The sequence below is a fragment of the Cupriavidus sp. 05L411 genome (assembly GCF_056398045.1).
This window is the reverse complement of sequence record NZ_JBFTOQ010000009.1, coordinates 224,816-281,190: the sequence shown is the minus strand read 5'-3', so window position 1 is coordinate 281,190 and position 56,375 is coordinate 224,816. Positions and strand designations below refer to the sequence as shown.

At 66.8% G+C, this 56,375-nt stretch carries 48 protein-coding genes and 1 pseudogene (2 of these 49 running past the window's edge); 21 read left to right on the top strand and 28 right to left on the bottom strand.

The window, feature by feature from the left end; genetic code table 11:
• From AC1DQR_RS14075 to AC1DQR_RS14035, 9 genes are all read right to left on the bottom strand, one after another.
• Nucleotides 1–714, bottom strand: the 5' portion of a protein-coding gene (locus tag AC1DQR_RS14075) for a histone deacetylase family protein (protein ID WP_416051231.1). The gene continues 360 nt to the left of window position 1, outside the view; the window shows 714 of its 1,074 coding nt (coding positions 1–714); the start codon lies at nt 712–714; its stop codon lies beyond the left edge, outside the window.
• Between the two features lie 18 nt (nt 715–732).
• Nucleotides 733–1,050: a cupin domain-containing protein gene (locus AC1DQR_RS14070; protein WP_253928501.1), complete on the bottom strand. Its 318-nt coding sequence runs from the start codon at nt 1,048–1,050 to the stop codon at nt 733–735.
• Nucleotides 1,051–1,089: 39 nt separating this feature from the next.
• Nucleotides 1,090–2,556 (bottom strand): NAD-dependent succinate-semialdehyde dehydrogenase, encoded by a 1,467-nt coding sequence (locus AC1DQR_RS14065; protein WP_477133167.1) that lies wholly within the window; start codon nt 2,554–2,556, stop codon nt 1,090–1,092.
• Nucleotides 2,557–2,612: 56 nt separating this feature from the next.
• Nucleotides 2,613–3,875: a 4-aminobutyrate--2-oxoglutarate transaminase gene (locus AC1DQR_RS14060; RefSeq protein ID WP_416051233.1), complete on the bottom strand. Its 1,263-nt coding sequence runs from the start codon at nt 3,873–3,875 to the stop codon at nt 2,613–2,615.
• Nucleotides 3,876–3,941: 66 nt separating this feature from the next.
• Complete coding sequence (locus AC1DQR_RS14055; RefSeq protein WP_416051234.1) at nt 3,942–5,579, bottom strand: ABC transporter ATP-binding protein; 1,638 nt, start codon at nt 5,577–5,579, stop codon at nt 3,942–3,944.
• 19 nt (nt 5,580–5,598) lie between these two features.
• Nucleotides 5,599–6,438 (bottom strand): ABC transporter permease, encoded by an 840-nt coding sequence (locus tag AC1DQR_RS14050; RefSeq protein ID WP_150986491.1) that lies wholly within the window; start codon nt 6,436–6,438, stop codon nt 5,599–5,601.
• Nucleotides 6,435–7,439, bottom strand: a complete 1,005-nt coding sequence (locus tag AC1DQR_RS14045) for an ABC transporter permease (RefSeq protein WP_150986490.1) — start codon at nt 7,437–7,439, stop codon at nt 6,435–6,437. The genes AC1DQR_RS14050 and AC1DQR_RS14045 overlap by 4 nt, the downstream gene beginning before the upstream one ends.
• Nucleotides 7,440–7,538: 99 nt before the next feature.
• Nucleotides 7,539–9,155: an ABC transporter substrate-binding protein gene (locus tag AC1DQR_RS14040; RefSeq protein WP_416051235.1), complete on the bottom strand. Its 1,617-nt coding sequence runs from the start codon at nt 9,153–9,155 to the stop codon at nt 7,539–7,541.
• A 65-nt stretch (nt 9,156–9,220) separates the two neighbouring features.
• On the bottom strand, nt 9,221–10,570 hold the full coding sequence (locus AC1DQR_RS14035; protein ID WP_477133166.1) for an ArgE/DapE family deacylase: 1,350 nt from the start codon (nt 10,568–10,570) through the stop codon (nt 9,221–9,223).
• 177 nt (nt 10,571–10,747) lie between these two features.
• Here AC1DQR_RS14035 and pdxR point away from each other — a divergent pair, with 177 nt between their 5' ends.
• From pdxR to AC1DQR_RS14020, 3 genes are all read left to right on the top strand, one after another.
• A complete protein-coding gene (gene pdxR, locus AC1DQR_RS14030) occupies nt 10,748–12,346 on the top strand; it encodes a MocR-like pyridoxine biosynthesis transcription factor PdxR (protein ID WP_183034791.1) in 1,599 nt (532 codons plus the stop codon).
• Nucleotides 12,347–12,402: 56 nt separating this feature from the next.
• On the top strand, nt 12,403–13,434 hold the full coding sequence (locus tag AC1DQR_RS14025; protein ID WP_416051236.1) for an alpha/beta fold hydrolase: 1,032 nt from the start codon (nt 12,403–12,405) through the stop codon (nt 13,432–13,434).
• A 104-nt stretch (nt 13,435–13,538) separates the two neighbouring features.
• Nucleotides 13,539–14,969: an FAD-binding oxidoreductase gene (locus AC1DQR_RS14020; RefSeq protein ID WP_477133165.1), complete on the top strand. Its 1,431-nt coding sequence runs from the start codon at nt 13,539–13,541 to the stop codon at nt 14,967–14,969.
• 39 nt (nt 14,970–15,008) lie between these two features.
• On the opposite strand, the gene AC1DQR_RS14015 is transcribed toward AC1DQR_RS14020, so the two are convergent.
• From AC1DQR_RS14015 to AC1DQR_RS14000, 4 genes and pseudogenes are all read right to left on the bottom strand, one after another.
• Nucleotides 15,009–15,323, bottom strand: a complete 315-nt coding sequence (locus AC1DQR_RS14015) for a HigA family addiction module antitoxin (protein WP_150986486.1) — start codon at nt 15,321–15,323, stop codon at nt 15,009–15,011.
• Between the two features lie 12 nt (nt 15,324–15,335).
• A pseudogene (locus AC1DQR_RS14010) lies at nt 15,336–15,621 on the bottom strand (type II toxin-antitoxin system RelE/ParE family toxin).
• A 54-nt stretch (nt 15,622–15,675) separates the two neighbouring features.
• Nucleotides 15,676–16,464 (bottom strand): ethanolamine ammonia-lyase subunit EutC, encoded by a 789-nt coding sequence (gene eutC, locus AC1DQR_RS14005; protein ID WP_416051238.1) that lies wholly within the window; start codon nt 16,462–16,464, stop codon nt 15,676–15,678.
• Nucleotides 16,465–16,511: 47 nt separating this feature from the next.
• Complete coding sequence (locus AC1DQR_RS14000; RefSeq protein WP_416051239.1) at nt 16,512–17,894, bottom strand: ethanolamine ammonia-lyase subunit EutB; 1,383 nt, start codon at nt 17,892–17,894, stop codon at nt 16,512–16,514.
• A 181-nt stretch (nt 17,895–18,075) separates the two neighbouring features.
• On the opposite strand from AC1DQR_RS14000, the gene AC1DQR_RS13995 reads away from it, so the two are divergent.
• A complete protein-coding gene (locus AC1DQR_RS13995) occupies nt 18,076–19,113 on the top strand; it encodes an AI-2E family transporter (protein WP_416051240.1) in 1,038 nt (345 codons plus the stop codon).
• Between the two features lie 64 nt (nt 19,114–19,177).
• Here AC1DQR_RS13995 and AC1DQR_RS13990 read toward each other — a convergent pair whose 3' ends face one another.
• The gene (locus AC1DQR_RS13990) at nt 19,178–19,903 is read right to left on the bottom strand and encodes a FadR/GntR family transcriptional regulator (RefSeq protein ID WP_416051241.1); all 726 of its coding nucleotides are present in this window, start codon (nt 19,901–19,903) and stop codon (nt 19,178–19,180) included.
• Nucleotides 19,904–20,040: 137 nt separating this feature from the next.
• Between AC1DQR_RS13990 and AC1DQR_RS13985 the strand changes: the two genes are divergently transcribed.
• The 4 genes from AC1DQR_RS13985 (at nt 20,041) to AC1DQR_RS13970 (ending at nt 25,050) form a co-directional block, all read left to right on the top strand.
• Nucleotides 20,041–20,829, top strand: coding sequence for a (Fe-S)-binding protein (locus tag AC1DQR_RS13985; protein WP_477133164.1), 789 nt, complete (start codon nt 20,041–20,043; stop codon nt 20,827–20,829).
• Entirely contained in the window at nt 20,826–21,530 is a 705-nt protein-coding gene (locus tag AC1DQR_RS13980) for a LutC/YkgG family protein (RefSeq protein ID WP_416051243.1), read from the top strand. Before AC1DQR_RS13985 ends, AC1DQR_RS13980 begins: the two co-directional genes overlap by 4 nt.
• The gene (locus AC1DQR_RS13975; protein WP_477133163.1) at nt 21,527–22,996 is read left to right on the top strand and encodes a LutB/LldF family L-lactate oxidation iron-sulfur protein; all 1,470 of its coding nucleotides are present in this window, start codon (nt 21,527–21,529) and stop codon (nt 22,994–22,996) included. The genes AC1DQR_RS13980 and AC1DQR_RS13975 overlap by 4 nt, the downstream gene beginning before the upstream one ends.
• A gap of 311 nt (nt 22,997–23,307) precedes the next feature.
• Complete coding sequence (locus tag AC1DQR_RS13970; RefSeq protein WP_416051245.1) at nt 23,308–25,050, top strand: lactate permease LctP family transporter; 1,743 nt, start codon at nt 23,308–23,310, stop codon at nt 25,048–25,050.
• Between the two features lie 59 nt (nt 25,051–25,109).
• Here the strand turns inward: AC1DQR_RS13970 and AC1DQR_RS13965 are convergent, their stop codons facing one another.
• The 4 genes from AC1DQR_RS13965 to AC1DQR_RS13950 form a co-directional block, all read right to left on the bottom strand.
• The gene (locus tag AC1DQR_RS13965) at nt 25,110–26,261 is read right to left on the bottom strand and encodes a CaiB/BaiF CoA transferase family protein (RefSeq protein WP_416051246.1); all 1,152 of its coding nucleotides are present in this window, start codon (nt 26,259–26,261) and stop codon (nt 25,110–25,112) included.
• A 54-nt stretch (nt 26,262–26,315) separates the two neighbouring features.
• Nucleotides 26,316–26,771 (bottom strand): PaaI family thioesterase, encoded by a 456-nt coding sequence (locus AC1DQR_RS13960; protein WP_150986475.1) that lies wholly within the window; start codon nt 26,769–26,771, stop codon nt 26,316–26,318.
• Between the two features lie 180 nt (nt 26,772–26,951).
• Complete coding sequence (locus AC1DQR_RS13955) at nt 26,952–27,932, bottom strand: Bug family tripartite tricarboxylate transporter substrate binding protein (protein WP_416051247.1); 981 nt, start codon at nt 27,930–27,932, stop codon at nt 26,952–26,954.
• Between the two features lie 80 nt (nt 27,933–28,012).
• Complete coding sequence (locus tag AC1DQR_RS13950; RefSeq protein WP_477133162.1) at nt 28,013–29,842, bottom strand: acyl-CoA dehydrogenase family protein; 1,830 nt, start codon at nt 29,840–29,842, stop codon at nt 28,013–28,015.
• 118 nt (nt 29,843–29,960) lie between these two features.
• Here AC1DQR_RS13950 and AC1DQR_RS13945 point away from each other — a divergent pair, with 118 nt between their 5' ends.
• Entirely contained in the window at nt 29,961–30,839 is an 879-nt protein-coding gene (locus AC1DQR_RS13945) for a LysR family transcriptional regulator (RefSeq protein ID WP_416051249.1), read from the top strand.
• Nucleotides 30,840–31,104: 265 nt separating this feature from the next.
• Here AC1DQR_RS13945 and AC1DQR_RS13940 read toward each other — a convergent pair whose 3' ends face one another.
• Nucleotides 31,105–31,404, bottom strand: a complete 300-nt coding sequence (locus AC1DQR_RS13940) for an antibiotic biosynthesis monooxygenase family protein (RefSeq protein WP_416051250.1) — start codon at nt 31,402–31,404, stop codon at nt 31,105–31,107.
• A gap of 248 nt (nt 31,405–31,652) precedes the next feature.
• Here AC1DQR_RS13940 and nadC point away from each other — a divergent pair, with 248 nt between their 5' ends.
• Nucleotides 31,653–32,489: a carboxylating nicotinate-nucleotide diphosphorylase gene (gene nadC / locus AC1DQR_RS13935; protein ID WP_416051251.1), complete on the top strand. Its 837-nt coding sequence runs from the start codon at nt 31,653–31,655 to the stop codon at nt 32,487–32,489.
• Between the two features lie 148 nt (nt 32,490–32,637).
• On the opposite strand, the gene AC1DQR_RS13930 is transcribed toward nadC, so the two are convergent.
• Nucleotides 32,638–33,183: a MarR family winged helix-turn-helix transcriptional regulator gene (locus AC1DQR_RS13930; RefSeq protein WP_174426145.1), complete on the bottom strand. Its 546-nt coding sequence runs from the start codon at nt 33,181–33,183 to the stop codon at nt 32,638–32,640.
• 553 nt (nt 33,184–33,736) lie between these two features.
• Here AC1DQR_RS13930 and phnN point away from each other — a divergent pair.
• From phnN to AC1DQR_RS13900, 6 genes are all read left to right on the top strand, one after another.
• On the top strand, nt 33,737–35,776 hold the full coding sequence (gene phnN / locus AC1DQR_RS13925) for a phosphonate metabolism protein/1,5-bisphosphokinase (PRPP-forming) PhnN (protein WP_416053333.1): 2,040 nt from the start codon (nt 33,737–33,739) through the stop codon (nt 35,774–35,776).
• A 70-nt stretch (nt 35,777–35,846) separates the two neighbouring features.
• The gene (locus AC1DQR_RS13920) at nt 35,847–36,839 is read left to right on the top strand and encodes a tripartite tricarboxylate transporter substrate binding protein (RefSeq protein ID WP_477133161.1); all 993 of its coding nucleotides are present in this window, start codon (nt 35,847–35,849) and stop codon (nt 36,837–36,839) included.
• Nucleotides 36,840–37,024: 185 nt separating this feature from the next.
• Nucleotides 37,025–38,149, top strand: a complete 1,125-nt coding sequence (locus AC1DQR_RS13915; RefSeq protein ID WP_416053334.1) for a porin — start codon at nt 37,025–37,027, stop codon at nt 38,147–38,149.
• A 286-nt stretch (nt 38,150–38,435) separates the two neighbouring features.
• Nucleotides 38,436–38,741: a FeoA family protein gene (locus AC1DQR_RS13910; protein WP_174426149.1), complete on the top strand. Its 306-nt coding sequence runs from the start codon at nt 38,436–38,438 to the stop codon at nt 38,739–38,741.
• 19 nt (nt 38,742–38,760) lie between these two features.
• Nucleotides 38,761–40,632: a ferrous iron transport protein B gene (gene feoB, locus AC1DQR_RS13905; protein ID WP_416051252.1), complete on the top strand. Its 1,872-nt coding sequence runs from the start codon at nt 38,761–38,763 to the stop codon at nt 40,630–40,632.
• An 18-nt stretch (nt 40,633–40,650) separates the two neighbouring features.
• On the top strand, nt 40,651–40,971 hold the full coding sequence (locus tag AC1DQR_RS13900) for a DUF6587 family protein (protein ID WP_416051253.1): 321 nt from the start codon (nt 40,651–40,653) through the stop codon (nt 40,969–40,971).
• Nucleotides 40,972–41,171: 200 nt separating this feature from the next.
• Here the strand turns inward: AC1DQR_RS13900 and AC1DQR_RS13895 are convergent, their stop codons facing one another.
• The gene (locus AC1DQR_RS13895; protein ID WP_477133160.1) at nt 41,172–42,527 is read right to left on the bottom strand and encodes a hypothetical protein; all 1,356 of its coding nucleotides are present in this window, start codon (nt 42,525–42,527) and stop codon (nt 41,172–41,174) included.
• A gap of 817 nt (nt 42,528–43,344) precedes the next feature.
• On the opposite strand from AC1DQR_RS13895, the gene leuA reads away from it, so the two are divergent.
• Nucleotides 43,345–45,042 (top strand): 2-isopropylmalate synthase, encoded by a 1,698-nt coding sequence (gene leuA, locus AC1DQR_RS13890; protein WP_416053335.1) that lies wholly within the window; start codon nt 43,345–43,347, stop codon nt 45,040–45,042.
• 357 nt (nt 45,043–45,399) lie between these two features.
• Entirely contained in the window at nt 45,400–46,044 is a 645-nt protein-coding gene (locus tag AC1DQR_RS13885; RefSeq protein ID WP_150986460.1) for an OmpW/AlkL family protein, read from the top strand.
• A gap of 52 nt (nt 46,045–46,096) precedes the next feature.
• Here AC1DQR_RS13885 and AC1DQR_RS13880 read toward each other — a convergent pair whose 3' ends face one another.
• Nucleotides 46,097–46,792, bottom strand: a complete 696-nt coding sequence (locus tag AC1DQR_RS13880; RefSeq protein ID WP_416051256.1) for an HD-GYP domain-containing protein — start codon at nt 46,790–46,792, stop codon at nt 46,097–46,099.
• A 364-nt stretch (nt 46,793–47,156) separates the two neighbouring features.
• Entirely contained in the window at nt 47,157–48,653 is a 1,497-nt protein-coding gene (locus tag AC1DQR_RS13875; RefSeq protein WP_416051257.1) for an AMP nucleosidase, read from the bottom strand.
• A 172-nt stretch (nt 48,654–48,825) separates the two neighbouring features.
• Between AC1DQR_RS13875 and AC1DQR_RS13870 the strand changes: the two genes are divergently transcribed.
• Nucleotides 48,826–49,215, top strand: a complete 390-nt coding sequence (locus AC1DQR_RS13870; protein WP_174426156.1) for a GNAT family N-acetyltransferase — start codon at nt 48,826–48,828, stop codon at nt 49,213–49,215.
• A gap of 54 nt (nt 49,216–49,269) precedes the next feature.
• Nucleotides 49,270–49,704, top strand: coding sequence for an EamA family transporter (locus AC1DQR_RS13865; protein WP_150986453.1), 435 nt, complete (start codon nt 49,270–49,272; stop codon nt 49,702–49,704).
• Nucleotides 49,705–49,737: 33 nt separating this feature from the next.
• On the opposite strand, the gene AC1DQR_RS13860 is transcribed toward AC1DQR_RS13865, so the two are convergent.
• Together AC1DQR_RS13860 and AC1DQR_RS13855 are read right to left on the bottom strand one after the other, a co-directional pair.
• On the bottom strand, nt 49,738–50,739 hold the full coding sequence (locus AC1DQR_RS13860; protein ID WP_416051258.1) for an MBL fold metallo-hydrolase: 1,002 nt from the start codon (nt 50,737–50,739) through the stop codon (nt 49,738–49,740).
• Between the two features lie 52 nt (nt 50,740–50,791).
• Nucleotides 50,792–51,385: a hypothetical protein gene (locus tag AC1DQR_RS13855; RefSeq protein WP_416051259.1), complete on the bottom strand. Its 594-nt coding sequence runs from the start codon at nt 51,383–51,385 to the stop codon at nt 50,792–50,794.
• 261 nt (nt 51,386–51,646) lie between these two features.
• Between AC1DQR_RS13855 and AC1DQR_RS13850 the strand changes: the two genes are divergently transcribed.
• Nucleotides 51,647–53,752, top strand: coding sequence for a ParB/Srx family N-terminal domain-containing protein (locus AC1DQR_RS13850; protein WP_416051260.1), 2,106 nt, complete (start codon nt 51,647–51,649; stop codon nt 53,750–53,752).
• A gap of 81 nt (nt 53,753–53,833) precedes the next feature.
• Here the strand turns inward: AC1DQR_RS13850 and AC1DQR_RS13845 are convergent, their stop codons facing one another.
• The 3 genes from AC1DQR_RS13845 to AC1DQR_RS13835 form a co-directional block, all read right to left on the bottom strand.
• Nucleotides 53,834–54,823 (bottom strand): Bug family tripartite tricarboxylate transporter substrate binding protein, encoded by a 990-nt coding sequence (locus AC1DQR_RS13845; RefSeq protein WP_416051261.1) that lies wholly within the window; start codon nt 54,821–54,823, stop codon nt 53,834–53,836.
• A gap of 88 nt (nt 54,824–54,911) precedes the next feature.
• Complete coding sequence (locus tag AC1DQR_RS13840) at nt 54,912–55,277, bottom strand: AtuA-related protein (RefSeq protein ID WP_416051262.1); 366 nt, start codon at nt 55,275–55,277, stop codon at nt 54,912–54,914.
• Nucleotides 55,274–56,375, bottom strand: the 3' portion of a protein-coding gene (locus tag AC1DQR_RS13835; RefSeq protein ID WP_477133159.1) for an acyclic terpene utilization AtuA family protein. 260 nt of this gene lie beyond the right edge of the window; 1,102 of the gene's 1,362 nt are visible here — the last part of the coding sequence; the start codon falls outside the window, past its right edge — the gene reads right to left on this strand; the stop codon is at nt 55,274–55,276. Before AC1DQR_RS13835 ends, AC1DQR_RS13840 begins: the two co-directional genes overlap by 4 nt.

The following is a 56,375-nucleotide window of genomic DNA, read 5'->3' as shown; positions in this document are numbered from 1 at the left end:
GTAGTACGCGCTCGGATCGGCGTGCAGGGAGATCGTCATCACGTCGGAGCGCTGGTAGAAGATCTGCTGCGTGCCATCGCCGTGGTGCGCGTCCACGTCGAGCACCGCCACCTTGTTGAAGCGCTTGAGCAAGGTCTCGGCGGCGATGGCTGAGTTGTTGACGTAGCAAAAGCCCACCGCGCGGTCGCTGTGCGCATGGTGGCCGGACGGGCGCGACAGCGAGTAGGCGATGCCTTGCCGGTCCTGCTGCTCGCACACGTACTCGGCGGCAGCCACGGCGCTGTGCGCGGAGCGCAGGATGGAGCGCCAGCTCTGCGGCCCGAGCGGCGCGCTCAGGTCGCCGAGGTAATAGCCGGCCTGGGCAATGATGGAATCCGTCGGGCACGGCACGCGGCGCGGCTGGTCCACACGGCCGTTGTAGTAGGGCGAAAGATTGGGCAGCACTTCGATGCCCGGCTCGAACCCGGGCCGCGCCAGCGCCATCCAGCGCTCGTACGCATAACCTAGAAAATCCAGATACGCCGGACTGTGCACGGCCTCCAGCGGCGCGCGGCCAAAGTCGGCTGGCTCAGCCAGCGTGATGCCGCGCCCGGCCAGCGCGCGTTGCAGCGCGTGGGCCCGGGCGGGCACGTCGGTGGGTTCGCACAGGCGGCCCGCACGCATGAACTGGCGGGGCTGGTGCAGCAGTTGGTCATCCGAGAAGAAGGCGCGCATGATTTTTTTAGGTGAGACTCACGGTTTCCCGGCTGCGGGAGGCGGCGCAACTGGCTTGATCTCGATTTCCACGAACACGCATTCGCCTTCGTGCGCGTTGATCACGTTGTGCTCGACGCCCGCGCCACGGTAGTAGGCGTGGCCCGCCACGAGCTGGCTGACGACTTCGCCGGCCGGCGTCTCCAGCCGCAGCGCGCCGGTGGTCATCGGCACCACCACGTAGTCGTAGCCGTGGCGGTGATGCCCGGTCTGCGCGCCCGGCGCAAAGCGCCACTCGGTAACGACCACGCGATCATTGTCCACCTGCACGGTGGGTACGGCCTGGGGTCTGCTCATGGTGGTTTCTCCTGAAAACGCGTTGCGTTGTGCCGGGGCTTAGCGGTCCACGCCGCCCATGCAGAGGTACTTGACCTCCAGGTATTCCTCGATGCCGTACGAGGAGCCTTCGCGGCCCAGGCCGGATTGCTTGACGCCACCGAAAGGCGCCACCTCGTTGGAAATCAGGCCGGTGTTGATGCCCACCATGCCGTACTCCAGCGCCTCGGCCACGCGCCAGATGCGCCCGATGTCCCGGCTGAAGAAGTAGGAGGCCAGGCCGAACTCGGTATCGTTAGCCATATTGACCACTTCCTCGTCGCTGGTGAAGCGGAACAGCGGCGCGAGCGGGCCGAAGGTTTCCTGCTTCGCCACCACCATGTCCGGCGTGACGCCGGCCAGCACGGTGGGCTCGAAGAAGGTGCCGCCCAGGCTGTGGCGCTTGCCGCCCGTGAGCACGCGCGCGCCTTTGCCCAGGGCATCGGCAATGTGCTGCTCCACCTTGGCGACCGCGTCTTCATTGATCAGCGGGCCTTGCTGCACGCCGGGCTCCAGGCCGTGGCCAACCTTGAGCTTGTTCACCGCAGCGACCAGCTTCTCGGCGAAGGCGTCGTACACCTTGTCATGCACGTAGAGGCGGTTGGCGCAGACGCAGGTCTGGCCGGCGTTGCGGTACTTGGACGCCATGGCGCCTTCCACGGCGGCGTCCAGGTCCGCGTCGTCGAACACGATGAAGGGCGCGTTGCCGCCGAGTTCCAGCGACAGCTTCTTGATGGTGGGCGCCGACTGGCGCATCAGGATGCGGCCAACTTCCGTGGAGCCGGTAAAGCTGAGCTTGCGCACCACCGGGCTGCCGGTCAGCTCGCCACCGATCTCGATCGAGCTGGCGGCGTCGCCCGTCACCACGCTCAGCAGGCCGGCGGGCAGGCCAGCGCGTTCTGCCAGCAGCGCCAGCGCGAGCGCCGACAGCGGTGTGTCTTCCGCCGGCTTGAGCACCATGGCGCAACCCGCCGCCAGCGCCGGGCCGGCCTTGCGGGTGATCATGGCCAACGGGAAATTCCACGGCGTGATGGCCGCGCACACGCCAACCGGTTCCTTGACCACCAGCAGGCGCTTGTCGGACGCGGGCGTGGCCAGCACGTCGCCGTGGACGCGCTTGGCTTGCTCGGCGAACCATTCCAGGAAAGAGGCGGCGTAGACGGCTTCCCCGCGCGCCTCGGCCAGCGGCTTGCCTTGCTCAGTGGTCATCAGCACGGCCAGGTCGTCGGCATTGGCCAGCATCAGGTCGTACCAGGCACGCAGCACCTGGGCACGCTCGCGGGCCGTCTTGCGGCGCCATGCGGCCTGCGCCACGCGGGCCGCCTCGATGGCGCGGGTGGTTTCCGCCGCGCCCATCAGCGGGACGGTGCCGATCAGCGAACCGTCGGCGGGGTTGGTCACGGGGAAGGTGGCGCCGCTGTCGGCGTTCTGCCATTGGCCGCCGATAAAGGCTTGCGAGCGCAGCAGGGTGGGGTCTTTGAGTTGCATGATCGTTCTGACTCTCTTTGTCTGTTCGTGGATGGCTTCGTGGATGGCTTCGTGGCTCAGCGCGTCAGCACATCGGCCAGGATATCCAGCCCTTCGTTCATCACCGCGTCGGAAATCGTCAGCGGAAACAGGAAGCGGATCACATTGCCGTACACGCCGCAGGACAGCAGCAGCAAGCCTTGCTCCAGCGCGCGGTTCTGCACCTCGCGCGTGAACTCCGCATCCGGCGCGCCATCGGCGCGGCGGAATTCCACCGCCACCATCGCGCCCAGGCCACGGATCTCGGCGATCTGCGGCACGCGCGCCTTCAGGGCTTCCAGCCGCGCTACCAGGCGCTGGCCGAGTGCCGCGCCACGCGGGATCAACTGCTCGCCTTCCAGCACGTCCAGCACGGCCAGGGCGGAAGCCACGGCCAGCGGGTTGCCAGCGTAGGTGCCGCCCAGGCCGCCGGGCGCGGGGGCGTCCATCACCTCCGCGCGGCCACACACCGCCGACAGCGGCATGCCGCCGGCCAGGCTCTTGGCCATGGTGGTGAGGTCGGGCGCCACGTCGTAGTGCTCCATGGCAAAGAGCTTGCCGGTACGGCCGAAGCCGGTCTGCACTTCATCGGCCACCAGCAGGATGCCGTGCTCGTCGCAGATCGCGCGCAGCGCCTTGACGAAGGCCGGCGGCGCCACGTTGAAGCCACCCTCGCCCTGCACCGGCTCGAAGATGATGGCGGCCACGCGCTTGGGATCCACGTCGGCCTTGAACAGGTGCTCCATCGCCTTGAGCGCGTCCTCCACCGACACGCCATGCAGCGCGCACGGGTACGGCGCGTGGAAGACCTCGCCGGGGAACGGGCCAAAGCCCACCTTGTACGGCACCACCTTGCCGGTCAGCGCCATGCCCATCATGGTGCGGCCGTGGAAGCCGCCGGAGAAGGCGATCACGCCCGGGCGGCCGGTCGCGGCGCGCGCGATCTTGATGGCGTTCTCCACAGCCTCCGCGCCGGTGGTGAAGAACGCCGTCTTCTTGGCGCTGCGGCCGGGCGCGCGCTGGTTGATCCGCTCGGCCAGTTCGATATAGCTGGCGTACGGCACGATCTGGTAGGCGGTGTGCGTGAAGCGCTCAAGCTGGCGTTGTATGGCTTCGACCAGGCGCGGGTGGCGGTGGCCCGTGTTGAGCACGGCGATGCCGGCGGCGAAGTCGATATAGCGCTTGCCTTCCACATCCCAGATCTCCGAATTCTCGGCACGCTCGGCGTAGAAGTTGCACATCACGCCAACGCCACGGGGCGTAGCGGCATCCTTGCGGCGAACCAGTTCGGCATTCTTCATCTGTTGCTCCATCTTTGATATCGGTTGTGCTGTCGGGGTTGTGCTGTCGGGGTTGTGCGGTTGAGTTCAGGCCGCGGCGCGGATCAGGGCCGGGTCCCACTCCTTGCCGGGAATCGCTGCAATCAGCCGCTGCGTGTAGGCATGCTGCGGCGCGTCGAAGATCTGGTCTGGCGGGCCGGACTCCACCACGCGGCCTTTATGCATCACGATCACGTGGTGGCAGATCTGAGCGGCCACGCGCAGGTCGTGGGTGATAAAGATCAGGCCGATGTTCAGCCGCTTCTGCAGGTCGGCCAGCAGTTGCAATACCTGCGCCTGCACCGAGACATCCAGCGCGGAGACGGACTCGTCCGCCACCAGCAACTTGGGATCCAGCGCCAGCGCGCGCGCAATGCCGATGCGCTGGCGCTGCCCCCCGGAGAACTGGTTGGGATAGCGGTCGAACGCGGAAGGCTCCAGGCCCACCAGCTGCAGCAGCTCGCGAGCGCGCGCCTGCGCCTGCGCCAGCGGCACGCCATTGGCGACAGGCCCATCGGTGATGATGCGGCCCACCGTATGGCGCGGATTCAGCGAGGCGAACGGATCCTGGAAGATCATCTGCACATCGCTGCGCAGCGGGCGGAACTGGCGCTCCGTCAGCCGGGCGATGTCCTGGCCGTCGAACAGCAGCTCGCCGCCGTCGATGTCGGTCAGCTTCAGCAGGCATTTGCCGATGGTGGACTTGCCCGAGCCGGATTCGCCGACGATGCCGAGCGTCTGCCCGCGCCGCACGCTGAAGCTCACGCCGTCCACGGCGTTGACCACGCGCTTCTTGCTGAACAGGCCGCCGCCGGAGGAATACGTCTTGCGCAGGTCGCGCACTTCCAGCACCGTCTCGGCCGCCTGCTGGTCGCGCGCCTTGGCGCGGCCATGCGGCACGGCGCTGATCAGCCGCCGCGTATAGGGATGCTGCGGATGGTTGAGCACCTGCTGCACCGGGCCTACCTCCACCAGCACGCCCCGCTCCATCACCGCCACGCGGTCGGCGATTTCCGCCACCACGCCAAAATCGTGCGTGACGAACATCACGCCCATGCCCTTGTCGGCCTGGATGCGTTTGATCAGCGCCAGGATCTGGGCCTGCGTGGTCACGTCCAGGGCAGTGGTCGGCTCGTCGGCGATCAGCAGCGCCGGCTCCAGCGCGAGCGCCATGGCGATCACCACGCGCTGGCGCTGCCCGCCCGACAGGCGGAACGGATAGCTGTGGATCAGCGTGGCCGGATCGGGCAGGCCAACGAACTCCAGCAGTTCCAGTACGCGCTTTGTCCTCGCCTCGCCGGGGTAGGCGTCGTGCACGCGCATGACCTCGGCAATCTGGTCGCCCACCGTCATCACGGGGTTAAGCGCCGACAGCGGCTCCTGGAACACCATGGCCATGGCCTTGCCGCGCATGGACAGCAAGGTCTGCTCATCCTGCGTGAGCAAGTCCTTGCCCTGGAACAGGATCTGGCCGCCCTGCGGCTTCAGGTACGGCGGCAGCAGGCCCATGATGGCGTTGGCGCTCATCGACTTGCCCGAGCCGGATTCTCCGACGATGCAGAGAATCTCGCCGGCGTGCAGGTCATAGCTGACGTCCTTCACCGCGTGCGCACGGTCACCGCCCGTAGGCAGCGCAATGGTGAGGTCGCGCACGGATAGCAGCGGTAGCTTGTCTTGTGCTTGCATGGTGGCGTCTTCCTTGTCGTTACTCGCCACGGCGGCGCAGTTGCGGGTTCATGGCGTCGTTCAGGCCTTCGCCGATCAGATTGATGGACAGCACCGTCAGCAGGATGGCCACGCCGGGCCACACGCTCATCCACCACGCTTCGCGGATCATGGTGCGGGCCGCGCCGATCATGAAGCCCCAGCTCATCATGTTGCGGTCGCCCAGGCCCAGGAAGGACAACGCGGACTCCGTCAGGATTGCCGTGGCCACCATGAAGGAGGCCGACACGATGATGGGCGACATGGCGTTGGGCAGGATCTGCGTGAGGATGATGCGCAGCGGCTTCTGCCCGATCACCACCGCAGCCTGCACGAACTCGCGCTGCTTGAGCGTGAGGAACTCGCCGCGCACCAGACGCGCCACCGGCGGCCAGGACACCACCGAGATGGCGGCCACGATGGAGTAGATGGTGGGATTGAAGATCGCCACGATCACCACCGCCATCGCCAGCTGCGGGATGGTCTGGAAGAACTCGGTAAAGCGCATCAGCGCGTCGTCGATGCGTCCGCCGCAATAGCCGGCCACCGACCCGATCAGGATGCCGAACACCAGCGCCACGCCGGTGGAGATCACGCCCACCAGCAGCGAGACGCGCGCGCCGTACAGCATGCCAGCGGTGATGTCGCGCCCGAGCATGTCGGTGCCAAAGGGAAACGCCGCGTCGGCAAACGGACGCACCAGCGGATCGCCCACCATCAGCCAGGGCGACTCCTCGTACAGCACCGGCGCCAGCAGCGCCACGGCGACCACCAGCAGCAGCACGACCAGGCCGATCACGGCGCCGTAGTTGCGGCAATAGCGTTGTGCGAAGGCTTTCATGCCGTGGCTCCCTTGCCGCCCACCGAGATGCGGGGATCGATGAAGCGGTAGACGATATCGGTCGCGAGGTTGAAGAACACAACCAGCGCCGAGGTGACGAAGAAGATGCCGAGCAGCAGTTGGTAATCTCGTTGCAGCAGGGCGTCGAACATCAGCCGGCCAATGCCCGGCCAGGAGAACACGGTTTCGGTCAGCACCGCGCCGCCTGCCATCTGGCCGAGCTGGATGCCGGCAAAGGTAATGACCGGCAGCAGCGCGTTGCGCAGCACATGCACGCGGATCACGCGTCCAGCAGGCACGCCCTTGGCGCGCGCGGTCTTGACGAAGTCCATGCCCATCACTTCCAGCATCGAGGCGCGGGTCAGGCGCACGTACACCGCCATGAAGAAGCAGCCGAGCGAGATGGTAGGCAGGATCATGTGCAGCGCCACGTCCTGGATGCGCGCCAGGCCGGTATAGCCTGCGCCGATGGTTTCCATGCCAAACGCCGGCAGCCAGCCCAGCACCACCGAGAACAGGATGATGGCCATCAGCGAGAGCCAGAACAGCGGCGTGGCATACAACAGCAGCGCCGCGGACATCACCGCGCTGTCGATCCAGCGACGCTTGTTCTCATAGCGCGTGCGCGCCGAGATCACGCCGAGAAACACGCCAAGCACGAGGGAAAAGACAAAGGCACCGCTCATCAGCACGATGGTGGCGGGCAGCCGGTCCAGGATCAGGTCGAGCACCGGCAGGTGATTGCGATACGAGTAGCCAAGATCGAGCTTGGCCACGCCCTTGAGATAGATGCCAAGCTGCGTGAGCACCGGCTGGTCCAGCCCGAACTGCTGACGCAACTGGCCAACGAAGGCGGCATCGCCCGCGCCGGCCTCGCCCGCCAGCACGGTGGCGGGGTCGCCGGGCGCCATGCGGATCAGGAAGAAATTGATGATGACCACGCCGAGGACGACCACGAGGGCCTTCCACAGTCGGGATAGCAGGAAAGAGAGGAAATTCACGGCATGCTCCACGCACGCGCCGGGCGGATGGCCCGGCGCGTGAACTGACTGGCGACTTGTTACCTGGGTAGCGGCGTACTCTGGCGTACTCTGGCGTACTCAGTTCTTCTCGATGGAAACGTTGTCGAACGACTCGTTCAGGCCGATGGCGGTGGTCACGAGGTTCTTGACGTTCTTGCGGTACAGCGTGGGGAACTCCAGCTCGAACAGGTTGCCTGCGGCCACTTCCGTCATCAGGATTTTCTGCACCTGGCTGTAGAGCTTCTGACGCTCGGCCGGGTCCATGGTGACGCTGGCCTTGGCCCAGAGTTCATCGGCCTGCGGATTGCTGTAGCCCTGCACATTGGCGAACGGCGTGCCCTTGACGATGTTCTTGGTCACGTAGAGCCGCTCCACGCCCAGCGCCGGGTCGCCGTACTGGTAGGTGTAGGTGGCGGTCAGGTCAAAGTCCCAGTTGCTGACGCGGGCGGACCACGTGCCGGCATCGGCGGACTCGATGCTGACCTTGAAGCCAAGTTGTTCCAGCATCTGCTTCATGTACTCGTCAAGCCGGTCCCAGTTGGCGCCATAGGATGACGACAGGATCTTGACCGGGTACTGGCCCACGTTGACGCCGGACTCCTTGATCAGCTCGCGCGCCTTCTTCAGGTTGAAGTCATAGACCGGCGTGCTCTTGTCGAAGAACAGCGTGGCGGAGGCGAACGGGCTGACCGCTGGCTTGCCCATGCCGAAGAAGATGTTGTCCACGATCATCTTGCGATTGAGCGCGTGCATCACCGCCTCGCGAACCTTGACGTTGTTGAACGGCGGCTTGCGCATGTTCATCAACAGGTTCGACATCGGCGAGAACAGCTCCCAGCCCTTGGTGGTGTATTCCACATTGGGCAACGCGCGCAGGCGCTTCACGTCCACGTTGTCCACGTCGCCGCCGCGCAGCACCTGCACGTCGCCCTTCTCGAAGGCCACCGCGCGCGAGGCCGAGTCCGGGATCACGTAAAACACCAGTTCATCCAGGTAGGGCTTGCCCTTCTTCCAGTAATTGGGGTTCTTGGCCAGCTTGATATAGGCGCCCTTCTTCCATTCCTTGAACATGAAGGGGCCGGTGCCGACAGGCTTCTGGTTGGCCGGGTTGTTGCGGTAGTCCGTGCCGTCGTAGATGTGCTTGGGCATCATCGGCATGGTGCCGGTCTCGAACATCGAGATAAACGGCGGGAACGCTTCCTTGAGCTTGATCTCGACCGTGCCGTCGTTCACGGCGCGGATCGATTCCATGTACTTGTTCAGCACGGCGCGCGTGCGGACGTGCACTTCGCGCAGCATCTTGTCGATCGAGAACACCACGTCGGCGGAAGTGAAGGGCTTGCCGTCATGCCACTTCACGCCACTCTGCAGCTCGAACGTGTAGGTCAGGCCATCAGGCGAGATCTTCCACGACTTGGCCAGCTCCGGGCGCGGCTTGAGGTCCGGGCCGTAGGTGAGCAGGCCCTGGTAGATCTTGCCGGCGACATATTGCGTGGGCGCCTGCGAGTTCATCGCGCTGACCAGGATCGGCGGCTCGGGTTGCACGATGCCGGACAAGGTGCCGCCAACGGTCTGCGCAACCGCGCTGCCCGCGGGCAACAGCGCCGGTGCCAGGGCCAGGCCGGCGGTTGCCAGCGCCATCGACACCAGGCTTTTACCAAAGCTCTTTTTCAGGTGTTGGGTGAGGTGTTTCATCGGTCAGTTTCCTGTGGTGGTGATCGTGATCTGCGGATACGCGAAGACGAGTTGCTGCGTGGACTTCAAGCGCTGACCGGCTCTACGCCGCACCAGTCGTGCATGAACTGTGCAAGCGTGGTGGCAACGCGCACCATGCTCTGGATGGAAACCGACTCGTCGATGCCATGGATGTTGCGGGCCTGCGGGCCGTAGCAGGTCACCGGCGTTTCCAGCATCAGGCGGAAATGCCGCGCGTCGGTGGTGGCGGTGGTGGCTTCGCGCCGCACCTCTTCGCCATTGACCTTGCGGTGGGCTTCGCCAAGCGCCTGCATGCTGGGCACATCGAGATCGAACTCGCAGCCCGGGGCGTGGAAGCCTTCGTAGCGCAGATCGAGCGTGAGGTTGCTGGCCAGGCGCTCCAGCGTGCCGCGCACGCAGGCTTCGACGCGCGCCTTGGCATCGGTCACGCTCATGGTCGGGTAGAAGCCGATGCGAATGCCGAGCGTGCAGGTGCAGGGCACCGACGAGTTCCATTCGCCGCCCTGGATCTGGCCGAGGTTGAAGTTGATCGGGTGCGCGTGGTCGCGGTACACGGCGGGGCGGTTCTGCGGCAGGTTCCATTCGGCCTCGAGCTTGCGCAGGTCGGCCATTACCTCGATGCCGGCCTCCACCGGGTTCACGCCGGTGGTCATGTAGGCGGCATGCGCCGGGCGGCCGGTGAGTTCGACGAACATCCAGAACACGCCCATCTGCGCGCTCATCAGGCTCTCACCCAGCGGCTCGGGAATCACCACGGTGTCGAACGAGGCCAGCTTGCCGGCGCCCACCGCGCTGGCGAGCGCGGCCACGGTCGCCAGCGCGCCGTTGCCGGTGTTCTCTTCTTCGAGCACGGCATTGAAGCCGACCGCGCCGGCGGGCTGCACGCCGAGATCTTTCAGCGCCTTATAGGCGGCGAGCGTGCAGATGATGCCGGCCTTCATGTCGCCCGCGCCGCGGCCGAACAGCCAGCCGTCCTCGACAAACGGCGCATACGGCGACTGGCGCCACATCGACTCCGGGCCGGTGGGGACCACGTCCAGGTGGCCGTTGAACAGCACGGAGCGGCCGCCCTTCGTTGCCGGGCGATGCGTAGCCAGCAGGTTATAGCGTCCGCCGTCCGGACAGCATGGCGGTGAGAACAGCGGCAAGTCCTTCAACGTCTCGCTGCGCAGGTAGATGCGCTCCGGCTCCAGGCCCAGCTCGCGCAGCGCGCCCTCCATGAACGCCACGGCGGGCTGTTCCTGCCCGGAGGGGCTGGGTGCCGCCACGAATTCCGACAACGTACGCACCATGTACGGCTCGAGCGCGCGCACGGCGGCGGCGATGGCATCGGTGGAAAGCGCGGGGGTGGCGGGGATAGAGGGCGTAGCGGGCATAGCGGTGGGACGTTGCATAAGTGGCTCCACTGGCTGTCCGGTGCGCGCGCTTGGAACGTGCCCGGAGAGGATCGAATCGGCCTGATCGGCAAAACGTCGTTGAGAAAAACGACGATCGAAACAAGATGTGTCGAAACTTAGCCGATCATTGGTACCATACATAGATCCATATTTTTCTTTTCGCGCGGGGCCACTTTGAAAGAGACGATTTTGTCGGAGCTGCTGCTGCAGCGTCTGGAGCGGCCCGCGGATGGTGCGGCGGATAAAAACGGCGCGCATATGAACCGCCAGCTCTACGAGATCATTCGGCAGGAAATCCTTGCTGGGTCTTTGGTTGCGGGTAGCAAGCTGCCTGCGTCGCGCCTGCTTGCGAAGGAGATAGGGGTTTCCCGCAATACCGTGCTTTATGCATTTGAGCAGTTGCTGGCGGAGGGCTATGTCACCGCAGCCAGCGGAAGTGGCACCTTCGTGTCGCAGAGTTTTCCCGACCATAGTGCATTGCACAACGTTAGGGCACAAAGTGGCACCATGCCAGTGCTCGCAGCGCAGCAAAATCCAAACCGCTTCGCGCTTTCGCGGCGCGGGCAGCATCTGGTGTCGCATTCTGGTGCGTCGGATCGCCAATGGGGTGCGTTCGTCTCCGGCGTACCCGACGTTTCGCTGTTTCCGCACGCGGTCTGGGCGCGTTTGCTGAACAAGCACTGGCGCGCCCCCAAGCCCGAGCTTCTGACGTATGCGCACAACGGTGGCTACCTGCCGCTGCGCCGCGTGCTGGCCGAGCACCTGCGGCTGGTGCGCTCAGTGCGCTGCGAGCCGGAGCAGATCATCCTGACCACCGGCATCCACCAGGCCATCGACCTCATCGCGCGGCTGCTGGGCGATGTCGGCGACAAGGCCTGGATGGAAGACCCCGGCTACTGGGGCACGCGCAGCCTGCTCAACAGCGCCGGCATCGAAACCATCCCCGTGCCGGTGGATAGCGAAGGCCTTGCCCCGGATGCGGCCACGCTGCAGAACCCGCCGCGTTTTATCTTTGCCACGCCGTCACACCAATATCCGCTGGGCATGGTGATGAGCTTGTCGCGCCGGCGCATGCTGCTGGAATACGCGCGCCAGCGCGGCGCGTGGATCGTGGAGGACGACTACGACAGCGAATTCCGCTTCGAGGGCCGCCCGCTTGCCTCGCTGCAGGGGCTGGATGAGCATGACCGCGTGATCTACATGGGCACGTTTTCCAAGACGCTGTTCCCCGGCCTGCGCATGGGCTTCATGGTGCTGCCCAAGCCGCTGGCGCCGCATTTCGCAACCGGGCTGTCGGAGCTGTTCCGCGAGGGGCAGCTGGTGCAGCAGGCGGTGCTGGCCGACTTTATCGAGGAGGGGCATTACGCCACGCATATCCGCCGCATGCGCCAGCGCTACGCGCAACGCCAGGGGCTGCTGCGCGAGGCCATCGCCACGCGCCTGGGCGCGGACTGGCCCACCTCCACGCATGAAGCCGGGCTGCATATGGTGATCCACCTGCCGCCGGGCGCCGACGACCTCGGCATCAGCATGGCGGCGCGTACCCAGGGCTTGTCGACGCGGCCGCTGTCGCGCTATTTCGCGGACCCCGCGCGGGCGACCAACCAGGGCTTGCTGCTGGGGTATGCCTGCGTGCCGGACGATGAGATCGCGCCGGCCTTCCACAAGCTGGCGGAGGTGATCGAACCCGCGCTGGAGCATCTGGCGCGCACGCAGGCGCCACGCCGCGCGCCAGTGGCGGGGATCAACCGGGAGGCCTGGAGCGGTGCTTGAGTGTGCTGATGCGAGTGCGGGCACAATAGCCGCCATCCCTACCTGGAGCTGCTGACATGACCGTCGACAAAGACTACGCGCTGTTCGATGCAGGCACCGTGACGCTGCAATCCGGCCAGGCCTTCCCCGGCATGCAGCTGGCCTACAAGACCTTCGGCACGCTCAACGCCCGCAAGGACAACGTGATCGTCTACCCGACCTCGTTCAGCGCGCAGCATTACGACACTGAATGGCTGGTCGCGCCGGGCGGGGTGCTGGATCCGGAACGCTACTTCGTCATCATCCCGAACCTGTTCGGCAACGGCCTGTCGGCGTCGCCGTCGAATGCCGCGGCACGGTTCGCGCCGGGCGCCTACCCCTGCGTGACCTACCACGACGCCGTGGCGGTGCAGCGCAGGCTGCTGCAGGAAGTGTTCGGCATCGAGAAGATCGCCCTGGTGTACGGCTGGTCGATGGGCGGCATGCAGGCCTACCACTGGGGCGCCTGCCATGCGGACATGGTCGAGCGGATCGCCGTGGTCTGCGGCAGCGCGCGATGCTCGCCGTTCAACCAGGTCTTCCTCGAGGGCGTCAGGGCCGCGCTCACTGCCGATCCGGCATTCAAGGATGGACGCTTCACCGAGCCGCCGCGCGCGGGGTACCGCGCCATGGGCCGCGTGTACGCCGGCTGGGCGCTGTCGCATGCGTTCTACCGCGACGAACTGTGGCGGCAATCGGGCTTTGCCTCGCTGGAGGATTTCCTGGCGAAGACCTGGGACGTCAACTTCTCGCGCCGTGACGCCAACGACCTGCTGGCGCAACTGTGGACGTGGCAAAACGGCGATATCAGCCGCTGCGATGCCTTCGGCGGCGACCTGGACCGCGCGCTGGCGGCGATCCGGGCGCACGTGCTGCTGATGCCCGGCCAGACCGATGCTTACTTCCAGGCCGAGGACAACGCCGCGGAAATCGGCAAGCTCACCGGAGCCCGCACCGCCACGCTGCGGCCGATTCCCTCGGACTACGGGCACCGGGCCGGGAACCCGCACAACATCCCGGCCGATCGCGCCTTCCTGGCCCAGGCGATCTCAGCGTTCATGGCGCAATGAGCCCCATTGCGGCGATGGTGCCATCGTCACCAGCCCGATTGGCCCTTAACGCTATGCCCATCCTCCCATAGCATTAGCCCCCTTCTCCTTCACACACACCGCACATGGCAAGCCTCGCTCCCCAACCCGCCCCGTCCTCCGCCCTGCTCATGGAACTCGCCACGCTGCTGGACGCGCCCGGGCTGCAAACCGGCGACGCCATCGAGGCCCGCTTTCGCAAGGACTGGTATGCGCCGCTCGGCGCGGTGCCGCCGCTGGCGGTGGTGCGCCCGCGCAACACGGAAGACGTGGCCGCCGTGCTGGCGCTATGCCATCGGCTGCGCCAGCCCGTGGTGCCGCAAGGCGGGCTGACCGGCCTGGCCGGCGCAGCCACGCCCGAAGGCGGCGAGCTGGTGCTTTCGCTGGAGCGCATGCGCGGCGTGGAAGAGATCGATGCGCAGGCCGGCACCATGACCGTGATGGCCGGCACCACGCTGCAGGCGGCGCAGGAAGCGGCTCGCGCGGCCGGCTGGCTGCTGGCGGTGGACCTGGGCGCGCGCGGCAGCTGCCAGATCGGCGGCAATATCGCCACCAACGCGGGCGGCAACCGCGTGATCCGCTACGGCATGATGCGCGACCAGGTGCTGGGACTGGAAGCCGTGCTGGCCGATGGCACGGTGGTGTCGTCGCTCAACAAGATGCAAAAGAACAATGCCGGCTATGACGTGCGCCAGCTGTTTATCGGCAGCGAAGGCACCCTGGGCGTGATCACCCGCGCCGTGCTGCGTCTGGCACCGCTGCCCAGCGCGACGCAAACGGCGCTGTGCGCGCTCGAAACCTACGATGACGTGGTACGTCTGCTGCGCCATGCGCAGCGCAAGCTCTCGGGGCGGCTGTCAGCCTTTGAAGTCATGTGGGCGGATTTCTACGGGCTGGTGACCACGCGCGTGCCCGGCGTGCGCGCGCCGCTGCCCGCCGGCCATGCCTTCTACGTGCTGCTCGACCTGCAAGGCAACGACGCCACGCAGGATGCGCCGGTCTTTGAAGGCATGCTGGAATCCGCGATGGAAGCCGGCCTGATCCAGGACGCGGCGGTCGCATCCAGCCACAAGGAAGCGCAGAGCTTCTGGCAACTGCGCGATGCGGTGGCCGAATTCCCGGTGATGTGGTCGCCCAATGCCGCCTATGACGTCAGCCTGCCGATCGGCCGCATCGGTGAATTCGCCGAGACGCTGCGCGCCCGCCTGCTGGCGGTGTGGCCGCATGCCGAGCCGGTCAATTTCGGCCACGTGGGCGACAGCAACCTGCACGTCAGCGTGTACCTGCCCGGCGCCACCGACCACGACTTCCCCGAGCATGAGATTTCCGACGTGATGTACGGCGTGGTGCAGGAGTTCAAGGGCAGCGTCTCCGCCGAGCACGGCATCGGCTTTCACAAGAAGCCCTACCTGCACTGCTCGCGCTCGCCGGAGGAACTGGGATTGATGCGCTTGCTCAAGCGCGCGCTGGACCCGCACAACATCCTCAGCCCGGGGCGGGTGTTTGATCTTGCGTGAGCGCGGCAAGAAGCCCGCCTGAAGGGCGGGAGGATGTCATCAAGCCGCTTCCAGGTCGCGTGGCGCGATCTGGGCAGCGATCTCCTTGCCGTGTTCGCGCTGAGCCACTTTCAGGTCATAAGACTGCTGCAGGTTGAGCCAGGACTCGGCGTCGCCGCCAAAGTAGCGAGCCAGCCGCATGGCGGTGTCCGGCGTAATGCCCCGGCGCTCGCGCACGATGTCGTTGATGCGAGCCGCGGTGACGTGCAGCGCCACGGCGAGCGCATTGGCGCTCATGCCAAGCGGGACGAGAAACTCCTCGCGGAGGATTTCGCCGGGATGGACCGGTCGCATACCGTTATGGAAGCGGGCCATGGTGATCTCCTTTCAGTGATAGTCCACGATCTCGACGGCCTCCGGGCCATCGGGCGTCCAAACGAAGCACACTCGCCACCGATCGTTGATGCGAATGCTGTGCTGCCCTTTGCGGTCGCCTCCCAGCACTTCGAGCCTGTTGCCAGGTGGGGACCGCAGGAAGTCGAGCGAGGCAGCAACCGCAAGCATCTCCAGCTTGCGTTCAGCCGTTGCCCTGATGTTGGCGAATCGCCGAACGCGGAACGCGCCGGCCTGAGAACAACGCTGCAGTGTCCTCGCATTTGAACGACTGGATCATGGTGGAATTGTATATCGTTGACCGATAAACGAGTAGGAAATCCGCGATGGCCAGTCAGTTCCCCAACTGTCCTTGCTGCGCCGATGGCTCCGGCAACACCCCATGCTCGCTATCGTCCTTTAAATCCACGCCACTGCGCCCGAGCGCCAGCGCGCCACGCAGCAGGAAGGCCAGCTTGGCCGCGGCCTGCGCATAGGGCAGCCCTTCGGGACGCACGTTGGAGATGCAGTTGCGCTCGGCGTCGGTGCGGCCGGGGCGCGGGTCGTGCGTCAGGTAGACGCCGAGGCTGTCAGGCGAGCTCAGCCCGGGGCGCTCGCCGATCAGCATCACCACCTGGCGCGCGCCGAGAAGCAGTGCGGCTTCGTCACCGAGCGCCACGCGGGCTTGCTCCGCCACCACCACGGGGCCGATGCGCCAGCCCGGCAGGCGCTCGCGCACGGCCAGCAGCAATGGCACGCCGTGGCGCTGCGCCGCCAGCGCGGACAGGCCGTCGGCCATCACGAAGACGACGTCGGGCAGCTCGGCAGTGCGCGCCCGCGCCAGCAGCGCGCGGCTGGCGTCGTCGAGCTGGCGGCCAAGGTCTGGGCGGCGCAGGTAGTGCTGCCGATCCGGTGCGGCGCTGTGCGCGGCCACGGTGTCGAAGCCGGCATTGCGCAATGCCTGTTCAATGACTGCGCGCGCCAGCGGCGCATGCACCGCGTCGCGCGCCTGCGCATGCGCCAGGCCGAACGCGAGCACGGTCTGCGTCGTCTGGCTGTTGCCGCAGCGGCCCAGTGCAATCCGTGCCACGGTGAACTGCCGCAGGCGCTGCCAGGGGTTGTCGTGGATCAGCTTCTGGCTCATGACGCGGGCCTCGTGCGGGCGGGAAAACGTTGGCTGGCCATGACGCGTTACAGGCCGTGCGCGAGTTGCAGCAGCGGCTGGCGTTCGGCCAGCTCCAGCAGCCGGCCATCCGCGCCGAGGATGCCCATGCGCTGCAGCCAGTCCTCGAACTCGGGCGCGGGGCGCAGGCCCAGCGTGTCGCGCAGGTAGAGCGCGTCGTGGAACGAGGTGCTCTGGTAGTTCAGCATGATGTCGTCGGCGCCGGGCACGCCCATGATGAAGTTGATGCCGGCCACGCCGAACAGCGTCAGCAGCGTGTCCATATCGTCCTGGTCGGCCTCGGCGTGGTTGGTGTAGCAGACATCGCAGCCCATCGGCACGCCGAGCAGCTTGCCGCAGAAATGGTCTTCCAGCCCGGCGCGGATGATCTGCTTGCCATCGTACAGGTACTCGGGGCCGATAAAGCCCACCACGGTATTGACCAGCAGCGGCGAGAACGCGCGCGCCACCGCATAGGCGCGTGCCTCCATGGTCTGCTGGTCCACGCCGTGGTGCGCGTTGGCTGACAGCGCGCTGCCCTGCCCGGTCTCGAAATACATCACGTTGTTGCCCACCGTGCCGCGCGCCAGGCTTTGCGCGGCGTCATGCGCCTCGCGCAGCAGCGCCAGGCTGATGCCAAAGCCGGCATTGGCGCGCTCGCTGCCGGCCACCGACTGGAACACCAGGTCCACCGGCGCGCCCTGCTCGATGGCGCGCAGCGTGTTGGTGACGTGGGTCAGCACGCAGGACTGGGTGGGCACATCGAAGCGGCAGCGCAGGTCGTCGACCAGCCGCAGCAGCTTGACGATGGCACCGAGGCTGTCGGTGGCGGGGTTGATGCCGATGGTGGCATCGCCGCAGCCGTAGAGCAGGCCATCGATCATCGAGGCGGCAATGCCGCGGGCATCGTCGGTGGGATGGTTGGGCTGCAGCCGTACCGCCAGCCGTCCGGGCAGGCCGATGGTGTTGCGAAAGCGCGTGACGACGCGGCACTTGCGCGCCACCGCGATCAGGTCCTGGTTGCGCATCAGCTTGCTCACCGCCGCCGCCATCTCCGGCGCGATGCCCGGCGCCACCCGCGCCAGCGTCGCGGAGTCGGTCTCATGCAGCAGCAGCCAGTTGCGCAAGTCGCCCACGGTGAAGGACGCGATCTCGTGAAAGGCCTGGGCGTCATGGCTGTCAATGATCAGGCGCGTGACCTCGTCGTCCTCGTAGGGCACCAGCGCCTCGGCCAGGAAGTGCGCCAGCGGCACCTCGGCCAGCGCCATGCGCGCGGCCATGCGCTCCTCCTCGCTGGCAGCCGCCAGCCCGGCCAGGTAGTCGCCCGAGCGCGCCGGGCTGGCCTTGGCCAGCAGGGTCTTGAGATCGGCGAAGAGATGCCGCCGCGAGGCTACGGTGTGGGCAAAGGTCATGGGATCTGTCTCGGTCAGCTGGCGGGCCCGCGAACAGCCCGATCATAGCAACCACGGGCGCACATTGTCGCCGCCCGGGCGCTTGCCTTCGCCGTCCGCCCATCGGACAATCGAGCGCCGTACAATGCACAGACGCCCGGCCGTCCACCAGACGGCGCGGCCCCTCAATGCAGGAGACTTGATGAATCAACCCGATCCGCCACGCATACCCCGCTTGCCGGATGCAAAGTGGTTCAATGTCACGACTGCCGCCTATATCCTGACCGCCCTGGCGCTCTGGATGGTGATGCAGGCCAACCTGGTGGCGGCGCTCATGGCGGGCCTGCTGCTGTACTCGCTGGTGGACGTGCTGGCGCCCAAGCTGGTGCGCCTGCACCAGCGCCACGACGCCCTGGCGGTGGCGATTCTCTCCGCTGTCACCTTGCTGGGGCTCACGCTTGGGGGCTGGGCGCTGGTGCGCTTTGTCAGCGGCGACGGCAATACGCTCGACACCCTGCTGATCCGCACCGCCGACATCATCGACAAGTCCCGCGCCCAGCTGCCGGTCTGGGTCAGCGACGCGCTGCCGCGCGGCGTGGATGAGCTGGCCAACGCCCTCATTGCCTGGCTGCGCGAGCACGCGCAGATGGCGCAGAAGTTCGGCACCGAGGTGCTGCGCAGCCTCGCGCATATCCTGATCGGCCTGGTGATCGGCGCGATGGTCGCGCTGTACCGCGCCATCTCCAAGCCCAACCGCCGGCCGCTGGCCTCGGCGCTGGTGGAACGTGCCCGCAACCTGCAGCTGGCGTTCTCGCAGTTCATCTTCGCCCAGGTGCAGATCTCGCTGATCAACACCGCGCTCACCGCGGTCTACCTGCTGGTGGTGCTGCCGCTGTTTGGCGTGCACCTGCCGCTGGCCAAGACGCTGGTCGCCTTCACGTTCCTGGTCGGGCTGCTGCCGGTACTGGGCAACCTGGTGTCGAACACGGGCATCGTGGTGGCCTCGCTGTCGGTCTCGCTGCCCATGGCGATCGCCTCGCTGTTCTACCTGGTGGTGATCCACAAGTTCGAGTATTTCCTCAACGCACGCATCATCGGCGCGCGTATCAATGCCGCCGCCTGGGAGCTGCTCACGGTCATGCTGCTGATGGAGTCGCTGTACGGCGTCGCCGGCGTGATTGCCGGGCCGATCTACTACGCCTATCTCAAGCGCGAGCTGTCCAACAAGGGCCTGATCTGACGCACGGCGCCACCGGTAGGACCAATTCCCGCCGATCCGGTGCCCGCCGATCCAGTGCCCAGCTTCAGGCGCTTGCCCCGTCTCCTCGCTGCTCAACCCGGCTGCGCACAAAGTCGATATGCGTCTGCATGGCGGTGCGCGCCTCCTCCGGGCGGCGCGCGCAGATGGCCTCGCACAGCGTGCGGTGCTGCAGCAGCAATAGCGCGGAGGCATCCTCGTCCTGCACCCGCAGGCCCGTGCCGTTGATGGTGATGTGTTCGCGCAGCATGCCGATCACGCTGGTATGCAGGTGCAGGAACATGGTGTTGTGCGAGGCCTGGGCAATGGCCTCATGCAGCTTGGCGTCCGCCTCGGCCTCGGCGGCCTTGTCGTCTTGCTGGCGGGCGGCTTCCAGCGCGCGGAGCAGGCCGCGGATGCGCTTGAGATCCGCGGCATCCGCGCGCATTGCGGCAAAGTAAGCGGTAGCGCCCTCCAGCACCCGGCGAAACTCCAGGATATCGTCGCGCAGCACCGGGTGGTCCGCCACCAGCTGGCGCCATGGCGAGGCAAAGCCGGTGCGCAGCTGCTCGGTGACGAACACCCCGGCGCCCTGCCGGCTTTGCAGCAAGCCTCGCGCCGCCAGCCGCTGGGTCGCCTCGCGGATGGTGTTGCGCGCCACGCCATATTGCTCGGCCAGGAGCCGCTCCGCGGGCAGCCGGGCACCAGCCGGCCAGGTGCCGTCCAGCATCGCCGTTTCCAGTTTCCGCATCACCTCTTCCACGCGCCCGCGCGCCTGCCTGCCCGCCGCCATCCACTCGCTCCGAAATCCATTCGCCACGCCCAACTGGTCCAACCAATTTGAACTGGCGCGCGTCTCGCGGAATTATGCGCTCAAACAACGGCCAGCCCTGGGCCCCACAGCCAGGCGGCCGCACCACGGAGCGAGACATGAAGCAAAGGCGCTATCCCCCTGCCCCGGCACAGGTCTACCTGTTCGCCACCTGCCTGGTCGACATGTTCGTGCCGCAAGCCGGCCTGGACGCCGTGCGGCTGCTGGAGCGAGAGGGCCTGACCGTGCACTTCCCGCGTGGGCAAAGCTGCTGCGGACAGCCTGCCTATAGCAGCGGCAACCCGGCACAGGCCCGGGCGGTGGCGTTGGCCCAACTGGATCTGTTCGCCGAACCGTGGCCGGTGATCGTGCCCTCTGGCTCTTGCGCCGGGATGATGCGGCACCACTGGCCGCAGCTGTTCGCGGAGGATCCCGTGGCCGGCCCCAAGGCCGCCCTGCTGGCCGAGCGCGTGTACGAGCTGAGCGAATTCCTGCTGCACGTGCTGAAAGTCCGCTTCGACGTGAGCGGCGTCGCCGGCCAGCCGCCCGAAACCGTGGTGCTGCACACCTCCTGCGCCGCCCGTCGAGAAATGGGTACGCGCGACCATGGCGTGGCACTCGTCGACGCCCTGCCCGGCGTCACGCGTGCCGAGCATCAGCGCGAATCCGAATGCTGCGGCTTTGGCGGCACCTTCTCGCTCAAGCATCCCGACATCTCCGGCGCCATGGTGCAGGACAAGATCGCCTCGGCCTGCGCCACCGGCTGCGACCGCCTGGTCTCAGCCGACTGCGGCTGCCTGCTCAATATCGGGCATGCGGCCAGGCACCAGGGGGCGCCGCTGCCTGTCGAGCATCTCGCCACCTTCCTGTGGCGGCGTACCGGCGGCGCCGCCAAGGAGCAAGCATGAGCACACTGAGCGCCCGCGAGCGCATGCTGGGCCGGCTACGCGCAGCCGCACCCGCTACCACTGCCGATGCCAGCCAGCTGGATGCGCGCATCGACGCGCACTATGACGCCCGCCGCGAGGCGGCCACCCCCGCAGAGCTGGCGCAGGCCATGCAGGCGGCACTGAGCGCATCGCACGCGCTGGCGTGGTGCGCCAGCGCCGAGGCCTGGCCCGCGCAACTTGCAGGCAGGCTCGCTGCCGCCGGCGTGCGCCGCCTGCTGCTGGACCCCGCCTCCGCGCAAGGCGCCGCACTGGTGCGCGCCTTGCCCGCCAGCGTGGCGCCGCTGTCTTACGCGCGCCCCATCGAAGCATGGAAGGCGGAACTCTTCGACACCGTGGACGCGGGCTTCACCGTGGCGCGCTCCGGCATTGCCGCCACCGGCACGCTGGTGCTGGCGCCCGACGCGCAAACGCCGCGCACGGTCTCGCTGGTGCCGCCGCTGCATATCGCGCTGGTGTACGCCGAGACGCTGCATCCGGACCTGCATTGCGCCGCGCGCGCCGAGCGCTGGAGCGCGGGCATGCCGACCAACCTGGTGCTGGTATCCGGCCCATCCAAGACCTCGGACATCCAGCAAACGTTGGCCTACGGCGCGCATGGCCCGCGCGAGCTGTGGGTCATTATCGTGACCGGCAGCGCCGGGACGGGAGCCGCGCAATGAGTACATCGACGACTGCCCGGGGCAGCGCCGCCCCCCTGCACTTCGTGCCCGCCGCGGACTTCAAGGCGCGCTCGCGCGCGGCGCTGGACGACCCCAAGCTGCGCAGCAGCTTCCGTGGCGCCATGGATTTCCTCCAGGCCAAGCGCGCGGTGCAGTTCCCCGACGGCGATGAGCTGGAGCAACTGCGCGACCTGGGCGAAGCGATCCGCCAGCACGCGCTGTCGCAACTGCCGGACCTGCTGGTACAACTGGAGGACAAGCTCACTGCGGCCGGCGTACAGGTGCACTGGGCCGAGACCGCGGACGAGGCCAATGCGATCGTGCACGGCATCGCGCAGGCGCGCCAGGCAAGCCGCGTGATCAAGGGCAAGTCGATGGCCAGCGAGGAAATCGAGCTGAACCATTACCTGGCCGAGCGTGGCATCGACTGCATCGAGTCCGACATGGGCGAGTACATCGTGCAGCTCGCGGGCGAGAAACCGTCGCACATCGTGATGCCGGCCATCCACAAGACGCGCGGTGACATTGCCGAGCTGTTCGAGCAGCATATCCCCGGCACGCCCTATACCGAGGACGTGGACGAACTGATCCAGACCGGCCGGCGCGCGCTGCGCCAGGAATTCGTCAACGCGGACATCGGCCTGTCCGGCGTGAACTTTGCCGCCGCCGACACCGGCACGCTGTGGCTGGTGGAAAACGAGGGCAACGGCCGCCTGTCCACCACCGTGCCCGATGTGCATATCGCCATCATGGGCATGGAGAAGGTGGTGGCCCGGCTTGAGCACATCGTGCCGCTGGCCAGCCTGTTGACGCGCTCGGCCACCGGGCAGGCCATCACCACCTACTTCAACCTGATCTCCGGCCCGCGCCGCGCGGACGAGCGTGACGGCCCGCGCGAGGTGCACCTGGTGCTGCTGGATAACGGCCGCAGCCAGGCCTATGCCGATGCGCAACTGCGCGCCACGCTGCAGTGCATCCGCTGCGGCGCGTGCATGAACCATTGCCCGGTGTACACGCGCATCGGCGGCCATGCCTACGGCACCACCTACCCCGGGCCGATCGGCAAGATCATCTCGCCGCACCTGCTCGGGCTCGATGCCACGGCGGACCTCGCCACCGCCTCCAGCCTGTGCGGCGCCTGCGGCGAAGTCTGCCCCGTGCGCATCCCGATTCCGCAATTGCTGATCCGCCTGCGCACCGAAGCCAACCGCGATCCCGACGAACAGGTTGCGCATCCGCTGCGCGGCCAGGGCGCCAAGTTCAGTCGCGGCGAGCACCTGGTCTGGCGCTTCTGGAGCGGCGCGTTCGCGCATCCGCTCGCCTACCGGCTGTTCCGCTGGGCCGCCACGCGGCTGCGGGTGCTGACCCCAAAACAGCAGCTCGGGTGGACCCGGCACCGCGCACCGCTTACCCCAGCGCCGCGCAGTCTGTCGGACTTGCTGCGCGAGCGTGGGCAGGCAGAGTAAGCAGGCACCAGGAACAGACACAACAAATGCGCTGACCAAAGGCCCGCCAGCAGACCACAGCAATGCGAAGCGAGCCCCCCACGCGATGCAAAGCGAGCCGTGAAGGTTTACCAGGCCGTATGGAGCGCCTTCTTTGCCTACTTTCTTGGCAAGACAAGAAAGTAGGTCGCCGCCCCGCAGGGGTGGTGAAACCGCCTTTGACCTTAATCCTTTGACTTCGCAGTCAGGCAACAAAAACAAGACAAAAAAACACAAGCAACAAAACGCCCCAATCCAGATCACTCAAACGCAATCCCCGGAGGAGACCCACCGTGCAACCCTGGACCCAGACCTACACACCACTAGGCAGCCTATGGCTGTCCGCACTCGCGGCAGCGCTACCCATCCTCTTCTTCTTCCTCGCCCTGGCCGTGCTGCGCATGAAAGGCCACGTGGCAGCAGCCATCACGCTGCTCCTCGCCATCGGAGTGGCCATCTTCGCCTACGGCATGCCGGTGCCGCAGGCGCTCGCCGCTGCGGGCTTCGGCTTTGCCTACGGCCTGTGGCCGATCGCGTGGATCATCGTGACCGCGGTGTTCCTCTACAAGATCGTGGTGAAGACCGGGCAGTTCGACATCATCCGCGCGTCCGTGCTGGCCATCACCGATGACCAGCGCCTGCAGATGCTGCTGATCGGCTTTGCCTTCGGCGCCTTCCTGGAAGGCGCCGCGGGCTTTGGTGCGCCGGTGGCCATCACCGCAGCCCTGCTGGTGGGCCTGGGCTTCAACCCGCTCTATGCGGCGGGCCTGTGCCTGATCGCCAATACCGCGCCGGTGGCCTTCGGCGCCATGGGCATTCCCATCATCGTGGCGGGCCAGGTGACCGGCATCGATGCCATGCACATCGGCGCGATGGCGGGCCGGCAATTGCCGCTGCTGTCGCTGGCGGTGCCGTTCTGGCTGGTGTTCATCATGGACGGCAAGCGCGGCGTGAAAGAGACGTGGCCGGCGGCGCTGGTGACCGGCGCGAGCTTCTCGGTGACGCAGTATTTCACCTCGAACCATATCGGGCCGGAGTTGCCGGACATCACGTCGGCGCTGGTGAGCCTGGTGTCGCTGACGCTGTTTCTCAAGGTGTGGCAGCCCAAGAGCGCAAGCCAGCGGGCTGGCGGCGCGGTGAAGGCGGGCGGCGGTGCGGCAGCACTGGCGCGCATGGGTGGCGGGTTGGCAAGCGATGCGGGCAGCTTCGGCAACGGTGCGGGCGACGGGGCGGGCAACAACCGCCGCGCCTCGCCCTACACCGTGGCGCAGACCGTGCGCGCGTGGGCGCCGTTCGGCATCCTCACCGCCATCGTGACGGTGTGGAGCCTGCCGTCGTTCAAGGCGCTGTTCGCCGGCAACGGCGCGCTGGCTGGGTGGGTGCTGAAGTTCCATGTGCCGGCGCTGGACCAGCTGGTGATCAAGGCCGCGCCGATCGTGGCACAGCCCAAGGCCTACGAGGCGGTGTTCAAGCTCGACCTGGTATCGGCGGTGGGCACCGCCATCCTGCTGACCGCGCTGATCTCTGCCGTGCTGCTGCGCATGAAGCCAGGCGCTGCGCTGGCCACCTTCGGCGAGACGCTGATGGAGCTGCGCCGCCCGATCCTGTCGATCGGGCTGGTGCTGGGCTTCGCCTTTGTCGCCAACTACTCGGGCATGTCGTCGACACTGGCACTGCTGCTGGCCGGCACGGGCGCGGCGTTTCCGTTCTTCTCGCCCTTCCTGGGCTGGCTGGGCGTGTTCCTGACGGGCTCGGACACGTCGTCCAATGCGCTGTTCTGCTCGTTGCAGAGCACCACCGCGCACCAGATCGGCGTATCCGACACGCTGCTGGTGGCGGCCAACACCACCGGCGGCGTGACCGGCAAGATGATCTCGCCGCAATCCATCGCGGTAGCCTGCGCGGCCACCGGGCTGGTCGGCAAGGAATCCGAGCTGTTCCGCTTTACCGTGAAGCACAGCCTGCTGTTCGCGGTGATCGTGGGCATCATCACCATGCTGCAGGCTTATGTGTTCACGGGGATGATTCCCCACTGACCTACTGACCTACTGTCCCACTGACCCACTCACCCACCGAGCGGGCACAGCCCCGCCGCTTACTGGCTGTCGTTGGCGGCGTCGCGCGGCAGGAACTGGTCGCCCTCGGCCAGCGGCGCGTAGCGGTAGGTGGCGGGCGTGCGGCTAAGCTTGACGGGCGACCCAAGGCCCTTGTAGCCATCCGCCATCTCCACCACCATCTCGCGGTGGACGGTGTGCGGATGCTGCAAGGCATCCGCCACCGACAGCACCGGCGCGCACGGCACGCCGGCGGCCACCAGCGTATCGGCCAGCACCTTGCCATCCAGCTTGCCCATGCGCGCTTCCAGCTCCACCTTGAGCGTGGCACGGTTGACCGAGCGCGCGCCAGCGGTGGCATAGCGCTCATCGTCGGCAAACCCCGGCATCTCCAGGTGCTCGCACAGGATGCGGAACTGGCGATCGTTGCCGACTGCGAGAAAGATCGGGTCGGTGGCGGTGGCGACGGTGTCGTACGGGTAGATGTTCGGGTGCGCGTTGCCGGTGCGGGTCGGCTCCTTGCCGCTCATGAACCAGTTGGCCGCGTGCGGATGCAGCAACGACAGGCCCGAGTCGTACAGCGCCGCCTCGACAAACTGGCCGCGCCCGCTGCGCTCGCGCTCCTGCAGGGCCAGCAATACGCCCAGCGCGGCGTTCAGCCCGGTGACCATGTCCACCACCGGCAAGCCCACGCGCAGCGCGTCGCCGCCGGCTTCGCCGTTGATGCTCATGATGCCCGCCATGGCCTGGATGGCCGCGTCGTAGCCGGGCAGGCCACCCAGCGGGCCATCCGCGCCAAAGCCGGAAACCCGGCAGTGCACCAGGCGCGGGAAGCGCGCCGACAGCGCGTCAAACCCCAGCCCCCATTTTTCCAGCGTGCCGGTCTTGAAGTTCTCGACCAGTACGTCGGCGTCGGCCAGCAGGGCAAGCAGCACCTCGCGGTCGGCATCGGCGGTCAGGTCCAGCCGCATCACGCGCTTGTTGCGGTTCAGGCCGAAGTAATAAGAGGCCACGCCGTCCTTGAACGGAGGGCCCCAGGTGCGGGTATCGTCGCCCTGGGGCGGCTCGATCTTCAGCACGTCGGCGCCATGGTCGCCAAGGATCTGGCCGCAGAACGGCCCGCCCAGGATGCGGGAGAGATCGACCACGCGGATGCCGGCGAGCGCGCCGGGCGAGACAGGGAGTTTGCTCATGAGAGGGGTTCCATAACTGCGGCGATGAACGTGCGACGAAAAACGCGGGTTGGCTCAGGCGGCCGGCGCGGGCGTGCGATCCAGCAGCTTGAAGGTGCCGGTGGCCAGCGCCAGCAGCTCGCCCTGCGCGTCGCGGATCTCGCCGCGCGCAAAGCACAGGGAACGGCCGCGCCGCTCGCACCAGGCGGTGGCGGTCAGCTCGCCGCGCCCGGGCGCGGTGAAATGCACCGACAGGTCGATCGTGGCCACGCCAAAGCGGCGCGGATCGTGGCCACGCGCGGCGCAGGACAGCGCGCAATCGAGCAGCGTGGCCAGCGCGCCGCCGTGCACGTCGCCGCGGCTGTTGGTGTGGTCCGGGTGGTAGGCCATGCTCACGCGCGCCTCTTTGGCGTTGATGTGCACGCCGGTCAGGCCGAACACGCGGGCCATGGGCATCGGCAGGGCAAACAGCAGGCCCGGCGCTTCACCGGCAAATTCGTTGACGGGCGCGGGCGAGGAGAGATCGGTCATGGCGGGCACAGAGTAGGTTGGGGCCGCATGAAGGCAAAACGGGCACCGCTATGCCGCGATGCCCACGAATTCGCCCCCATGCCGCCAGGTGCATTGGACTGCACGCAGGTTGGCAAACGTCGATACTACCGCCGAACCGGCCATGATTCATAGCCTGGCTTGGCGGAGCGTGCCCCTGGCTCAGTCCAGCTGCGCCCCCGATTTCTGCACCACGCCGCGCCATTTGGTCACCTCTGCCTTGACGAAGCTGCCAAGCTGCTCGGGCGACGTCGACGGCGGCAGTTCCAGCCCTTGCGCCTGCAGGGTCTTGCGCACTTCGGGCTGTTGCAGCGCATCGGCAAAGGCATGGTTGAGCTTGGCGATGACCGCCGGCGGCGTGCCGGCCGGGGCGACCACGCCGAAGAACACCGAGACGTCGAAGCCGGGCACGCCCTGCTCGGCCACGGTGGGCACATCGGGCAGCGCCTGCGAGCGGCTCTTGGTGGTCACGCCCAGCACGCGAAACTTGCCGCTCTTGATAAAGGGCAGCGCGGTCAGCACGTCGGTGAAGCTCATGCTCACCTGGCCGCCAAGCAGGTCGTTGAGCGCAGGGCCGGTGCCCTTGTAAGGAATATGGCGGAAGTCCGTGCCGGCCAGGTTGTTGAACAGCACGCCGGCCAGGTGCGAGGACGCGCCATTGCCGGACGAGGCATAGGTCAGCTTGCCCGGGTTGGCCTTGCCGTAGGCGATCAGCTCACCGACGGTCTTGGCGGGCACCGAGGGGTTCACCACCAGCACGTTGGGCAACTGGCCGATCTGGATGATCGGCGCGAAGCTCTTGACCGGGTCGTAGTTGATCTTGCGGTACAGGCTGACATTGATCGCCAGCGGGGCCGAGGTGCCGAACATCAGCGTGTAGCCATCCGGCTCCGCGCGCGCCACGGCTTCGGCGCCGATGTTGCCGCCGGCGCCGGCGCGGTTTTCCACCACCACGGTCTGGCCAAGGCTGCCCTTGAGCGCGGACGCCAGGGTGCGCGCCATCACGTCGGTGGGGCCGCCGGGCGGGTAGGTCACGATCATCATGATGGGCTTGGACGGAAAGTCCTTCTGCGCCAGCGCGGGGGCAATGCCCACGCAGAGGGTGCAGGCGGCGACAGCGGCGAGGCGTTGCCAGAGGGTCATGGTTGTCTCCTGGTTTAGGTCTTCTTGCGCCGGGCAGCCGATGCGGCGCCGCGGGGGCTTGTCGGATTTGCGGTAATGCGTCAGAAGAGGTTGACCTGCGCCACCTCGCCGGTGGCGCTCACGGCGCCGTCGGCGGGCGGCGCAATGGTGTCGGCCATCCAGTAAGGCTCGGCCTCGCCGGCCAGCGGATCCTGGGGCAGCACGCGATGGAGCAGCACCAGCTGGGCCAGGCGCATACGCCGTACCGAGCCGATGCGGCCGGCCTCCCAGGCCATGGCGACCGCGCTGGTCACGTGGTACAGCGCGGAGGCGGCCTGGCGCGCCAGCACGTCGCCATCGGCACCGGCTTCGGCGGCGCGGGCAGCCAGCTTCGCAGCCCCGGCGATTGCCGCAGTAAACGTGGCGCGCGCCCCGGCATGCATCGGCGTGGCTTGCAGCAAGCCCGCGAGGTGGGTTTCCAGCACGGGCAGCGCGCCTTCGCGGCGGATGGCACGCAGCACGTCAAGGGCAACGATATTGCTGGTGCCTTCCCAGATCGAGCCGAGATGCGCGTCGCGCACCAGGCGCGGGTCGCTCCATTCCTCGATATAGCCGCAGCCGCCACGCATCTCCATGGCGTCGCCGGTGACCTTGCGCGCATCGCGGCAGGCGCGGAACTTGATCAGCGGCGTCAGCACGCGCATCAGCGCATAGGCATCAGCCTCGCCGGCGTCGGCGCGGCGCAGCGCCTCGGCGGTCTGGAACACCATGGTGCGGGCCTGCTCGGTGGGCAGCGCGAGCTTGAGCAGCTGGCGGCGCATCAGCGGCATGTCCAGCAGGCGCTTGCCAAAGGCGCGGCGCTCACGCGCGATGAACTGGCCCTCGGACAAGGCGCGGCGCATCAGGCCGGCCGCCCGCACGCCGTTGGACAGGCGCGAGTTGTTGATCATGTCGGCCATCTGCACAAAGCCCCGGCCGAGCTCACCCACCAGGTAGGCATGCGCGCCTTCCAGGCGGATCTCGCCGCTGGCCATGGAGCGCGTGCCAAGCTTGTCCTTGAGCCGGATGATGCGGTAGTGGTTGGCGCTGCCATCGGCCAGCGTGCGCGGCAGCAGGAACAGCGACACGCCCTTGATGCCGGGTGCGGCCTCGCCGTTTTCGTCCTCGACGCGGGCCAGCACCATCGCCAGCGCGGCGTCCGGGTTGGAGCAGAACCATTTGTCGCCCGACAGGCGCCAGCCGCCCTCTGCCTGCGCATCGCGCGCGGCGCGGGTGGTGGTGGCGGCCACGTCGGAGCCCGCGCCTTGCTCGGTCATGAACATGGCGCCCTGGTGCAGGTCCTCGAAGACCTGCGTGGTGAGGTTCGGCAGGAAGCGCTCGACCACCGCCGGGTCGCCGAACTTGCGCAAGGTGCGGGTCAGCGAATCGGTCATCGACAGCGGGCAGCACAGGCCGAACTCGGCCTGCACGAACAGGTAGGTCAGCGCGTACTTGGCCGCGGCGGGCATCGGCTTGTCCCAGCCGAGGACGCCGCCACGGTGTGATGCCGCCGCCAGGCCGAACTCGGAGAACGCCACCTTCTCAAGCTCCACGTAAGCGGGATGCTTGTCGATGCGCTGGGCATCGATGCCGGTGCGCGTCCGGTGCGACAAGGTGGGCTTGTTCTGGTCGGCGATATGCGCGAGTTCGTCCAGCACGCCGCCGGCCAGCGCGCCCATGCGATCGAGGTGGGGCAGCAGGTGGGCGAACAGGTCGGGCGGGAGGTAGAGCGGCAGCAGCGCGCGCAGGTCCGGGTCGCTGGCAAACAGGTTGACGCCTTGCTGGTCCGGCACCGGATGCGCGGGCGTGGCAGAGGGTGCGGGCGCGGCCGAGGCGGGCGAGGCGGACAAAGTGGCCGAAACGACAGTTTGGCGCGCTGCGCTGGTCTGCATGGGGTATCTCCTGTGTGTGCCGGCAGTTGGCGCCGGATACTTTGTCTGCATTATTCAAAGTCCGGCGATTCGTGTCTAATTCTAAAATTGGCTTGGTCCATATATTTTTTATATCGCCATGGAATTCCGTCACCTGCGCTACTTCCTCGTCCTCGCCGAAGAACTCCACTTCGGCAGGGCCGCCCGCCGCCTGTCGATCTCGCAGCCGCCGCTATCGCTCAATATCCAGCAGCTGGAAGCCTCGGTGGGCGCACGCCTGTTCGAGCGCGACAGCCGCGGCGTGCGCCTGACCGCCGCCGGCCGGGCCTTTCGCGAATCGGCCAGCGCGCTGCTGGCCCAGGCCGAAGAGGCCCGCCTGCTGGCCCGCGAGATCGAGGCCGGCGCCGTCGGGCGGCTGCGCATCGGCTTCGTCGGCTCCATGCTGTACCGCGGCCTGCCCCAGCGCCTGCGGGCGTTCCAGGCCGGCTACCCCGGCATCCAGGTGGCGCTGACGGAACTCAACTCACAGGAGCAGATCGACGCGCTGCTGCATGACGGGCTGGATGCCGGCTTCATCCACACCGACCGCGTGCCCAACGAACTGGCCACCGCGCTGGTCCATAGCGAGCCCTTCCTGTGCTGCGTGCCGCATGACCATCCCCTGGCGCGCCAGGCCACCGTGGCGCTGAGCGAGTTGCGCGGCGAGCCCTTCGTGCTGTTCTCCCGCAAGGCCTCGCCCGACTACTACAACCGCATCTTCGAGATGTGCGCGGCGCAAGGCTTCTATCCGCAGATCCGGCATGAGGTGCGGCACTGGCTGTCGGTGGTGTCCCTGGTGTCGCAAGGAACCGGCGTGGCACTGGTGCCGGCGGCGCTGCAAAGGTCGGCGATGGCGGGGGCGGTGTTTTTGCCGCTGGCGCAGGCGACGGTGCCGTCGGAGGTGTATTGCGTCTGGAAGGCGGGAACGGACGAGCCCGCGCGCGACCGCTTCCTGGAGAAGATGCGGGATGAGAAATAAGGAGGTGGGACGGCAGGAGGGCCTGGCCCTCCTGGCTCACCCCAAGATGCGGCGAGCGCCTGCGATGGCGAACATAGTCAGGGTAAACACTAGATCAACAAAGAAAATGCCACCTGCTTTACCGGCAGGTGGCATGTCAAATACGCGTGGAACGGGGTGTTCAGCGTGCAAGCAGCTTACCCGCCGCACTGTCCCCCACCAATAACGCAATTGCGTTATTCGGGACCCTACTCAAGCGGGGGAGGTTTGCCCCGCCAGTGCGGATTCAGAACCCCTCAACCGCCACGCTGACATGGCCCACGTCGGGCGCAGCGGCAAAGTAATCGCCAACCAGCTTGCGCCATTCGGCGAAGTCCGCGGATTCGCGGAAATCCACCATGTGGTTCTCGACCGTCTCCCACTTGACCTCCAGCGTGAAGTGCGAGGGGTTTTCGATCGACCTGAGCAGCCGCATGGCGTGGCAGCCGCGGGCGCGCTTGAAGAGCGGCGCCGCCTTGGCAACCGCTGCCTCGAAGTCCGACTCCGTGCCCGGTTTGATCTGGAACTGCGCTATTTCGAGAATCATGTCTTGTGCTCCGTCTGTGCATGTCAGGAAGGCCGGGGCCTGGCCCGGCCGTGCGTCGACATGCATTTTATGACAGGCCGGGACATCGCGCGTCGCCGCGAAATTATTCTTAGATGTCGAACATTACTTGACAAGGCCACGGCAACTGCTAGGATTGCCATACGTACTTCGATATCTAAGTATTTTTTTGCATTCACATCAAGACCGCGACACCAACCCACCGGACCCCCGGAACCCTGGAGCCAAGCATGTACGACCCATTTGCAACCGACAAGCTGATTGACCTGTGGCTGACCGAAGACATCGGCGCCTGCGACCTGACGGTCCACACCATGATCGAGAAGGGCGAGACGGGTTCGTTCTATATGAATGCGCGCGAGCCGATGCTGATCGCCGGTGTGGATGTGGCCGCCCGCGTGTTCTCCCGCTACGATCCGTCGCTGCATGTGGATGTGCGCGTGAGCGATGGCGACAAGGTCGCCAAGGGCGCCATCCTGATTGCCGTGAGCGGCTCGGCGCGCAGCGTGCTGACCGCCGAGCGCACGGCGCTGAACATCATGCAAAGGCTGTGCGGGATCGCCAACCATACCGCCCGCTACGTGGAGGCAATTGCCGGCACCAAGGCGCGCCTGATCGACAGCCGCAAGACCACGCCGGGGCTGCGCGTGCTGGAGAAGCACGCGGTGACCTGCGGTGGCGGCCTGAATCACCGGCTGGGGCTCGATAACGGCGTGATGATCAAGGACAACCATATCGCCGTGTGCGGCAGCATTGCCGCCGCCGTGGAGCGCGCGCGCCGGCAACTGCCCGTGCTGACCAAGCTGGAAGTGGAGTGCGACCGGCTGGACCAGGTGCATGAAGCCCTGAAGGCGGGCGTCGACGTGATCATGCTGGACAACATGTCCGTGCCCGACATGCGCGAAGCCGTTGCCATCGTCAACGGGCGCACCAAGGTGGAGGCGTCCGGCGGCATCAACCTCGAGACCATCCGCCCCATCGCCGAGACCGGCGTTGACTACATCTCCACCAGCAAGATCACCCAGTCCGCGCCGGCCGTGGATATCGGGCTGGACGATGCGGTGTGAACAAGCAGAGTGAACTGGCGGTGTAAAGATACTGTGTGAGAGATACCGTGTGAGCGGGAGTCACTCCTTCCCGCCACTTTGACGCGCGCCTGGCTGCCGCCTCGCGCGCTTTTTTCATGCCGCGCTCGCCGCCAGCGCCGTCACTGGTTCAAAGATCCGCCAGCAGCCGGCCCAGCTCGCGCGTCGACGGCACACGCCGTGCCGTGCCCTGGGCCTCTTCCTCGTCCTTCGCCAGGTTGCGGTTGATGGCAATCAGCACCTTGCGCGCAATCGCGACGTCCTCGGCCGAGACCCCCTCCACGCTGATCTCATTGACCTCCTCGGCCAGCGGCACCAGCTTGCGCTTGAGGGCGCGCCCCGTCTTGGTCAGGAACACATGGACATTCTTCTTGTTGCCAGGCAGGTGCGTGCGCTCGATATAGCCCAGCGCTTCCAGCGCCTTGACCGCCGCGAACGTGGTCGGCTCCGTGACGCCCGCCAGGTCGCTCAGCTCCCGCTGCGACAAACCGTCGTGATCCCAGAGGATCCGCAGGATGGTCCAGTGCCCATAGGAGACCGTGTGTTCGGCCAGGCGCATCTGCAGGGCGCGGATATAGGCCCGGGCGGCGTCCTTCACCATATGCGCCAGGCGCTCGTTGGCGATGTCGCCTGGCTGGGCGGGCACCTGCGTTTCAGTCAGTTTTGAAGTGGCCATAAGACGGTGTGGGAGTCCTTGTCGGCGCCGGCCATGCCTGCGCCCGATGATGGAAAACATGATAACGCGTTAGCAAAGCGCCCGTATGCTCCGCCATGCCGCTCTCCCGGTGGATATTCGTCAGCCAACCATTTTTCTTCGTCCTGATGTAGTGCTCACTACATCAGTGCGGGCTTGCGCCACGACGATGCAGCAACGCACCCGCAGAGGGATTTCCCTGCTAGACATTGCTGGAATCTCCGCCACAGGCCGTGGATACGGCCCTTCCCGGCGATGGCCTGACTCTTGCATATTCTTAGATGTCGAACTTATCTTGACAAGGTTTCATCTGGTGCTAGCATTGCCTTTGTACTTCGATATCTAAGCATATTGTCTGAGGACATACGCGGCACGAAATGGGACCAGGAATGGGACCAAGAGAAAGAAGAGGATGACCATGAAGAACCCCGAGACCTGGAACGACACATGCACAAGCAGCCTGGAAGCCTCCCGCCATCCAAACCGCGTCGGGCCATCGGCTTTGGCGGCGGTCTCCACCACGCGGGATAAGCCCGTGCAAGCTGCCGGCACCTTCTTCCTCGTGGTTGGCCCCAGCGGCGCGGGCAAGGACTCGCTGATGGACGGTGCCAGGGCGGCGCTACTGGCCGATCCGCGCTATGTGTTTGCCAGGCGCGTCATCACCCGGCCAACGGGTTCGCCGGGCGAGGACCACGAGGGCGTGACGGAGGCCGAATTCTCGGCGCGCGAGGCGGCCAACGCCTTCCTGATCACGTGGGCAGCGCATGGCTTGCGCTATGGGCTGCCGGCCAGCTTGCTGGATGAACTGGAGCGCGGCCGGCACGTCATCGCCAACGGCTCGCGCGGCATTGCTGCCGCGCTGGGCGGCCAGCTGCGCAACTTCGTCGTCATCCATGTCACGGCGCCGCTGCAGGTGCTGGCGCAGCGCATTGCCGCGCGCGGACGCGAATCCGGCGACGCGGTGCTACGCAGGCTGGAGCGCATGCCCGATCCGATTCCCGCAGGCGTGGCGAGCGTCTGCGTATCGAACGACGCGGCCATGGCGGTGGGCATCGCGCGCTTCCTGGAAGCGCTGCGCACGGCGTCGACGCCGCTCAAGGCAAGACGCATGCCGATCGCCACCGGCGACGCGCACATTGCTTACGTGTCGCCCGCCTTTGCCGCTGGCCAGACCCGCATGGCCGTGCGCTCGGAAACGGCCGAGATCCCCGCGGCCTTGCATGTGGTCGAGAGCCGGGCCTTGCTGCAGGACGAAGACATCGGCCTGTCCGATGCCCTCTTCGATCGCCTGGGCGTTGCGCCCGGCAGCATCGTGCGCCTGCGCCGGATTCCCGGCCCCGTCAGCCGCGATGTGCTGCGCAAGAAGCTGCGCGGCGATGCCTTGAGCGAGGCCGAGTACGAAGCCGTGCTGCGCGATGCGGTGGAGGGCCGCTATACGGAGATCGAGCTGACCGCGTTCCTCGTGGCTGCCTCGCAGCACCTCACCGATGCGGAAGTGGTCAGCGTCGCTCGTGCCCGCACGCGCTTTGCCCCCAGGATCGGCTGGGACGAACCCATCGTGGTGGACAAGCACTCCATGGGCGGCGTGCCGGGCAGCCGCATCACGCTGATCGTGGTGCCGATCGTCGCGGCGTTCGGGCTGGCAATGCCCAAGACCTCGTCGCGCGCGATCACCTCCGCGGCCGGCACCGCCGAGGCCATGGAGACGGTGGCGCGGGTGGACCTGGACATCGACGACGTGCGCCGCTGCGTGGAGCAAGCGCGGGCCTGCATTGCCTGGAACGGCCGCCTTAATCACTCGGCTATCGACGATGTGATGAATGCCATCACGCGCCCGCTCGGCCTGGACGCCAACCGGTGGTCGGTGGCATCCATCCTCTCCAAGAAATACACGGCAGGTTCGACCCACGTGATCGTCGACCTGCCCTTCGGCCCGCAGGCGAAGCTCAAGTCGCAAGCCGAAGCACAAGCCCTGGGCGTCTTGTTCGAAGCGGTGGGCGCGGGGCTGGGCATGCAGGTGCGCGCGTTCGCGACGGACGGCAGCAAACCCATCGGGCGCGGTGTGGGCCCGGCACTGGAAGTGCGGGATGTGCGGCAGGTACTCAACGGCAGCCCCGACGCACCCGCGGACCTGCGCGAGAAGGCCCTGTTCTTTGCCGGACAGATTCTTGCGTTCGACCCGGCCGTGGGATCTCCCGCCGAGGGGCGGCGGATTGCGGGCGAATTGCTTGCCTGCGGGGCCGCAAGCGCCGCATTCGACCGGATCGTGGCCGCGCAGGGCGCAAGGGCGACACCGGATGCACCGGGCCACCATGTCCACACCGTACCGGCCAGCACAGCGGGCGTCGTCACGGACATCGACGGCTTTGCCATCGCTGGCATTGCGCGCGGCGCCGGCGCGCCACGCCGGCCTGGCGCTGGCGTGGACCTGCTGTGCACGGTGGGGGACCGGCTCGTGGCCGGGCAACCGCTGTTCAGGATCCACGCCGAGACCGCCAGCGATCTGGAGGCGGGCGTACAGGCCCACACTTCGGCGGAGCTCGCCGGGCCACCGATTCGTATCCGGCGGGACTAGCGGCGCGTCCGAGCGCGCCGCCTGCACTGCCGCACTGATCTATCATTTCCTTCAACCGATGAGGCAAAAAATGACATCCTTATCCGTGGTACGCAGTCTCGCATCAATCTCCTTGCTAGGGGCCACGCTGTTCGGCCTGCCTGCGCAGGCGAGCGCCAATATCGGCGGCGACTTTCCACAAAAGCCGATCCGGCTGGTGGTGACGTTCCCGGCGGGCGGGGGAACCGACACGCTGGCGCGGGTGATCGGTACGGAGGTGGGCCGCAGCCTGGGCCAGCCCGTGGTGGTCGACAACCGGCCGGGCGCCAGCGGCAATATCGGCGCCGAGTACGTCGCCAAGAGCCCGTCGGACGGCTATACCTTGCTGGTGGTCAACAGCAGCTTTGCCATCAACCCCGGTGTGTTCCGTAACCTGCAGTTCGATCCGGGCAAGGACTTCAGCGCGGTGATCTCTGTGGCATCCGTGCCATCCGTCATCGCCGTACCCGTTTCTTCCAGGATCCAGACGTTCAATGACCTGCTCGCAGCCGGGCGCTCGGGCAAGCCGCCGACGTACGCCTCCTGCGGCAACGGCACGCCCCAGCACCTTGCCGGCGAACTCCTCAAGATCTCGGCCAGGATCGACCTGCTGCACGTGCCTTATAAGGGTTGCGCCCCGGCGCTCGCCGACGTGCTGGGCGGCCAGGCCGACGTCAGCATCAACACGCTCAGCAACACGGTGCCTTATCTCAAGGCCAACAAGCTGCGCGCGCTGGCCGTCACCTCCAAAGGCCGGTCGCCGCTGCTGCCCGACGTGGCCTCGGTGAGCGAGCTTGGGGTCAGTGGCTATGACGTGGACCAGTGGTTTGGCATCCTGGCCCCGGCGCACACGCCGCCGGACATCGTGCAGAAGCTCAACGCGGCCATCGCCAAGGCCGTCGCCAAGCCGGAGGTCAAGGCCAATCTCGCCCAACTGGGATTTGCTACCGCCAGCAGCACCCCGGCGGAATTCCAGAAAGTGGTGAACACCGATATCGAGCGCTGGAAGAAGCTCGCCGCGCAGATCGGCCTGCGGGTCGACTAAGGCCCAACGAAAGCTAACGAAAGCCTGCTACAGCTCGCCAAGGCCAACTGAGACCCACGGGGCAACGCGCGCCGCCCGCCCCACCCAATCCCATTGCAGCACCGCTACGCCACGGCCATCACGGGTCCCGTGCGACCACTTGCGCCTTGCGTTTGCACTTGCCGTAAGGAAATCACATGAAGGACATGAAGGACATCAAGGCAATGAAAGACACCTCCCGCCTGACGCCCATATTCGCGTTCGCCATCGCAGCACTCACCCTGTCCGCCCCCGCCTGGGCGCAGTCCGGCCTGGTGCTCTATGGCGTCGCCGACGTCGGCATCGAATACCTCACCCACGCCGACGCCAGCGGCAACGCCCTCGCCCGGATGGCTTCAGGCAACCTGTCCGGCTCGCGCTGGGGCCTGCGCGGCACGGAAGATCTCGGCGGCGGCACCAGCGCGTTGTTCGTGCTCGAGAGCGGCTTCGATATCGATGCGGGCACGTTGGGTCAGGCCGGCCGGCTGTTCGGACGGCAGGCCTATGCCGGGTTGAACACGCCCTATGGGCGGATCACCGCGGGCCACCAGAACAACCTGCTCTACGACATCCTGATCAACTACGACGCCATGGCCATCGCGCCGCGCTACTCCGCGTTCCTGATGGATAGCTCACTCGCGGGACGCTATGACAACGCCGCCAAGTACGTAGGGAAGTTCGGCGGGCTGACGGCAAGCGCGATGTACGCGTTCGCGCGCGGGACCTCCGTAACCATAGGCACCACCAGCACCATCACGGGCGAGACCGCCGGCAACGCACGGAACGACCGCGCCTGGAGCACCGCGCTGGAATACACCACGGGCAACGCCGGGGCCACAATCATCTACGACCAGCAGCAGGGCACCACCGGCCTGTCCGGCCAAAACCCGGCGCAGCGCGACCGGCGCATTGCCGTAGCCGGCAGCTACGCGTTCGCTCGCGCCAAGGTGTTCGCGGGCTATCGCTGGCTGAGCGGCGACATTGGCAGCACCCCCACCGTGGCCGCGCGCCGGAACGACCTGTTCTGGCTCGGCGCGAGCTATGCGTTTACGCCAGCGCTGACGTTGAGTGCGTCGGCCTACGTGATGAACGACAAGCGCAGCGCGCAAGATCCCTGGAGCCTCGTCGGCACGCTGGACTACGCGCTGTCCAAGCGCACCGATGGCTACCTGACGCTCGGATACGTCAAGAACAAGGACGGTTCGCGTGTCGGCCTGAACGGCATCCAGGCCAGCATCGGCACCGGCCTGAACCAGCTTGGCGCGGTGGCGGGCATCCGGCACAAGTTCTAGGCCGGGCGGGCTGCGGCACAGCGAGGAAGGCGCGGCACCCTCACAGGGTGCCGCATGGTCGGGCGCAACCGATTGTTGCCTGAGGTGCGCTTTGGGGCGACTGCGGACCGCCGGCATTGTCGTGCGCCATGCATGCGGCGCGCGACTCGCGCACTAATAGCACAACGGCGCGAAATCAAAACACCCGCATGCAAATCGGCTACAATAGGAACGATTTTCATTTACCAACCCTGGTGTGAGTTTGCCGACCGCGTGCCGTGCCTCGCGCCAACGGACTGGAAGCCACATGCGGTTGTCTGAACTTCCGCGGCGCACCGCCGCTGTCATCGTGTCGATCGATGACAACTCTCCTAACGATCCGGTAGCACGCCGCCTGCGCGAACTCGGCTTTGTGCCGGGCGAAGCCGTACAGGTCATCGCGCTGGGACCGTTCGGCATGGATCCCCTTGTCGCCCAGGTGGGCTTTACCCGGTTTGCCTTGCGCCGCGCCGAAGCGGCCCGCATTACCGTGGAAGCGCTAAGCGCCACCGTCTCCAGCATCACGCCGGCAGCGCAGCCCGACGCGCCCGCCGCCAAACGCTCCGCTGCCTGACCGGGCACCTGCCAAGAATATGTCTGTCGCCAACCCGACTTCCGCTTCCCAGCGTCCCGCATTGCGCGTTGCGCTGGTAGGCAATCCCAATTGCGGCAAGACCGCGCTGTTCAACCGCCTGACCGGCAGCCGCCAGAAGGTGGCCAACTACGCCGGCGTCACCGTCGAGCGCAAGGAAGGCCATTTTGTCTCGCCGGCCGGCAGGCAAGTGCGTGTGCTGGACCTGCCGGGTGCCTATAGCCTGCACGCAGCCAGCCTGGATGAAGCCATCACGCGCGATGTCTGCCTGGGCAAGCGCCCGGGCGAGCCGCGCCCGGACCTGCTGGTGTCGGTGGTGGATGCCACCAACCTGCGCCTGCACCTGCGCTTCGTGCTGGAACTGCGCCGCCTGGGCCTGCCGATGGTGCTGGTGCTCAATATGAGCGATGCCGCGGCCAAGCGCGGCATCCACATCGACCGCGACAAGCTGGCCGCCGCGCTCGGCGTGCCGGTGGTCCAGACGATTGCCGTCAAGCGCGATGGCGCCGCCAGCCTGCTGGCCGCACTGGACGCGGCCTTGCCGGAAGTGCCGGATGCCGCCCCCGAGCCGGCATCCGACATGGACGTGCACCAGGAGGTCAAGCGCCTGCTGGATGCCGCTGTGACCATGCCGGCACGCACCGCGGCCATGGACGACCGGCTCGACCGCATCCTCCTGCACCCGGTGTTCGGCCTGGTGATCCTGGCCGTGCTGCTGTTCCTGATGTTCCAGGCGGTGTTCTCCTGGGCCACCCCGCTGATGGACGGCATTGAGGGCGGCGTGCACTGGTTCGGCGAGATCGTCGGCAGCCATCTGCCCGAGGGCATGCTGCGCAGCCTGCTGGTGGATGGCCTGATCGCCGGCCTGGGTGCCGTTGTCGTGTTCCTGCCGCAGATCCTGATCCTGTTCCTGTTCATCCTGACGCTGGAGGAATCCGGCTACCTGCCGCGCGCCGCCTTCCTGCTCGACCGCCTGATGATGGGCGCCGGCTTGTCCGGCCGCTCCTTTATCCCGCTGCTCTCCAGCTTTGCCTGCGCGATTCCCGGCATCATGGCCACGCGCACCATCCAGGACCCGCGCGACCGCCTCGCGACCATCCTGGTGGCCCCGCTGATGACGTGCTCCGCGCGCCTGCCCGTGTACGCGCTGCTGATCGGCGCCTTCATCCCGGCGCGCACGGTGATGGGGATGTTCAACCTTCAGGGCCTGGTGCTGTTCGTCCTCTATGTGGCGGGCATCGTGAGCGCGCTGGTGGTGGCGTACGTGCTGAAGTATTTCCGCCGCGACCGCACCGACCACCCGCTGATGATGGAGCTGCCCTCGTACCGCATCCCCAATGCGCGCGACGTGGCAATCGGCCTGTGGGAGCGTGCCCGCATCTTCCTGTCCCGCGTGGGCAAGGTGATCCTGACGCTGACGGTGCTGCTGTGGTTCCTGGCCACGTTCCCGTCGCCGCCGGACGGCGCCACCGCCCCGGCCATCGACTACAGCTTCGCCGGCATGATCGGCCGGGCGCTTGAGCATGTCTTTGCACCGATCGGCTTCAACTGGCAGATCTGCATCGCGCTGGTGCCAGGGCTGGCGGCGCGCGAAGTCGCCGTGGGCGCGCTGGCCACCGTCTATGCGCTGTCCGGCAGCGAGGACGCCATGGCCAGCCAGCTGGTGCCGATGATCGCCGCGCAATGGTCGCTGGCCACCGCGCTGTCGCTGCTGGCCTGGTTCGTGTTCGCGCCGCAGTGCATCTCCACGATGGCGGTGATCCGGCGCGAGACCGGCTCCTGGAAGGTCATGGCTGCCTCGACGGCCTACCTGTTCGGGCTTGGCTACGTGGCGGCCTTTGCCACGTACCACATCACCCTGATGCTGAGCTGACGCGAGGACATTGCAGCCATGAGCCTCTACCACGCCATTGAAACCCTGCTGGTGCCGCTGATCGTGCTGGCCTGCATGATCTCCGTGCTGGCCCGCTATGCGCCGCGCACCCGCGAACGGATCAAGGCCGGGCTGGCGGCACGCCTGGGTGGCACCGCTGCCACCGGCTGGCGCCGGCGCGCAGCAGCCTGGCTGGCACCCCAGGCCGCGGCCGGCTGCGCGAGCGGCTGCGACAGCGGCGGGTGCAATACCTGCGGCTCCAGCACCACCGGCAGCACGCAGCCGGCGCCGGTCACGCAGGCCGGCGAGCAAGTCATCCGCTTCGTGGCCAAGCGCTGATTGGCAGCACGATCACGCCCCAAAACCCATCGCTGGCCACGTTTTTGATCCACGCAGAAACGGGTACGCTTTGGGTTCGCCGCGCTGGTTCACAGCGTCTTCGGCATCTCCTCCCTCTCGTTTTCCCTCCTCGTCCGCACCTGCGCGGCACGATCTCCACCAACAACGGCGCCCGGCAGGAACACATGCCGGGCGCCGCATCAACTCACCGTTCCCGGAATCGTGATGGAAATCGGCTGCAGTTCAGGGCCGGCCGTGCAGGTTGCGGTCACTGTGAAATCGCCGAGCGCCAAAGGCGTCACCACGATCTGCGCAGCATTGACGCCACCCGCGAACGCTACGTTGGCGCTGCTGGTCCAGCTCCAGCCCGTGCAGCCAAGATAGGGAACGTCCGCGCCGAAGTTCTTGAGCGTGGCGGTGACGGGAATCGGCACGGGCAGCGACAGCAGCAGCTTGGGCGGTTGCGGCCCGTTATAGACCAGCGCCCACTTCGGCTGCTCCGTCACCGTCAGGCTGGCCTTGGGCGTGCCCGCTATCTTGCTGCTGGCCGCGCTCACCTGCAGCAGGCTCTGCACGGTGGGCGTCCCGATCACGATGCTGGTGCTCAACGTGGCTTGCCGCGTGGCCGGATCCGCCGCGACAGAGAGCGTTGGCGAGGTGGCGGCGTAGCTCCAGGAGCCGTCGAAATCCGCGGTGGAATCATGCGAATCGCTGCGGATCACGCGCGCGTTGAAGACCTGCGGATAGCCGTTCAGCACAGACAGCGCATTGATGGGCACGCCCCCTTGCGATAGCTCGAGCCGGTAGGTGTAGCCAGTGTTCTTCTGCACCGTCACCAGCATCTGCCCGCTGACAGCAATGCCATTGGGCGCGGTGACCGAGACCGTGACCGTGCCGACCGCGGCAACGGTATCCGAGCTGTTGACGCCCGTCAGCGATGCGGCATTCTGCGCGGCGCTGACCTGCACGTTGCTAATCGAGCTGGCCCAGGCCCAGTCATGCACGGCTGCGCTGACGTCGCTGCCGTTGCCATCGACCAGCGTCGCCTTGACCGGCTGCACCTGCCCGTCAACCAGCGACAGGACCGGATTCGACAGTGCCAGGTTGTAGCTGACGGCGGTGGGCTGCACGGCCACCGAGGCGGTTTGTGCGGGCAGTTGCGTGGTGCTGTTGTCCGCCGCCTTGACGGTGGCCACCACCTGGATGGTGGCCGTGCCCACCGCCGCACCCGTGATGGTGGCGCTGCCGTTTGCGGCCGGCACCACGGTGGCGATGGCGTTGCTGGATGAAGTCCAGGCAAAGGTGCTGGACGACGTTACGTCCGCGCCCTTGCTGTCCACCACCGAGGCTGACATCGAGATGCTGCGGCCCACCCCGACCTGTCCCGAGGTCATCGTGAGCGTCACCGAGTATTTCACCGGGGTGGTATCCGCCGCGGTGCTCGCGGTGGTGGGCGATGCAGCGCCCGAACTGCCACCGCCGCCACCACAGCCCGCTATCAGCAATGCCATGGCGGCGCAGGCCAGCCATGCTTGCCACGTCCTGGTGTTTCTCATGATGTCTCCCCGTATGGCGTTAAATCCCGGGCCCCCTGCCGACAAAAGCGGAAGCAGGGCGCCGCTGGCCAGACTCGTCAGGTTGGCGCGACCGGACAGGCAAATGGCGGAATTGGACGGTCGCGTGCTATCTAGGCTAGTCACGATGTGCACGCTGCTGTACCGGCCAAACGGCTGAGAGTTCAGCGCTTATGTACGCTGACGCACGCCTGGGCTCAGTCACAAGCCCGTGCTGATGGCCAGGCGGAGGTGGCTGGCCATCCGGTTGTCCGCAGGGGACCCGGCGCACTCGTCCTTGACGCCCGTTCGCGTTCTCGACTATTCTTGCCGGATGCCGACCGCTGAAAAGCGGGCTCGGCATGCGTGACAAGTACTAGTGATCGACGCATCTTGGTAATTGGCGTAAGCCGCGTCATCAGCGTCATCCGCACCGCTTCCCACACACTACGCAATGCACCAAGCCACCTGCTTCCACCGCCGCGCCGCCGATGCCTCCCGCATCGCTGCAGCCGCGCGCGTGCCGGCAGCAGGTTGCGCGCTGGGTACCGCCATTGCTCTAGCTGCACCGGCCCTGTCGGCGCCGCGTCTTTCCTCCTCGCTACTGCTAGACCTACTGATCGGTTGCCGGGCCTAGTGCCTAGTGCCTAGTGCCTAGTGGCAGTTCGGCAGCCTCGCGCCACCCTTTTTCCGCATCGGCTTTCTGACGCCTTCGCTATTGAGCGCTTCAACGCCCTGGCGATCTTGCGTCCTGCCTTTTGCTTTTTGTTTTTTGCTTCTTGTGTCTTGCATCTTCCCGCGAGGAAGGAGAACCGTCATGATGTTGCGCAACCCCGCCACCAAATACCGCCCGGCCACTACCGTAGATATCGCCGACCGAACCTGGCCCGCCAAGCGCATCACGCGCGCGCCAGTCTGGATGAGCACGGACCTGCGCGATGGCAACCAGGCCCTGATCGAGCCGATGAACCCGCAGCGCAAGCTCCGCTTCTTCGAGCAACTGGTCAAGATCGGGTTGAAGCAGATCGAAGTGGCGTTCCCATCGGCCTCGCAGACCGATTTCGATTTCGTACGGATGCTGATCGAGGAAGACCGCATCCCGGACGACGTGACCATCGTGGTGCTGACCCAGGCGCGCGAGGACCTGATACAGCGCACCATCGAATCCGTGCGCGGCGCCGCGCGCGCCGTGGTGCACCTCTACAACCCGATCGCCCCCGCGTTTCGCCGCATCGTGTTTGGTGCGAGCCGCGAGGAGGTCAAGGAGATCGCGCTGGCGGGCACCCGCCTGATCAAGGCGCTGACCGACGGCATGCCCGAGACGGCATGGACCTACGAATACTCGCCCGAAACCTTCAGCATGACCGAGCTGGATTTCTCGCTCGAGGTTTGCGATGCGGTATCCGCGATCTGGCAGCCCAGCGCCACGCGCCCGCTCATTCTCAACCTGCCGACCACAGTGGAATGCAGCACCCCCAATATCTTCGCCGACCAGGTCGAATGGATGCACCGGCATCTTGCACGGCGCGCGGACATCGTACTGTCGGTGCACCCGCACAATGACCGTGGCACCGCAGTGGCAGCCGCCGAGCTTGCCGTGATGGCGGGCGCCGATCGCGTGGAAGGCTGCTTGTTTGGCAATGGCGAGCGCACCGGCAACGTCGACCTGGTGACGCTGGCGCTGAATCTCTACACGCAGGGCGTGGACCCCGAGCTCGATTTTTCCGACATCGATGAAGTGCGCCAGTGTGTGGAAGATTGCAACCAGCTCCCCGTGCATCCGCGCCACCCGTATGTGGGCGACCTCGTCTTCACGGCCTTCTCCGGCTCGCACCAGGATGCGATTCGCAAAGGCTTCGCGCAGCAGAAGGCGGATGCGGTCTGGGAAGTGCCTTACCTGCCGATCGACCCGGCCGACCTTGGCCGCAGCTACGATGCGGTGATTCGCGTAAACAGCCAGTCCGGCAAGGGCGGCATGGCCTATCTGCTCGAACAGGTGCACGGCATCTATATGCCGCGCCGCCTGCAGATCGAGTTCAGCCGCGCGGTGCAATCGATGACCGACGAGAGCGGGCTCGAAGCCAGCGCCGATGACTTGTATGGCTTGTTCAAGCGCGAATATCTCGAACATGAGGCCCCGCTGCGTTATATGGGCCACCAGATGGTGTCCGGCAGCGACGGCCAGGTGGAGATCGAAGTGGCGTTGCTGCGCGATGGCGAAGCACTCAGCGCGCGCGGCCGGGGCAACGGCCCGATCGATGCGTTCGTCAGCGGCCTCAAAGGCGCGCTGGACATGCCGGTGCGCGTGATGGATTACCACGAGCACGCGCTGTCGTCCGGCGCCAATGCTGCCGCGGCCTGCTATGTGGAAGTGCGGGTAGGAGACTCCACCACGGGCTTTGGCGCTGGCATCGACGCCAGTATCGTCACGGCATCGCTCAAGGCCGTGGTGTCGGGCGTGAACCGCCACCTGCTTGCGGCCAGCCAAGTGCGGCGCGAACAAGCCCTGGTCGATTGATGCCGCCCGCGCCCGGGCTCAAGGCCTCGGCGCAGAAAAGCCGGTGTGCCCCGCCCCCACGGGGCACACCCGGAAAGACGCCCTTGCGGGACGCCCACGACATGCTCGTTGCTTGACTGTGTGCACAGCGTAAGGCGGGCGCAAACTTGCCGCCACGAATATTTGCGCATGTCCTTAGAAGCCCGGCCCGGGATTGGAAATGCGAAAGAGCGCGGCACGGGCCGGGACTGTCGCAACGCGGCGACGCATGCGCATGCGCGCGCCACCGATGCCCATCTTCTTGCTTTCGGTCAAGGCTCGACCGGAAACGCTGCGCCAAACTGTGCGTGAAGTTTCCTAAAACACGAGCCAACCATCATGAAGAAGCACCTGCATACCCGTCTGTGCACCACCGCCATTGCCACCCTTGCCGTGCTCGGCGCCGTTGCCGCAACGCCCGCTGCTGCTGCCGATGAAGCGCAGGGCAACTGGATGGTGCGCCTGCGCAGCACCTATCTCGACATGGCCGGCAAGTCCGACCCGATCGGCGGCGTTGGCGCCTCGGACCGCATCACGGTCAACAACAAGTGGATTCCGGAACTCGACGTCACCTACTTCTTCACGCCGCACATCGCCGCCGAGCTGGTGCTGACCGTGCCGCAGAAGCAGAACGTCTACCTCGATGGGAACAAGATCGGCTCCTTCACGCATCTGCCGCCGACGCTGCTGGTGCAGTATCACTTCATTCCCAACGGCACCTTCCGCCCGTATATCGGCGCCGGCCTGAACTTCACGCGCATCTGGGGCGCCGACATTGCCAACAATTCGCTGTCGCTCGATAGCTGGAGCGTGGCGCCGGCCCTGCAGATCGGCATGGACTACAAGCTCACCAAGAACTGGTTCCTCAATGCCGACGTCAAGAAGGTGTGGCTGTCGAGCGATGTAAAGGCGGCGGGCGTGAAGGTCTCGAACGTGAGCCTGGATCCGTGGCTGTTCAGCATGGGTGTGGGCTACCGCTTCTAACGAATCGCGGTATGTCGCTCCACGGCACAACGAACGCGCGGCGGATCCCGCGTCAGGCTCCGGCTTGGCGCGGGATCTGCCGCAATGCGTTGCGATTCAAGCCATAGAAGCGCGCGACCACGGCCATCTCGGAGCCAGCGTCCAGCAGCGCTTGCGCTGATTTCCGGCTCCGCAGTATCTGCGGGATGTTGGCAAGGAAAACGCTCGCCACGCCCGGGTCGAAATGCGTGCCGGAACCTGCCGAGACAATCGACAGCGCATCGTCGTCGCTCATGCCAGGACGATAGCAGCGCGACTCCGTCATGGCATCGAACGCATCGGCGATGGCCACGATCCGCGCGGCCAGCGGGATCTGCTTGCCGGCCAGGCCGCGCGGATAGCCCGTGCCGTCAAAACGCTCGTGGTGGTGGTGCGCGACCTGCGACGCCAGACGCATCAGCACGTCCGCACTGCCCGCAAGTATGTTCGCGCCGATCTCTGCATGCCGCTCGATCACCTGCCGCTCTTCGGGGAGCAGCTTGCCAGGCTTGAGCAGTATGGCATCGGGGATGGCGAGCTTGCCCACGTCGTGCGCCGGCGTGGCGAGCCGTATGCGCTCGCAGTGCGCCGCATCCAGCCCCACCAGATCGGCAAGGCAGGCGGCGATCGTCGCGGTGCGAACGAGATGGCCCGATGCATGCGGGTAACGCAAGCAGCCAGCGAGCGTCAGGCTGGCCAGCGTAATAACCGCATGGGGATTCGTAGTCATGGTGCTGAAGCTGGGCGAAGCGCGAGATTCTATGCCTGCCAAGGCATATCGCCAATAGCTGATGGCGAACCACTTTCGTGGCCACGCACTTCGCCTGCCTCAGTCCATGCAGAGATTGGCCTGCTTGACGAGCGTGAAGAGCTTGCCAAGCTTTCCGAAGCGGCCGATCGCTGCCTGGATCTGGCCTATGCGGTGTTTCCGGAACGGCACAATATGTCAGCCAAGGTCAGGGCGTTCCTTGACTTCCTGGTGGCGCATTTCGAGGGGAAACTGGCCAAGACGCGTGGCGGCCCGACCGCGTGGTGAGTGGGGGATGCAAGACACCGGCGTCCCCGCTCGCACGGGAACGCCGGCAGGCGCCAGCCTACCGGAACGCCGGCTCGTCAAAACTGCGCAGCTTTCGCGAGTGCAATTGCTCGGCACCGCCCTCGCGCAAGATGCGAATCGCCTCCAGCCCGATCGACATATGCTGGCTCACCCGCTGCCGATAAAACGCATTGGCCATGCCGCGCAGCTTGAGTTCGCCATGCAGCGGCTTGTCGGACACGCATAGCAAGGTGCCATACGGCACCCGCAGGCGGAAGCCGTTGGCCGCGACCGTGGCGCTTTCCATGTCGATGGCAATCGCGCGAGACTGGTTGAAGCGGGCGTACAACGCCTTGGACTTGAGCTCCCAGTTGCGGTCGTCGGTGGAGACAACGGTGCCGGTGCGCATGCGGGTCTTCATCTCGTTGCCGGACAAACCCGTCACGCGCACCACGGCCTCTTGCAGCGCGACCTGGATCTCGGCGATAGGCGGCACCGGCACCCAAGGGGGCAGGTCGTGATCGAGCACGTGGTCGTCGCGTACATAAGCGTGCGCCAGTACGTAGTCGCCGAGTTGTTGCGAGCGGCGCAGGCCGCCGCAGTGGCCGACCATCAGCCAGCAATGCGGACGCAGCACGGCTAGGTGATCGGTCATGGTCTTGGCGTTGGACGGGCCCACGCCGATATTGACCAGCGTGACGCCAAGCTTGTCCTCGCGCACCAGGTGATAGGCGGGCATCTGCGGCAGCGCGCGCGGGCGCAGGGCGTCGTCGGGCTCGGCCTCGCCACGCTCTTGCACCACATCGCCGGGTTCCACGAAGCGCGCGTAGCCATCCGCGCCTTGCGCGTCTTCGGCGGCCATCAGCGAGCGGCCGAGCGCAATGAATTCGTCGACGTAGCGCTGATAGTTGGTAAACAGCACAAAGCGCTGGAAATGCTGGGGCGCGGTGCCGGTGTAGTGATAGAGCCGCTGCAGCGCCAGGTCCACGCGCTCGCCGGGAAACATCGAGAGCGGCCAGGCTTCGCCGGGCACCGGCTCATAGGTGCCGTTGGCGATGGCGTCGTCGATGCGGCTCAGCTCGGGCAGCACGAACGAGGCTTCGAGCTCGCGCGCCTGCGTGTAGCTGATGTCCGTGGTGGAGGCTTCGATGACGAACGGCAACGGGATCGGGCGGCGGCTGACGCCGACCACCACGGGCACGCGGTGGTAGCGTATCAGGCGCTCGATCTGGTCGCGGTAGTAATCGGCCAGCAGTTCGGGGCGGGTGACCGTGGTGCCGTAGACCCCGGGGTAGGCAACCGTGCCCCAGGATGGCCGGCTGTCGGTGACCATGGTTTCGAGATTGACCGAGATGCCCAGGTAGGGATAGCAGGCATGTGCCGCGGACGGCAGCGGCTGGCCCTGGGCGAAGGCGTCGAAGCGCGCGCGGATCGCGCCGACCGAGGCATCGTAGATTTCACGGATGCGAGCCAGCGCCGCGTCGGCGTCGGAGTACTCGGCCAGCTGATCGGCCGGATGGGCGGAAGAGAAGATCGAGGCATTCATGGGAAACATGATACCCCGCTACAGAGCGGAAGCAACATGGCCCGCCGCAAATTGACGGGCCTTCGCGCGCTCGCTACACTGCCTGCAGTCTTTTTGCGGCCCCGCGCCGCACTCGCCTCGTGACGCCCCCCATTAGAAGGGCAGCGCCGAGTTGCCGTATCTGCTTGCATGGGGAGCCCCGATGGAAATCCGCAATCTGCTGCCAGAAGAGATCGAGGCGGCCAGACAACTCCTTGCGGCAAACGGGTGGGCGCACCGCGTTGCCAACACGGAACGCTTCGCCCGGCTGATCGCCAACTCGCAACGGGTGGTGGTGGCGGTCGATAACGGAGAGATCGTGGGTTTCGCGCGGGCGCTGTGCGACGACATCTCCAACGGCTACCTGTCGATGGTCGCGGTGACACCGAGCCATCGCCGCCGCGGCATCGGCCGCGCGCTGGTGCGCCACATCGTCGGCAACGATCCCGATATCACGTGGGTGCTGCGCGCCGGGCGCTCGTCCGAGGCGGCCTTCTTCGGGCAGCTCGGCTTTGTGCCCTCGCTGGTGGCCATGGAGCGCCGGCGCACCTGAGCCGGGCCCCGCGGGCTGGCCTGCCGCTCAATCCTTCATCGCGCACAACAACACATGGCTTCTTCCACCGGTTGGTTTCATTGGGCGTTGCTGTCGGCCGTATTTGCCGCGCTGACGGCGATCTTCGCCAAGATCGGGCTGGAAGGCGTCAACTCGGACCTTGCCACGCTGGTGCGCACGGCGGTGATCATCGTGGTGCTGAGCTTTTTCGTGGTGCTCACGGGCAAGTGGAGCAACCCGCTCGCGTTGTCGCCGCGGACGTGGATCTTCCTCGTGCTCTCCGGACTTGCCACCGGCGCCTCATGGGTGTGTTACTTCCGGGCGCTGAAGATTGGCGATGCCTCGAAGGTGGCGCCGGTGGACAAGCTGAGCCTGCTGCTGGTGGCGGTGTTCGCCGTGATCTTTCTCGGCGAACGCCCCAACCTGCGCGAGTGGGCCGGCATCGCGCTGGTCGGCGCCGGCGTGCTGGTGCTGGGGTTCAAGCGCTAAGAGGCAGCCGCGGCACATGGGGTCGCATCGACCTTACCGGTCCGTGCGCAGCGGCCCGTATTCCACCGGCACCCAGGCGTAGCCCTTGCTCTCCACGCGCACATGGCCGATCCCCGGGAACGGCAAGTGGGCGCCCGCCACCCACAGCTTGCCGCGCGCGGCATCGGCGAAGATCTTCTTGCGTGTGCGCACCGCCTGCGTGCTGTCCGCGTCGAACTCCAGCGCCACCTCTGGGCGGCGGAACTGCACCGCGTGGCTGTGCACGATATCGCCCCACACCAGCAGGCTTTGATTGCCTGACTTGAACAGGTAGCCATTGTGGCCCGGGGTATGCCCGCGCGCCGGCACCGCGCTCACGCCCGCCACCAGCTTGTCGCCCGCGCCAAAGGTACGCAGCCGGCCGGCGGCCTGGTAAGGGGCGACGGCGGCGCGCGCCATGGCGAACGAGGACTGCGCATCCCGTGGTGCGCGCGCGGCGGTGGCTTCGTCCAGCCAGTAGCCCGCCTCGGCCTTGTCGACATACACGTTGGCGTTGGCGAAGACGGCCTTGCCGTCGGCCATCAGGCCGCACACATGATCGCCGTGCATATGGGTCAGCAGCACCGTATCGACCTGAGCGGGGTTGTAGCCCGCCGCGCGCAGGTTCTCGACAACGCGGCCCAGCGTGGGGCCGAAGCAAGCCGCCGTGCCGGTGTCAACCAGGATCAGGTTGGCGCCGGTGTTGATCAGGTAAGCGTTGACGGCGGTCTGCATGCCGGGCGCGGAGGCCACGAACATGCGCGCGAGCAGGCCTTGTACCTCGCCCGGACTGGTGAACTTGAGCACCTTGGTGTCCAGGTCGACATAGCCGTCGTAGAGCGCGGTGACCTCGAACTGGCCCAGCATCATGCGGTAGTAGCCGGGCACCTGGGTCTTCTGCTGGGCCGGCGGGGCCGCCGGCGGCCGGACCTGCGCCAGCGCGGGCAGGCCGGCGAGGGCGAGGGTGCAGACCATCGAAAGCGAAGTCAGGCGGGCAGCAAGGCAGGGCAGGGTCATGGGTCGATCCTTTAGGAGGGCAAGCCAGGCAACGCCACGTGCCGCTGCCTGATCAACGGCTGTTTTGCGCCGCGCCGGAACGCAGATACGCCAGCGCCGGTGCCAACTGTGCCAGTGCCGGAGCCTGCGCGCAAACATGCGCGGCAGTGCTCCAGGGATAGGGCAGGCGGGCCAGCCACCCGTCGAGCACCTGTTGTGCGGTGTCGGCGAGCAACACGTCCATGGCCTCGATCACGATGGTGAGTGCCTGCACGCGCCGGGCGCCATCTTGCCCGGAGAACTCCCACGCGTAGCTGCCGCAGCCCACGCGCACACCGCCGCTGGCCTTGTCGGTCATGCCTACCAGCCAGTCGCAGCCATAGCGTTGCGCGTCGGCTGCGGGCGGAGCCTCCGCCAGGCAGAACGTGTAGACGTTGTCGTAGCTCTGGCCAAAGCGCCGCACCAGCACGTCGCTGATCGTGGCCAGGCCTTCACTGCGTGCCGGGAACACGATGGCCTCGGACTTGACCGTCATCTCCAGCGTGGCATCGGCAGCGAAGGCGTGCGCCATCAGATGGGGACGGTTCTCATCCTTGGCGCGGATATAGGTGCGGATCAGGGCCTGGGGATCGAGGGAGCCGGAAAACGTCGATGCGGGTGCGTTCATGGGTGCCTTTTGCGTAGTTGGCGGCATGGTAGCCCGTCTCCCGCGCCAGCGGTGGCGCAGCCCTCCCGCCAGCAAGGTTGCTTCGGAATGCGCCGATTCCCGCGATCGCACCGGCCTGGTTGCCTTTGCTTCAAGACTTTTCGTCACGAGCACGTCATCAAGCCGACATAGATTGTGGCCCTGCCGCCGCCCGCCCCCACAGGCGGGCGGCAAACGAGAACACACGAGAACAAACGAAAACAACGAACGGGTGAAAGATCGATGATCAAGCGAAAGCAATGGGCTGCAGTGGCCTGTACCCTGGCAACGGCAGCGCTGGCCGCCTGCGGCGGCGACGGCAACCAGACGCAGGCTGCGCAAGCAGGCGGCGGCGGCACCGGAGGCAATGGCAGCAATGGCGGCGCGGTGACGCAGCCGGCCGCGCTCACGCCACTGGCGGGCGGCTCGCTCTATGTCGGCGCGGTGAGCTTCGGCGATACCGTGTCCGTTGCGCTCGACCAGCCGGCCGCCGGCCAGGTCACGCTGCGCTTTCTCGATTCCCGCTTTGGCCTGGGCGGCACGCTCGTGGGCAGCTACACGCGTAGCGGCGACACCTACAAAGTCACCAAGCTGGCGGCAGCCAGTGCCGACGTACCCGCGGCCCTGGCCACCGCCGCGAGCGCCATCAGCTTTGAGTTCGTGGTCGATGCCGGCGTGCTGTCCGGTGCGCTGGGCCAGGTGCCCAACCTTCTCGCGGGCGGCGGCGTGCTGCTCCAGGGCCACGTGAGCGCGGCCAACAAGGGCGCGCAACTGAGCGATGTCGCGGGCGTCTACAACTATCTGCGCCAGGCAGGCACCACGGCCGCCGTGGGACAGGTCAAGATCTCCGCGGACGGGACGGTGCGCGCCTGCGCCGCCGCCTATGCTGACAATTGCGCCGGCGGCGAAAACGGCACGCTCGCCGCGGACGCCGACCAGCAGCGCTTCCCCGGCGCCTTCGCGGTGACGCTGGGCGGCAGCAAGATCGGCCGCCTCTTTGTGGCACGCCAGGATGGTCAGGCAACGCTGTTCGTCGACGAAGCTGCCAGCAATGCCGACGGCAGCCCGCGCAACGGCAGCTGGGTGCTCAAGAGCGCGCAGGCCGTTGCCGCTGGCGCCGCCGACGGCGACTGGCTATGCGCCGAGCCCGAGCTGGACGACGGCAACGCGGCCACTGGCCGCACCCGCCGCAACATCGTGTCGATCGCGGGCAACCGGCTCGCCGCCGACAATATCGCCACCGACGTCGCGCTGAACTACAACGCCGCCATCGGGGCCAGTGGCGCCATCGCCACCGGTGCCAACGGGCTGATCTCCGGGACCTGGCAGGACACCGTCGCCGCCCAGCCGCAAGCCGCGTCGCTGGCGCTGCTGCCGGTCACCGCCAAGCTGGCCTACCAGTTGCGCGATGTGCCCGGCGCCAAGCGCCGCCTCCAGAGCGTTTGCACGCCGCTGGCCGCGCAAACCCCGACCACCACCTACCTGCAAGCCAAGGCCGGCGATATCGTGCAGGTCACGCTGGCCGACCTGCGCCCGACCCAGCCGGCCATCGGCTTCGACCAGATCTACTACAAGCTGGGCCGCTACGCGGCCGACCCGGCCAAGAAGTTCGATGATGCCTGCGAGGCCAACGGCCAGAACAAGGCCAGCACGACGACCGCTGCCTCGCGCCTGGACAACCTCGCCTCCTTCACCTGCACCAAGGCGGTCGGCAACAAGCCTGCGGATATGAAGACCATGGTGATCGGCCCGGCGGGCAAGCCGTACCTGACTGACGGCCATCACACCTTCACCAGCGTGTGGGAGGCTACCGACGGCGGCCCGCAGGCGAAGATGTGGATCAAGGTGCAGGACAACCTGGCCACGCAGGACCGCGCCACGTTCTTCCGCACGCTACGCGAGCGCAAGCTGATGTGGCTGAGGGACACCGCCAACCGCCCGACCACACCGGCCGAACTGCCGCCGGCGCTCGGCCTGCGCAACGGCCTGGGCAATGACCGCTATCGCTCGCTGGTGTATTTCACGCGCGACATCGGCTACCAGCAACTGGCGGACGCCACGGAGTTCACGGAGTTTTACTGGGGTGACTGGCTGCGTCAGCGCGTCAACCTGGACAACTACCGCCTGGACGACACCACGAGCTACCTGAGCGCCGTGCGCGCAGCGGCCACCGCCATGGTGGCGCTGGCCCCCGCGGATCCGGTGAGCAGCGGCAAGACCGCCGTGGCGCTGGGCGGGCTGACGGTGCTCAACGAGACGGAGTTCACGGCGTTGTCGCAGCCGGTGGGCAGCGCCAAGCCCGGCAAGCTGCCGTATGCGGTGGGCTACAAGGCGACGCTGGCCCAGTAAGCTGGCCCGGCTGCCTCGCCGTGCAGGTGGATCGCACGGCGAGGCCGCGCAACGACGCCAGAGTCTTTTTGAAATGGCCTCTTATTCGGGCTGGATGTTGGCGGCCTTGATAATGCGGCCCCACTTGGCCGATTCCTGCGCCTGGAACTTGGCCAGTTCTGCGGGCGTGCTGGTGAACACGTCGGTGCCGGTGGACTGGTAGAAATTTGCCGCCGTCTCGCTCCTGGCGGCCTTCACCATCAGGGCGTTGAGCTTGTCCACCACCGGCTGCGGCGTCTTGGCCGGCGCGTAGGCGGCGAACCAGTAGCTCATCTCATAGCCCTTGACGCCGGCTTCGTCGATGGTCGGCACGTTGGGCGCCAGCGGCGAGCGCGTCTTGCCCGACACACCGAGCGCCTTGAGCTTGCCGCTCTTGACCTGGGGCAGGCCGGTGGCGGTATCCGTGATCATCATCTGGATCTGGTTGCCCAGCAGGTCGGTGATGGCCAGCGGGTTGCTCTTGTAGGGCACGTGCAGCAACTGCACATGCGCCATCTGCTGGAACAGCTCCCCGGCAATGCGCGAGGACGAGCTGCCGCTGCCAAAGCTGAGCTTGCCCGGCTCCTTCCTGGCCAGCGCGATGAATTCCCCCACATTGTTGACCGGCAACTGCGGGTTGACCACCATGATCTGGCCGCCACGGCCCAGCGCGGTCACCGGCACATAGTCCTTGACCGGATCGTAGGGCAGCTTCTTGAACAGATGCTCGTTGGCCGCATGCGTGGTGTTGGTGCTGATCAGCACGGTATAGCCGTCCGGGCTGGCCTTGGCCACGTCGCTGGCAGCGATAAAGCCGTTGGCGCCGGGCTTGTTGTCGACCACCACCGTCACCTTGGCATCGACCGTAATGGCCTGGCCGATCGCGCGGGCGAGCTGGTCCGTGGCGCTGCCGGCGGCGAACGGCACCACGAAACGAATCGGCTTGTCCGGAAACTCCGCCTGCGCCGGGCCGGCCAGCAGCGCGAGCGCCGCGGCGGCGGCGATGCCGGTGACCACTTTCAGGCGGGAAGCGGGCTTGGTGTATGCGGACATCTTTGGTCTCCTGTTCGAATCTGGAATCGTTCTGGTTTGTCGTTCTGGTATGTCGCTTTACTTCGGTGTTCTGCTTCGGTGTTCTGCTTCAGCCGGCGCCGGCCAGCCGCGGGGGCAAAGGGATTTCCAGTTGCAGCAGCAGGAAAGACAGTGCCTTGCCGTGCGTATCCAGGTTGAGGGCATCGTTCACGCCGCCATCGAGCACGCCGTCGATGACGAAGTTCATCGCCTGCAGCGAGGACACCAGGTAGCGCTTGACCGCCGCTGGCTGGCGGTAGCGGAACAGCGCCGCCACCGCGTCCTCGGTGACATGCGCGACAAGGTGGTCGAAGTCGCGCGCGTCGTAGGCGATCACGCTGATGTTGGAGCGATCCCCCTTGTCGCCCGTGCGTCCGTGCGCGAGCTGGTAGAGCGCGATGGTGGTACGGGTAGCGGTAGCGGCGGTTGCGTTCATGGCAGCAGGGAGTGGCTTGCGGTGACGGCGCTGCGCGGCACCAGGCAGGACATGGCGTTCAGCCGCGCGCGCAACGCGGTGCGCACACCGCCCCCGCCGGCGGGGCCGCAGGTGTACAGCGCATTGACTTCACGCAGCAGCGCTTCGGCCACGGGCTTGTCCTCATGGGCCAGCGCAGCGCGCAGGCGTACGTCCTGCGCCTGTGCCTCGCCGGGTTGTGTTTGTTGCAGCAGGCGGCCGCCATCGTCGGCAAAGACGCTCAGCACACCGATCAGGTCGAAGCGGATCGGCACCGCATGGCCGAGCAGGTCCATGCGCTTGCGCACGATCTGCGCAGCCAGGCGTGCGCGCGCCGCCGCGTTCGGGCCGGCGTAGGAGATCTCGCCTTCCGCGATCCAGCCGCCTTCGTAGAACAGGTTGGCCTTGAGCTGCTCGGGCCGCTCGCGGCCACGCACATTGCGCACCGCCACGCGGTCCGGGCCAATCTGCTCGACCGTGGCCGCGCTGATGTCGGCGACGACGTCGGGCGTCAGATAGGCGGCGGGGTCGTGCACCTCGTAGAGGAGCTGCTCCTTGACCGTGCGCAGGTCCACGCAGCCGCCCGTATCCGCCGCCTTGCCCACTTCGATATTGCCGTCTTCGTCCAGGCGCACGATGGGATAGCCGACGGCGTGCACATCGGGCACGTCCTTCATGCTGGGATCGGCGAAATAGCCGCCGGTGACCTGCGCCCCGCATTCCAGCAAATGCCCGGCCATGGTGGCGCGCGCCAGGCGGTCCCAGTCCTGCCACGACCAGCCAAAATGCGCCATGGCCGGGCCCACTGCCAGCGCGGGATCCGCCACGCGGCCGCACACCACTACCTGCGCGCCGGCGCGCAGCGCATCGGCAATGCCCTGCGCGCCAATGTAGGCGTTGGCGCAAACGAAGCGCGCCTCCGGAAAGCCCGCGCCGACAATCTTGCGCAGCACCGCGCGGCCCGCATCGTGCGAGAGATCGTCGCCCTCCACCACCGCCACCCGCGGCGGTGCCAGGCCCAGCTCCGCCGCCAGCGCGCGCACGCGCTGCGCCGCAGCATGGGGATTGGCCGCGCCGAAA

Excerpts from the sequence above, each read along its gene's own strand:
- AC1DQR_RS13960 (WP_150986475.1), bottom strand. The coding sequence starts at position 26,771 with ATGACCGATCTCTCCTCGCCCGCGCCCGTCAACGAATTTGCCGGTGAA.
- AC1DQR_RS13915 (WP_416053334.1), top strand. The coding sequence starts at position 37,025 with ATGAAGGACATCAAGGCAATGAAAGACACCTCCCGCCTGACGCCCATA.
- AC1DQR_RS13860 (WP_416051258.1), bottom strand. The coding sequence starts at position 50,739 with ATGACCCTGCCCTGCCTTGCTGCCCGCCTGACTTCGCTTTCGATGGTC.
- AC1DQR_RS13920 (WP_477133161.1), top strand. The coding sequence starts at position 35,847 with ATGACATCCTTATCCGTGGTACGCAGTCTCGCATCAATCTCCTTGCTA.
- AC1DQR_RS13865 (WP_150986453.1), top strand. The coding sequence starts at position 49,270 with ATGGCTTCTTCCACCGGTTGGTTTCATTGGGCGTTGCTGTCGGCCGTA.
- AC1DQR_RS13975 (WP_477133163.1), top strand. The coding sequence starts at position 21,527 with ATGAGTACATCGACGACTGCCCGGGGCAGCGCCGCCCCCCTGCACTTC.
- AC1DQR_RS13900 (WP_416051253.1), top strand. The coding sequence starts at position 40,651 with ATGAGCCTCTACCACGCCATTGAAACCCTGCTGGTGCCGCTGATCGTG.
- AC1DQR_RS14000 (WP_416051239.1), bottom strand. The coding sequence starts at position 17,894 with ATGACCTTTGCCCACACCGTAGCCTCGCGGCGGCATCTCTTCGCCGAT.
- AC1DQR_RS13940 (WP_416051250.1), bottom strand. The coding sequence starts at position 31,404 with ATGATTCTCGAAATAGCGCAGTTCCAGATCAAACCGGGCACGGAGTCG.
- AC1DQR_RS13880 (WP_416051256.1), bottom strand. The coding sequence starts at position 46,792 with ATGACTACGAATCCCCATGCGGTTATTACGCTGGCCAGCCTGACGCTC.
- leuA (WP_416053335.1), top strand. The coding sequence starts at position 43,345 with ATGTTGCGCAACCCCGCCACCAAATACCGCCCGGCCACTACCGTAGAT.
- AC1DQR_RS14050 (WP_150986491.1), bottom strand. The coding sequence starts at position 6,438 with ATGAAAGCCTTCGCACAACGCTATTGCCGCAACTACGGCGCCGTGATC.
- AC1DQR_RS13875 (WP_416051257.1), bottom strand. The coding sequence starts at position 48,653 with ATGTTTCCCATGAATGCCTCGATCTTCTCTTCCGCCCATCCGGCCGAT.
- AC1DQR_RS13985 (WP_477133164.1), top strand. The coding sequence starts at position 20,041 with ATGAAGCAAAGGCGCTATCCCCCTGCCCCGGCACAGGTCTACCTGTTC.
- AC1DQR_RS13855 (WP_416051259.1), bottom strand. The coding sequence starts at position 51,385 with ATGAACGCACCCGCATCGACGTTTTCCGGCTCCCTCGATCCCCAGGCC.
- AC1DQR_RS13945 (WP_416051249.1), top strand. The coding sequence starts at position 29,961 with ATGGAATTCCGTCACCTGCGCTACTTCCTCGTCCTCGCCGAAGAACTC.
- AC1DQR_RS13955 (WP_416051247.1), bottom strand. The coding sequence starts at position 27,932 with ATGACCCTCTGGCAACGCCTCGCCGCTGTCGCCGCCTGCACCCTCTGC.
- AC1DQR_RS13990 (WP_416051241.1), bottom strand. The coding sequence starts at position 19,903 with ATGGCGGCGGGCAGGCAGGCGCGCGGGCGCGTGGAAGAGGTGATGCGG.
- AC1DQR_RS13910 (WP_174426149.1), top strand. The coding sequence starts at position 38,436 with ATGCGGTTGTCTGAACTTCCGCGGCGCACCGCCGCTGTCATCGTGTCG.
- AC1DQR_RS13980 (WP_416051243.1), top strand. The coding sequence starts at position 20,826 with ATGAGCACACTGAGCGCCCGCGAGCGCATGCTGGGCCGGCTACGCGCA.
- AC1DQR_RS14070 (WP_253928501.1), bottom strand. The coding sequence starts at position 1,050 with ATGAGCAGACCCCAGGCCGTACCCACCGTGCAGGTGGACAATGATCGC.
- feoB (WP_416051252.1), top strand. The coding sequence starts at position 38,761 with ATGTCTGTCGCCAACCCGACTTCCGCTTCCCAGCGTCCCGCATTGCGC.
- AC1DQR_RS14040 (WP_416051235.1), bottom strand. The coding sequence starts at position 9,155 with ATGAAACACCTCACCCAACACCTGAAAAAGAGCTTTGGTAAAAGCCTG.
- nadC (WP_416051251.1), top strand. The coding sequence starts at position 31,653 with ATGTACGACCCATTTGCAACCGACAAGCTGATTGACCTGTGGCTGACC.
- AC1DQR_RS13850 (WP_416051260.1), top strand. The coding sequence starts at position 51,647 with ATGATCAAGCGAAAGCAATGGGCTGCAGTGGCCTGTACCCTGGCAACG.
- AC1DQR_RS13885 (WP_150986460.1), top strand. The coding sequence starts at position 45,400 with ATGAAGAAGCACCTGCATACCCGTCTGTGCACCACCGCCATTGCCACC.
- AC1DQR_RS13870 (WP_174426156.1), top strand. The coding sequence starts at position 48,826 with ATGGAAATCCGCAATCTGCTGCCAGAAGAGATCGAGGCGGCCAGACAA.
- AC1DQR_RS14055 (WP_416051234.1), bottom strand. The coding sequence starts at position 5,579 with ATGCAAGCACAAGACAAGCTACCGCTGCTATCCGTGCGCGACCTCACC.
- AC1DQR_RS14060 (WP_416051233.1), bottom strand. The coding sequence starts at position 3,875 with ATGAAGAATGCCGAACTGGTTCGCCGCAAGGATGCCGCTACGCCCCGT.
- AC1DQR_RS13840 (WP_416051262.1), bottom strand. The coding sequence starts at position 55,277 with ATGAACGCAACCGCCGCTACCGCTACCCGTACCACCATCGCGCTCTAC.
- AC1DQR_RS14035 (WP_477133166.1), bottom strand. The coding sequence starts at position 10,570 with ATGCAACGTCCCACCGCTATGCCCGCTACGCCCTCTATCCCCGCCACC.
- AC1DQR_RS13930 (WP_174426145.1), bottom strand. The coding sequence starts at position 33,183 with ATGGCCACTTCAAAACTGACTGAAACGCAGGTGCCCGCCCAGCCAGGC.
- AC1DQR_RS14015 (WP_150986486.1), bottom strand. The coding sequence starts at position 15,323 with ATGGCCCGCTTCCATAACGGTATGCGACCGGTCCATCCCGGCGAAATC.
- eutC (WP_416051238.1), bottom strand. The coding sequence starts at position 16,464 with ATGAGCCAGAAGCTGATCCACGACAACCCCTGGCAGCGCCTGCGGCAG.
- AC1DQR_RS14025 (WP_416051236.1), top strand. The coding sequence starts at position 12,403 with ATGACCGTCGACAAAGACTACGCGCTGTTCGATGCAGGCACCGTGACG.
- AC1DQR_RS13995 (WP_416051240.1), top strand. The coding sequence starts at position 18,076 with ATGAATCAACCCGATCCGCCACGCATACCCCGCTTGCCGGATGCAAAG.
- AC1DQR_RS14065 (WP_477133167.1), bottom strand. The coding sequence starts at position 2,556 with ATGCAACTCAAAGACCCCACCCTGCTGCGCTCGCAAGCCTTTATCGGC.
- AC1DQR_RS14020 (WP_477133165.1), top strand. The coding sequence starts at position 13,539 with ATGGCAAGCCTCGCTCCCCAACCCGCCCCGTCCTCCGCCCTGCTCATG.
- AC1DQR_RS13965 (WP_416051246.1), bottom strand. The coding sequence starts at position 26,261 with ATGAGCAAACTCCCTGTCTCGCCCGGCGCGCTCGCCGGCATCCGCGTG.
- AC1DQR_RS13895 (WP_477133160.1), bottom strand. The coding sequence starts at position 42,527 with ATGAGAAACACCAGGACGTGGCAAGCATGGCTGGCCTGCGCCGCCATG.
- AC1DQR_RS13950 (WP_477133162.1), bottom strand. The coding sequence starts at position 29,842 with ATGCAGACCAGCGCAGCGCGCCAAACTGTCGTTTCGGCCACTTTGTCC.
- AC1DQR_RS13845 (WP_416051261.1), bottom strand. The coding sequence starts at position 54,823 with ATGTCCGCATACACCAAGCCCGCTTCCCGCCTGAAAGTGGTCACCGGC.